Genomic DNA, 55705 nt, shown 5'->3' with positions numbered 1-55705 from the left:
GAAGTCACCTGGCCGCGCGTATTGACCACTACTTTCCGGTATTCCCCGGCAGCCACTCCGGTAGCCCCGGCCATCAGTTCGAAAACCAAAGGCGTGGCCCCGACGGTAATCGGCCCCGTGGTGGTCATTTGCCAGATACGCGACTTGTTTACCTGCCCTTCATCCGTCCCGACAATAAAGTTGGACGTCACCTGATAATCCAGCGCCGCATCCGGCGCTCGCGCCCAGGAACCGGCCGAAACGATATAAAGCCCGTTCTGCGCCGCATTGGCCTGGTCCTTGACCAGTACACGATCGGCGACCGTGAGCTGCACGCCATCGATAGCTTGCAGACCGCTCAAGGCAACGGAGCCGGTGGTGGCAACACGTACGGAGTCCTTGAAATCCCGGGCAGCGAAACTCTGGATCGCCTGCAGCAATTGAGTGGTCGATGCCTCGTCGGGAACCAGGCCGGCCGATTTGATGACGTTCAGGATTTCCTGGGTAACCGCATTGCCCCAGGTAGCGGGAATCAATGATCCCGGGGTACCTGCCACCGGGTTTTCGTCGACAAACTTCCCATTCAGCAGCCCGACACCGGGCGTGCTCTTTGGATAATCCATTGCTCTATTCTCTAGTCATAATTGATGTTCGCCAGCCCATGGGCCGGAGCACTGGAGCCGAAACGTCGCCCCAGTGGCAGCGTCCGTCGGCGTTGAGGGGTCAAGGGAATTGCGCCTTCCAGGTACCGAATTGAGCGTCCCACGCGAGGCGCATGGAGCCCGATAACAGAAGTGCTCAGCTGCGGGCTATTTCCGTGCTCTGGCTACCTATGGCGAGCAGGCCATAGCACTGAAGCTCGGCGAACCGCTGGCCACCTGGGCGACCTTGAACGGCTGCTTGAAACGCAACACGGTGTTCCCGTTCAGTCGCCGGTAACCTTGCGAATCGCCTCGATCGCTGCCTCACAGAGGTCTTTCGCAGCCTCCTGCTTACCCTTGCTGGCCTGAGCCCGGATGCGCTCTTTTGCCTGCAAGCGCAGCGTGCGAAGTGCGAGCAGCTTGCTGCTGAGCTCGGCCGCCTTGTCGAGAATCTGGTCGGCCGCTTCCCTGGCGGTACGGCCTTTCACCACCCAGGCGCTTACCGCGAGAGGCACCGCCTTTTTCGGGTAGCCGGCCTCCTTGAACGCCTGGGCGTCGCTGGCGGCCTGGGCATACTCCATGGCACGCAGCGGGTCACCGCCGAGCATCTGCCGGGCAGTGTCAGCCTCTGCGTCCACTCGCCGGCAAAGTTGCTCCGCCTCCTGTTCGGCGATGATCGCGGCCTTCAGGGAGTCCAGCGACCACTGGCTACCGTCCCAGTAATGAGCAGCGGAGGGTGGAGGTCCATCGACCCGAGTCAGTTCGCCATCCAGTACGAAATGCAATGCCTCCCTCTGCTTCCATTGCTCGGCCGTCACCGGCAGGACGCTGTTGCCCTCGTCTGTCGCCGCGTAGGCCAGTACTTCAGTGTCCTGCCACTCGATGACCACCCCGGACGCAAGGCAGTAAAGAACTTGCTTACTCATATGCTCACCACTCAATGATCATCAGACCAGGAGCACCGCGCCCCCCCGAGACGGCCAAGGCACCAGACACATACCAGCCTCCCGCGCCGCTGCCGCCAGCGCCGAAGCCGTAGGCATCCCGTGCCGCGTACCCTCCCGATGTTCCATATCGACAGGCGCTGCCACCGCCACCGAATGGCCCGCTTGCGCCAGCCCCCGACAATCCCGCCGTCACCTGGGCCTGAGAATCGGTAGCATCGCCACCGGCGGGAAATCCCTCTCCCCCTCTTGGACCGGCCACACGGTCTACAGGAAGATTTGCCCCCGAGTTACCAGCGCCTCCGCCACTCAGCACCAGCAAAGCGCCTCCCACCCCCACAAGCGTGTTTCCTCCGCTTGTCGGGTTGCTGACTCCGCTGACGCCACCCACACCCGCCGCTCCAATCGTGATGGGGATCACTTGGCCAGGAGTGACGGTGACGGGTACCTTGATGGCCGGCTGGCCTGCACCGCCGCCGCTGCCACCGGATGCGGATCCGGTGGTTCCAGCTGGACATGAACCTCCCCCACCCCCACCCGCACACCCACTCAGCCAGATCTTCGTCACGCCCTCCGGCACGGTGAAGCTGCCATTGGCGGTGAAGCGCTGAATGCCGAGCCCTGCGCTCTTGCGGCTGATGCTGCGGATCGCGCTCAGCAGTTGTGTCAGGTTCGCCTCGCTGGGCGTCAGGTCGGCCGCCGTGATCACGGCCAGCAGTTCCTGGGTCACCCCATTGCCCCAGTCCGCCGGAATCAGCGAACCCGGGGTGCCGGTCAGCGGGTTCTCATCGACGAACCTGCCGTTGACCAACCCGGCACTGGGCACACTCTTCGGATAATCCATCGGTCTATCCCCTAGTCATAATTGATATGCACCCGCGTATGGGCCGGTGCGCTGCGGTGGATCTGGCATTCCAGGGCCGAGCCCGGGTTCATGCCGAAACGTTCGCCCCAGTAGCTGGCGTTGAAACGGCGGCCCAGGAGCAGTCGTCCACCGGTGTTGAGCGTCCACATGAATTGCGCCTGCCAGGTGCCGAAATGCGCTTCACCAAACCGTGCGCGGCCCATGCGCGGGGCTTCGTGCTCGGTGATGGTGGCGTTCGGATAGCCCTGGCTGCGGGCGATCTCGACGTAGTAGGCGAGCGCCTGGCTGCCGACAGCCAGCAGCCGCCGGCGCACGGCCAGGCGGCGGTCGTCGAACAGTGGGGTCGCACCCAGGCAGGGGTCGGGCAGGTTCATCACCCGCTCCCAATCCGGTACCAGCTCGCTGGCGCCCGCCGGGTCCATTTCATTGAGCAGGTCGGCAGCGCGGGCATCGAGACGGGCGAGTTCCTGGGACACGCCTTCGAGCACCTCCTCGAGCTCCGGCACCCGCTCCGGGTCCCAGGCCGGGCCGCTGGGCAGCAGGCTGCGCAGCTGGCTCTGGTATTGCGCGGCGGTTCTTACTCCAGCCATACGCAACCTCCGAACGTCAGCAACTGGTTACTGGCGGCGGGAACATCCGCGGCCGGCGCGCTGAGCCGGTGATCGTTCTCGCCGGCGGCACTGCTGATGGCCTCGCGGATATGGCTGATTAACAAGGTGTCGCCCAGGCCGGCCTCGCGGTTGTGCAGGTCGCGCAACTGGGCCTCGACCGCCGCGCGCACCGCGCTGGTGTCCGGCGACAAGCGCAGGCTGTAGGTCACGGGCGACTGCTGCGGCGCCAGCACATGCAACTCGGCCGTCACCGGACGCAAGGGTTCGATGTAGGCCTTTACCTCCGCCAGTTGCTCGGCATTCGGGATCGGTTGCGCATCGTCGTCGCGCATCACGAACAGGCCCACGGTGCCCGGCCCCAGGTAGCTGCCACGGCACCACGCCCGAGTAATCCCCGGGCACTCCAGCGCCCAGGTTTCATAGTCCTGGGCCGAGCCGCCGTGGGGGATGATGCGATAGGAGCGGATCACCCGGGCGCGCAGCGATTCCAGGCTTTCCGCGGCGACGCCGCCGCTCAGGCCGGGGGCGAGTACGGTGAAGGTGTTGCCGATGCCCTGGATCGGTTGCACCGGGATCAGGTTCAGGCCGGCCTCGGCGTTGCCCAGGGTGCCGGCGTCGAGGGCCTGGATGGTGGTGCTGTTGTTGCCGGCGCTGGTGGTGCGAGCGGCGGTGACTTTATAGGTGCGGCCGTCACTGGCCTGCAGCAGGGTATCGACGTCCAGCACCGCGCCTGCCGCCGCCGTGAAGCTCACCGAACCGCTGGCCGCCTGGGCGGCCTTGCGCGGCTGGTTCAAACGCAGCGCGGCGATGCGTTCCAGGGTTGACTCGTCGGCCTTGTCCGGCAGGATCTGATCGGCGATCCAGTCCAGGTAGCCGTAGAGGCCATAGGCGGCGCCACCGAGGGCGCGGGCCAGCACTTGCGCATCGGACTGGCGCAGCGCATCGCTGGCCAGGTCGCTTTGGGTGCGCTTGATCAGCACCGGCAGCGAAGGGGTATCAAAGGGCATAGGTCACCTGCCAACTGTTATCGGGGTTGATGTCCAGGCGTTCACCGTTGGCCAGGACCAGCGTCGTGCGCAGGTTCAGGCGCTGGTCGTCGAGACGTTCGCTGATGATCTCGACCGCGCTGCAATGGCCATCGTCGATCAGCCATTGCAGGGCTTCGCGGGCATAGAACTCGGCGTCGAGCTGGGTCTGGCGGGTCAGCTTGACCCGCCGCAGCAGCCACAGCCGCGAGCCAATGCGGTCGTCGGCCACGGTGGGAAAGCTGTCGCCCCACCAGCCGAAGCGCTCCTCGTCGTCCAGCGGGTCGTCGTCCGCCGCGCGACGCCAGGTGAACAGGCTGATCAGCACGGAACGGGTCAGTGCGCGGTGCAGGTCTTGGCTGATAAACATCATTGGCCTCCCGCCGGCGCGCCGGTCTGCCCGCTACCCGACTGCACGCCGCCATGCACGTGCTTGATCTGGCTGATGCCGCCAGCGACCTGGTCGCCCTGGGAGACGATCTTGCCGGTCTGGGTCAGGGTCGGGGTGTCGATATGCACCGCGCTGCTGGCGCGGATATTGAGGGTGGCGGTCTCGATGTCGATGATCCGCCCACGCTTGAAATGAATCTTGTCGCCTTCGTCGGTGTAGATCGCCACTTCGCCGGGGGCCAGGGCCTTGAGGCGAAAACGGCGGTCGGCGACCACCAGCACGATGGCATGGGAGCGATCGCCGCCGAGAAAGGTGGCGATGCCTTCGGCGCCGGCCAGCGGGTTGCTGGTGAAGCCGTAGGGTTCGAAGTGCTCCATGTCGTCGTTCACTTCGCCGGCGGTCAGGCGCATTTGCAGCGATTGCAGTTTGTTGGCCGAGTTGGCGAGCACGACAGTGCCGCGCGCCAACAGGCGTGTCAGTAGGCTCATGGTTTTTTCCTTGCCCCTTGTGCAGGAGCGAGCTTGCTCGCGATAGCGGCCTTACAGGCACACCGTGTCGCCCCCCATCGCGAGCAAGCTCGCTCCTACATTACCGGGGGGTTTTAGGCTTTCGGTGGCACCGGACTGGCGTCGAAGGTATGGGGCGGCGCCACCTGCAGGGTGGTGATCGAGCCCTGCTCGGAGAGCGAGTAGGTGACCTTGGAAATCAGCAGGTCCTGGTCGAAACCCAGCACCGGGTCGATCACCCGCACCAGGGTGTTGTGGCGCCACAGCTCGCCGTTGCTCTGGCGCCAGCCCTGCACCTTGTAGGTGCTGGTCAGGGCCTTGCCGGTGCGAATGGCGCTTTCCCAGTCGGCCCGTTGCTGGGCCAGCTCCTGGGTCAGCTGGGCTGGTTCGTTGATCACCGTGACCCGCTTGCGCTTGGCCGTGCCGTCGCTGGCCACGCCCGACACTTCGCTGACCGCGGCGCCGCTTTTCTGGTCGTTGCCCTTGTGCTGGCCGATCACCCGGTACTCGGAAAACACCTGGCTGAAGTCCATCGGCGCGCTGGCCGAGAGGATGTTCTTGCCCAACTCCAGCACATCCACCGCACGCCCGCCGCTGCCTGGCCGGGCCAACAGCACCCGGCCTTCGGCGTCGTCGGTGGAGAACACCCGGAACAAGGTCAGCAGGCGGTCGATGGACTGGAACACGGTTTCCCCGGGCACGATGCTGTGGCTGCTCAACCGCGTGGTTTCCGCGATCTCGCTGACCACCCCGACGCCGTAGGACGCGGCCAGGGCCTGGACGATTTTCAGCAGGCTCTGCTCGCGCCATTGGCCGGGCTGGTTGATCGCCGCGCAATCCACCAGGTCCTGGGTCAGGGAACTGCCCTCGATGCTCAAGCCGATCTGCCGACCGTCATAGCTGATCGGCGCCTTGAACACATGGCCGCTGAGCAACAGGTCGGCGCCGATGCGCACCTGGCACTTGGCGCCGGGACGGATGCGCTGGTCCAGGGTCTGCCCCGGCCATTGCCAGGTCACGTCGAGCTTGAAGGTGCGAAACTGCCGCTCCAGGTCGGCGCTGATTTCGACGCTTTTCCAGCCGCCGTAATCCTGGCCGTCCACCGTCAACAGCACCCGGTTATCGAAGTTGCCCATGGCTCACTCCCCCGCCACTTTGACGTTGGTCGGCGGCAGGAAGCCGGGATGGGCCACTCCGTTGCGCTGCTGCACTTCGGCCGCCCGGGTGGCATCGCCAAACAGCCGATAGGCAAGCACCACCGTCGGCAGGCTCTGCATCGGGTTCTTGACCACCAGCCGCACGCCGGACGAGGCCACCGCGGTGAGGTGGCCGTAGGCCAGCTGGCGCAGGCCGTTGAGCACCTCGTAGTGCACAGCGTCGGCTTTTTCCGCCGCCTGCCAGATCGCCTCGTTGATCGCGTTGCGCAGCGCCAGCACCTCGTCGGCCACCGGCACTTCCGCGCGGGTCACCGGCTGGATCGCCTGCTTGGCCAAAGGCGGCGTGCCGCTCAGCTTGACCGCCGGGGTCGCCACCGGCAGCGAGGCCACCGCCTGGACGATCCGCACCAGCACGGCGTCCTGCACCAGGTCGGCCATGGCTTGCGCCGCGGCTGTGGTGTCCTTGCCGGTGGTGAGTTTCGGCGTGTCGATCTTCTTCACCGCCTCGACCTGCTGCGAGACGTTGGCCAGCACGCCGCGGTAACCGTTGCGCGCATAGTCCTTGAGGTCCTTGATGTCCCCCAGCAAGCCCTTGAACTCAGCGCTCACTTCCTTGGGCAGGTCCTTGATCGCCCGCACCAGCAGGTTGAGATCGCGGTAGGTGTCGATCAGCGGCTTGAGCTCCTGCTCGATGGTCTGGTAGACCTCCTTGAGGCTGTTGCGCAGGTCGGCGATGCCGATGCGCGCGGCCTTGACCAGGGTCATGGCCTCCTCGAAGCGGCGCACCGCCGAGCCGATAAGGCTGTCGGCCGATACCAGCAACAGCTGGCGGGTGTTGACCGTGGCGCTGGGGAACTGCAACGGCTGGTCGGGGTAGAACTTCAGGGTGAAGGTCACCAGGCCGCCGTCCTGGCGGCTCTGGGTCATCTCGCATTCGCCGACCTTGACCTGCAGGCGCCCCAGCCACGGGTGCACCAGCTCACCGCTGCCCTGCTCCAGCGCCTGGAGCAGCTTGTCGCGCTGCTCCAGGCAATCGGCGCCGACGATGAACGCCGTCAGGTCGTGGGTCCGCGCCTGCCGCCCCAGGCTCTCGTAGAACGGCAGGTCACGCTGCGGGTACTCGTGCAATTGGCCCTTGTGGCCGACCGGGGTTTTCGCCTGGTCGACCCAGAACCCGACGCCACGAAACGACGCCGGCAACAAACGATCACGCCAGCTCATTGGAACCTCCTAGCGAAAGTGAGCGGTAGCCGACACGCGACGACAGCGCCACGCCGGGTTGGTTGATTTGCGGCGCGCTGGTACGCAGGCCCGCCGGGGCGTTTTCGAAGCTCACCGTCAGCCCGCCCTGCAATTGCGTGCGGTTGTTGGCCGCGCTCTGCTGCAACAGCGAGGTGGAGCTTTGCGGCAGGCCGGCGGAAAGCGCCGAAGAACCCGGCGCCGGCTGGCCGCCACCGAAGAACGCCGGCGCCAGCGCGCCTTTGCCTTCGGCATTGGTTTGCCGCTGCGCCTCGGTCAGGTTTTCCACCTTGCCGGTGACGCGGGCGACGAAACCGGCGAAACCACCGTCGAACAGTTCCCTGATCGGTGCGATCACCGCCTGCAGCCGTTGCCACAGGCCACTGAACCATTCGGTGATCGGCTCCCAGTTCTTGATGATCTGCCCCAGGGGCGACCACTCGAACAGGCCACGCATGAATTCGATGGCCGGCGCCGCCAGGGCTTTCAACACCTCCCAGAGGGCCGCGAACACATCGCTGATGGGCTGCCAGTTGGCAATGATCTGCCCCACGGGCGACCACTCGAACAGGCTGACAAAAAAGTCCTTGATGACCTGCGCCGCGCTTTTCAGAGTCGCCCAGATGGCGTCGAAGTAGGTGCCGATCGTGCCCCAGTTATTGATCACCATCCCCAGTGGCGAGGTATCGAACAACGTGACGAAGAAGTCCTTCACCTGTTGCGCCGGACCTTGCAGGCCGGCCCAGAGCGAAGCGAAGTAAGCGCTGATGGCGCCCCAGTTGTTGATCACCAGCCCCAGTGGCGAGCTGTCGAACAGCCCGATGAAGAAGGCCTTGACCCGCTGCGCCGGACCTTGCAGGCCGGCCCAGAGCGAGGCGAAGAAACCGCTGATCGCTCCCCAGTTGTTGATCACCATCCCCAGCGGCGTCCAGGCGAACAGGCCTTTGAGGAAGTCCATCGCCGGAACGGACAACGCCTTGAGCAACGCCCACAACGCGGAAAACAGGCCGCTCAGGGGCGTCCAGTTTTCAATCACCAGCCCCAGCGGCGTCCAGGAAAACACCTGCTTGAAGAAATCGACCACGGACGCGGCCATCGTCTTGAGCTGTTCCCAGAGGCCGGCAAAAAAGCCGGTGATCGATCCCCAATTGGCGATCACCATCCCCAGCGGGGTCCAGCCGAAGACCGTCTTCAACCCCGCCATCAACTGCGTGGCGGCGTCCTTGATGCTCGCCCAGAGGGTGACAAAAAACGCCGACAGCGGTTCCCAGTTGGCCACGATCAGGCCCGCCGCCACCGCGATCCCCAGGGCGATCAGGCCGATGGGCGAGGCCAGCAGGCCGCTGCTGAACAGGGTCACGGCGGACGAGGCCAGGGTCATGGCGCCGCGGATCGCGGTGAAGGCCAAGGCGCCGGCGGCGAGGCCCTGGACCAACTGCGGGTTGCTTTCAATGACCTTGGCCACAAAGCCCAGCAGCGGTTGCACGGCGGTCACTACCGAGTTGACCGCCGGCAGCAGCGCGCTGCCGAACTTTTGCGAGATGTCGTCGACGCTGTCGCTGAACGCCTTCAGGTTAGTGCCCGTCTCGCCCAGCACATCCTTGGGCGGTTCGATGCCCTGCGCCACCAGCTTGGCTCGCGCCGCCTGGTTCTCGAATTCGATGGCGGAATTGACTCCCGCCACGAAAGGCGCGGCCAGGCCACCGCCCTTGATCAGGCCGGAAAAATCCAGCCCGCCCAGGCCGCTGTCTTCGATGCTTTTCTTGAAGCGGCTGACTTTCGAACGCACCTCGCCCAACTCGGCGTCCAGTTTCTGCATGCCTTGCATGACCACCAGCATGTTCACCGTGGTCTGCACATTGGTCACGCTCAGGCGCTGTTTGATGCTCGTCTGATTCAAGCTTTGATTGATGTTCGCCATCACTGCACCTGCTGCATCGCATTGATCCGTTGCGCGTGCTCCAGGGACTCCCGGAGCACATCCAGTGGCCTGGCCATCATCTGTTCGGGGTCAACCTTCCAGAACCAGGCCAGGTCATAGGCAACCGCGATCAGGTCGCTGATGGCTCCGATGCCGCACTCATGAAAAAACTCGCGACCGCCCAGCTCAGGGCGTTGAGGTCAGCCAGGTCGAGCTGGTTGACCGAGGACGGAGGAATGCCGGCACAGACCGCGATGTACTTGGTCGCGACGTCCATGTCGAGGCTGACTTCTTCGCTCTTGTCGATCTTGTACGGCAGCGCCTTGATCGCCCGCACTTCCTGCACCGTCGGGCGGCGCAGGGTCAGTTCGGTCAGCGGCTCGCCGTGGGCTTCGATGGCCACACGCAGCTTTACGCTATCGCTCATTGCCAGGTCCCCTTGATGCCTTCGAACTTCAGTTCGATGCTCGCGTCGTCACCCTTGGAAACCGGCTCTTCCACCAGGTAGGCGCCGGCCAGGACGTAGACCTTGCCGTTGCTGAACTCGCAGGTGACGGTCATGTCGGAACCGGCCACCAGCTGCTTGAGCGGGAAGTCCGGGGTGTGCAGCGCCGTGACCTTGAAGGACGGGGCAATGTCGGTTTCCTTGTAGAAGCCCGGCACGATGGTTTCCCGTTTCACGGACATCAGCGGTGCTTCGCAGCCGCCGTTGATGGTCAGTTGAGCGCCGTCCACTTTGACGTAGCAGGTGCCCGCAATCAGTTGACCCATGGTGTTTCTCCCAAAAAATGAGCCCGCACCAGGCGGGCTGGAAAAGCGCAGTGAAAGAGGCTCGGCTTAGGCCGCCGCGTCGTACTGCAGACGGAATTGGTTGAGCAGCGCGAACACACGCAGGCCGTTGATGTAGTCCGGCGGGAACAGCACGTTGACCCGGCTCGGGTCCTGGCTGTCGCGCTCGACGATCAGGTGCTCGGCGAACAGCTCGGCGTTCTCCACGTGGCCTTCCAGTTCGAGCTTGGCGTACTGGGCGATCAGCTCGCCGCGGATGGTGCTCGGGGTCACGATCGGCTGGCCGGCACCGAAGCGGGTACCGTCGGCGGCCAGTTTGTGGCGCCCGTACTTGCTGGTGATCACGCTTTGCAGGCGGCGCACGATAAAGGCCGACTGGTGCATGGTTTCGCTGTCCAGGTAGGAGTTGTCGGCCTGGCCGTAGGCGTTCTTCTGGTAGGTGGTGATCGAACGCTGGATGCGCACGTAACCGCCTTCGTAGTAGGCGGTGGCGATGCCGTAGCTGAGCAGCGATTGACGCTCGGTCAGGGTGAAACGCTCGCTGGCCGGCGCCGGATCGACACCCGGCAGGCTGCCGCTCTGGGTCGGACGGCTGGCGTCGGCGGAGATGAACACCGAGGTGCGCGCGGCCAGTGCCGCGGCCTGCACCCAGAACGGCTGCGGTACGCCCGGTTCCAGGGCCTGGATGGTGATGTGCTGGTCGTTGCGTGCTTGCCCTGCCGCTACCAGGGTGCCGACGGTGCCGCGCTTGGCGCTGTAGACGTGACCGAACAGTTGCTTGGCCCAGGACCAGCGACCGGTGCTGTCATCCATGACGGCTTGCCAGGCGTTGAGGGTCGCGGTGTCGGTCCACGGCATGCAGATGAACTCGAAAGGTTCATCGCCCAGGGCCGCCAGTGCGGCAACCTGATCCGGCACGCCGGCGCCGCCGGCCATTTTGCCGACCGTCACGCTCAAGCCGGACGGGGTTTCTTCGCCATTGCTCTTGCCCAGGCGGTTGAGCTGCAGGCTGATGTCGTTAGCACTGTCGCCGGTCCATTTGGCGGTCAGGGTCAGGGTGCCTTCGACCGCCTCGGCGCTCACTGGCAGGTCGGCGGCGGCATTGATTTTCAGCGCCAGCGCGCTGGCGGCCTGAGCCGCGGTGGCGGCATTGACGATGGCGGCCTGAACCCGCACACCACCGACATACAGGTTGAGCACGCCGCTGGCGCTGGCGGTGCCGGTGAACTTCAGCTCGGCCTTGGCCACGCTGCCTTCGACGTTGTGCAGCGGCAGGCACCAGATTTCACCAATCGGGTCGGTCTTGCGCCAAGTCTCGTACATGGAGGCGAGCATCGAGCCCTGACCGCCGATGCTCTTGGCCAGCGCGACGCTGGACACCAGCACCAGCTTGCCGGTTTCGGCCGGCGCGACATTGTCGTTGACCTGGGCCACGATCAGTCGGCGCATGGCCGAAGAAGCGCTATTGGCCGCCGAATTGTCCATCTCGGCGTAGAACAGCGGCACACGAATGTCCGCCGGAATATTGCTGAATCCGATCGCCATTATTTGGCTCCTTGTGGTTTGGCCGCCTTCGCGGCCTTGAGGGTGATATCGCCATCGGCCAGACGCCGGCGCCACCAGGCGTTGTCGTCGACTTCACGGCCTTCCAGCGGCAGCAGGTCGCCGGCTTCGGGGTCCGGCACGGCGCGGCCCGCGGCCGGCAGCACAGTGATGCGTTTGCTCATTGCGTTACGTCTCCAGAGAAAGTCAGTTCCAGGCGCCCGTCGGGCCCCGGGTGTTGCAGGTTGGGGTCCGCCGGATCGATGGCATCGACCCGTACCGTGACCCCGGTAAAGGACGGCAGGCCGTCCAGTTCACGCTCGCGCCAGGTTTCCGCCGGCTGGCTGGCCAGGTTGCGTCCCAGCTGGAACTCGGCGAAAAAGCGCAGCTGATAGAACAACCGCGTGGCGCTGAGCGAAACCAGCTCGCCCCCGTCGTATTCGATCGGGTTGTAGTCCGCGCCCGGCTTGAACCCCACCAGCGCCCGCCACAACTCGGCACGCAGGCTTTCGAGTTGCTCCAGGGCCTGCCGGCCGTCGCTGGCGTCCAGCACCAGGGTGATCACCAAGCGGTCGCGGATGGCCTGGCGGGTAACGTTCTGCCCGGTGCTCGGGCTGGCCAGATCGGCGATCGGCGTCACATGGGCACTGGGGGTGGGCAACGCGGTATTGCTTTGCAACAGCGCGAGATCGACGCCGACGGCCACCTGATCGGCCAGGCCGGGGCAGTGATCGCGCAGTTGCGTGAGGATCGGAGTGATCTTCATGAAGAAGCTCCACAACGGGGTGAATGGGAAACCTTCAGGCGCGGCCACAAGCGATCGCCCAGGCTGCGGGCGCCCGGGCAACAGGATGGAGTCGTGGAAACAACGGCGCGCAAGATCAGAACAGCCGGGCAAGGCCCGGTAACTAGGGCTGTTGCTCCAGGCAGGTAGCCTCGATCAGGCAGCGATAATTTTTTTCGCGATTGCCGCTGGCAGTCACCTTGTCGATCGACCAGGTGCCCTGCATGAACCCCGGCCAGCTGTTGTCCAGCGACACCAGCCCCTCGGCCGACAGCGCCGGATCACCGGGGCAGTCGATCTTCAACTTGATCGCTTCGCGCTCGATTCGGCGCATGGCGCCCTGGGCTGCGCCGCGGGCCTCGCCCTCTGCCGGGTAACGCTGGCGCAGGACCTGGAAAGGAGCCTGCCCCAGGCTGACCACACGCTCCTTGCCGGCCGCCGAATCCCACCAGGTAGCCTTGCAGCCCTTGTGCTTGGCCCGGCCGTTTTCATCGATGCTGGCCGAGATGAACGCCGTATCCCCCGGGCGGTTATCCCGGGTCACGCTCAAACGCACCGGCGAAAGGATTTTCCCGGAGAGCGACTTCGCCTGCCCGCGCAGCGCCAGTACATACATCTCGTTGAACGGTTTGGTGACGGCATCGTGCGGGCGGGCAATACGCGTCAGAAAGCCCATGTCGGTCTCGTTGCACTGATCGACATGCGGGATCGGGATCGAGTCCAGTTCATGCGCCACCCGCGGTGAAAAACCGTGGCGCGAGGTCAGCTGGCGAAACAGCGCGCCGAGGGTCGTGGGGCCATGGCTGGCGGAGCGGCGCTGCTTGAAGCCGGTCGCATCCGCCACCTTGAAGGGGGCTGCGGTAGCCACCAGGGTCAGGCGCGGCGGGAACAGGTTGGGCGTGCGGCGGGTGATGACGAACTCGCCACGATCCACCAGCCCCGACTCCAGATAGCCCACCCGCAGGCCGACCTTCCCGCCCAGCTCGGGGAGCCCTTCCAGGCCTTCGATATCGAGGGTCAGCGAGAGCTGGTCGGACTCGATGCCCGCGGCGTCGATGTGGGTCCAGCTGATCAGCCGTTCGTTGAGGCGTGCGGCATTGGCGCCGTAGAGCTCAATGCTCGGGGTGAATCCCAGGGTCATGACGCCTCCTCAGTCCCAGGCCGAAACGGGCATTGCAGCCACCGGCCGCGACTCGATCTCGGGCACTGTCACCCAGACACCCGCCGGCAGCACCGGGCCTTTCTCGGCCAGCAGCGGATTGAGGCGCCAGAGCGCTTCCTCGACCGCATCGTCGCAACGTCCCACCTCGCGGTAGAGCAGCAGGTTGACCGAATCGCCGGCAATACTTCGAACCCTACGCATTGACGAATTCCTCGAGGTTGATGGTCCAGTTGATCACCAGCGCGGTACCGTCATCGATGATGGAAGTCTGCACCTCCGTCACCAGGTTGACGCGCCAGCGCCCCCAGTTGCGACCGATGCCATCCACCAACGGCAAGGGCACGCGAGCGGCCTGCAACTCGCGCAGCTGGTCCAGGCGCGCCATGCCCGTGGCGTACATCGACTTGCCACTGATCTGCAGCGTTTCCAGCTTCTGCCCGGCCTGCTGCGATTTCGGCTTGCTGGTGATGATGTCGATACTGGCCCAGCCACCGTCCGTCTTGCGTTCAAGCCGGTCGTAGGCGAAGCCGGTGGACAAGCCGAAAATGAAATTGCCCAACGCCATCTGCTGTCGCATCACATCACTCCATCGGTCAGGGCCGCGCCGCGCCGTACCGCGAGCGGGTTGCTCATCATCAGAGGCATGACCTGCATCTGCATTTGCTGGATCACCATGTCCACCAGTTGCCTGGAGGTGGCCTGATCCTGGCCGTAGATATTGACGACCGGGGCGAAGGTGACCTGCTGGCTGGAAGCCGAGCTGGCTGCGAGGTTCTTGCTCACTTCATCCGGCGACTTCAAGCGGTCCGCCGGCTCGCCTCCCAGGTGTCCACCTGCCTCCTCCCCCAACCGGCCGCCGGCCTCGCTACCCAACCAGCCGCCGATGGCGCCGCCGAGCAACCCGCCGACAGCCGTGCCGAGGATCGGCACGACGCTACCCAGGGCGGCCCCCAGCGCAGCACCGGATGCGCTGCCGGCCCAGGCGCCGCCCAAGGTGCCCAGGCCAGAGCCGATGGCCTTGGGGTCGCGGTTGCGCACCCCCTTGAACACATTCACGCCGGCCCTGAGCAGCTTGAGCGGTCGACTGGCCACGCGGCCGGCCACTGAACGCAAGCCGGCGAAACTGCCGCTCAATCCGCGACCGATACGGGAAAGCAGCCCGCCACGCGGAGCTGTTGCAGAGACGGCTCTTTTTGCAGGCTTTGCCGTCCTGGCTTGGTTTTTCTGCCTGTCTCTCTTCTCTTGCCTGTCGCGCTGCCTGCGCTCTCTTCTGTTGGGGCCGCGACTTTCAGTACCGCCCGCAGGGCCGCCACAGCAGCCTGCGCCTTCGCCGAACAGCTTGCCAATACTCGATGGCAGGCTCGGAGCCGCCAGGCTCAACAGTTTTTTCGCCACCTGGGTAAAGACTTCGTCCAGCACCGACTTGAGCAGGCGGCCCACCACCGGTGCGATGGCAGCACCCGCCAAGGCCAGGCCGGCAGCGATCTTCGGAAACTCCGTAGCCAGGCTGCTCAAACCATCGACCACCCCACCGATAGGCACCATCGCCCCTTCCGCCACCGGCGCGAGGGCGGAACCGAACGCGGTGTTCATCCGGTTCAAGCGGGCGTCGAAGGTATTCGCCTGGGCCGATGCGGACTGGCGTACCGAGCCCTTGTCGCCCAGCTCCGAGGTGGCGTACTGCTGCTTGTCGGCGACCTGCGCCAAGGCCTTTTGAACTTCAGGCAGCTGTTGCGACAGGCGCAACGCTGCTTCATCCGCGCTGCCGAACAGGGTAGTGGCCAACGCGGAGCGCTCCCGACTCGAAACGTCGGGCGCTTGCAGTGCCTCCAGCACCTTGGTCAGACCACCTGCCCCATCCAGCTTCAGCGGGTCGATGTGCAACCGTTGCAAAGCCACTTGCTGCGCCTCGGATTTGGGTTCTCCCTTGCCCAGCACGGCAGCGATACCTTTCAGCGCGGCCCCGGCATCGGCCTTTTGCGTGCCGGTGTTGAGCAATGCCGCCGTCAGCGCCGCCGCCTGCTCCGGGGCCAGCCCCACCGCCGTGGCGGCAGCGCCATGCCGTTGCAGGATCACCCCGATATCAGCCGCCTCGGCGTCTCCCGGACGCTTGCCGAGGTGGTTGGTCGCATCCGCCAGATCGAGGGCCTGGTTGCGGTCCAGCTTCATCGAGGTGCGCCAACCGGCCAGCATGTCCCCGGCATCCTTGCCCGGCATCTTGAACGCGGTTGCCATGAGCGCGGCATCACCGCCGAATGCCGTCAGGGTCTGCCGTCGGGACGCGCCTTTATCGTTCTCGATCCCTGCCTTGGCCGCGGCGTATTCAAGCTTCGCCAGATCAACCGCCGTGGTTCCACCCGCGGCGATGCCTGGATAACTGGCCATGCGGTAGTTGTCTTGCGCAAGTTCCTCACGCTCATTGCCGGGGAGAGAAACCACCCTCCCCAGATCGGCCAGCGCCGCATCCATCGCCATCGCCGACTTGAACAGGTCAGGCGCTTGAAGCCCGCCTGCGGCCTTGTCCGGGGCTTTAGCCTCGGCCTTGACGCTGCCGGCGAATGCCAGCTGCAACGGGCGTTGCGACGACAGCGTCAACTTCAACGAGTCGATGGCCGTGGTCAGCAAGCGAATGTCCACGCTGGCGGCATTCAGGGCCAGGACGAAGCTGCTGGATGACAGGCCGGCATCCGCCGGGCTCGCCACGGGGGCGCCTGGCTGCATGACGCCTACAGGCGCCAGCCCGTGCTGTTGCACGGTGGCGTTCTTGAGCGAAAACTGATTGTTCGCCATTTCGCTCTACTCCTCTTTCACGCCAAGGCGAGTGATCGCGATGTCGTAGCGGCGCAAGGCCTTGCCAGCGTCCCACTCCAGGATTTCCGCCTCACTTACCGAGTAAATGAGCGGCACCACATCGAGAATCACTTCGATGTCGCGCTCCGAAAGAAGGCCGCCGGTTTGTTTAAAAAATCGTCGATGCGCTCTTGCAGCTGCGTCCAGTCAGGCACGCTGAGCAGCGCCAGGTCGGGCAGCATCAGGCCGGTACAATGCGCGGTGATGAACTCGGCGCGCTCCTTGTTGGTCTTGAGCTTCTTCATCACCTTGGTCGCTCGCAACGCGGGCATTTCCAGGGTCAGGGACGTCAGGCGCCGGCCCGCCACATCGAGCGGCAACAGCAGGTCCACCTGGTCCAGGTCGCCCTGCGCCGAGGTATCGCCAGGGGTGTCGCTGGCCGTTTCAGGCTCGGCGCCCTGCTGGAGGAAGTACGCAGCCGGGCGTGTCGACATGTCATGGACGTACTGCGCGATGCTCACGTAGTCCGGCCGCTTGAGCTGGTCGAGCTCATTGGCCGACAACCCAGTGGCCAGCTTCGCCAGCTCGAAGAACTGATCGTCCTCATCATCGCCGGCGCGGGCCAGCGCTTCTTTCTGCGCGGCGTAGAACAATGGCTTGAGCTGAATCTGCGCGATCTGCGACTCATCGTCGGCGGTAATCGGGCACAGCAGGACATGGATCGGAGGCGTCCAGGACATGAATGAATTCCTTGATAAAAGGGGGTAGCAGCGAGTTGCTCGCGATTGGGGATTGAGCGACGACTGTGATGTGGCTGCTGCATTGCCATCGCGAGCAAGCTCGCTCCTACAAGAGTGTTGCAGGGGGTATTGCAAAGGGTGTTGCCAGGGGGTTACGGCATCAGCACCGCACGACGGGCGTCGCCGAGGATGTCGACGCCGCTGAGCACGAACTTCTGGGTGCGCACGTCGATGTCGATCACCGGCACGCCGTTCTCGATACGGTTGTAGGTACGGCAGGCGAGTTCCAGGGTGGTGGTGGGTTTTTCATTCATCTTCATGGCCGTTTCGGCCAGGGATTTCAGCTTGCCGCCCACGGTGTGGTAGGTGAACCAGGTCTTGCCATCCTGGTCCTGGCCCGCCTCGCGGACATTGAGCAGGATGTCGTCGCCCAGCTTCACGCCCAGCGCCAGCATGATTTCCGGCCCCAGGCCCTGCAGCTTGAGGGTGGCGGTGAGTGCCTTGCCGCTCTTGGCCATTTCTTCGGCGATAAAGCGCCCACCGGTCATCGCTTCCATTTCGAATTCGATCTTCGGCGGGGTGAACTCTTCCACGGTCGCCGACAACGGCAGGCCTTGCAGGGTGGCCGCGATGGCCTGTCTTACGCGGTTGGTAAACATTAGAGAACATCCTCCAGGAACTGCTCGATGATTTCATCGCGGGCGTTGAGCTGATACACCATGTGCTCGTTCGGCGCGTAGCGGCCGTAGTCGATGACCACGTACCAGGTACCGTTCTTGTACTTCTCGACGCTGTTCAGCTCGGGATGCAGGTACACGCTGCCGCCCGGGATGGTTTCGTCGGCGACCAGGGTCTGCAGCCAGTCGTTGATGCGCTTGACCTCCTGGTCCATGAAGGACTTGGTCAGGTTCTTGGCCATGGCTTTCTGCCCGGCCTTGACCAGCTTGCGGCTGATGGCGTCTTCCAGGCCGACATAGCTGATGAACTTGCCGGTGATGGAGCGGTTACCCAGCAGCGAGAAGCCGCCGAGCACGGTGCGGGCGTAGTAGCTGACGCCGTAGCGGTTGAGCAGGTCGCCCTCGGTCGAGGTGTCGAGAATGTTGTATTCCACGGTGCGCGAGACGTCTTCGGCGAAGGTCACCTGGTTGCCCGGGCTCTCCCACTGCTTGACCTTGGCCAGCGCGGCGATGGCCAGGCTCGACGGCGCCAGGAACACGTTCTTCTTCGCCGCCTTGGAGTACACGGCCGGCATGTTGTGCACCACCAGGCAGCGGTCGAAACCCAGGTCCGCGCCGCCCAGTTCCTTGCTGTAGGTCACCTGATCGGCGACCGCGGCGTCCTTGCCGTCGAGCACCACACGGGCCTTGATGCGCTTGCCGAAGGCAGCGAACTCACCGGCCACCGCCTTGGTGCCGGTAAAGCCCGGCGCGCCGATGATGGTCAGGTCTTCCGGGACACTGCCCAGGGCAGCCAGGCCGAGCTTGCGGCCGGTGGTGGCGTCGACGCCGCCGATCACGTTGTTGACGGTGTCGGCCGGGGTCGCGCCCTCTTCGACGATCACCACATAGACCGGGACCTTGACCACTTTGAGGATCTGGTACACCGCCTGGAACAGGGTGCCCGACTCAGCGCCGGTCGGGTCCAGCAGGGCCTGGGTGGTGAAGCTGTTGATGCGGAACGGCGCATTGCGCGGAATCAGCGGGTCGGCCTTCGGCGCAGTGCCGACCAGGCCGATGACGTTGTCACCCAGGCCACCCATGGCCTCGGGGGATTCGGTGGCATTGACGGTAATGCCGTTGTGCTCGAAGTTCAGAACCTCAGCCATGGTTATTCAGCCTTCTTGGCAGCGGCCTTCAAGGCCTTGGTGGATGGAGTGGCCGCTTCGGCCGGTTGGCGCGCCGCGAGGACGCTGGTCAGTTCCAGGCGACCGGCGGCACGCAAGGCGCTGGCCTCGACGTCGAGCAGGTCGAGCTGTTGGTCGACCTTCGACCAGTGGCCGCCGCCGGTGGGGAATGGCACGAGGACGGTGTAGGTTTGTCGGATGGACATGTGCGAATTTCTCCAGACGCAAAAGCGCCAGAGCCCCTCTGCGGGGCTTTGTGCGGGCGAAAAAAAACCGCTTTCGCGGTGGAGGTCTTACTTCAGGAAATCGGGCTTGACCGGCCAGGCAACCGCATCCGGATCACTGCCCTGATCGGGAATATCGCGCAGCCCCTGACGATAGGCAGTAAACGCCGGACGATTGGTCTCGCTCATGGGGTAGTCGGGCATGGCCGCGTAATCACTCGCCGCCAAGTCTTCATCGCGAGCCTTGCGAATCATTTCCCACTTGATGATCGGGTGCAGTTCAGCAGGTACAAAAGTTGGTTTCATTGTGCTTTTCCTTAACTAATAGCGAGCATGGTGCCCCAGTCGCCCGGGTCGGTGACTACGCCGGTGCAGGCACCGGCCAGCATGATTTCAATCAACCCGGTGCTCGAAGTACGCATCGGGTGCAGGTGGAAATAGGCACCGAATGCTCCAGAAGGAGAAACCACCGCGGAGCACCAACGCCATTTGCCTTTCTGCGAGCCGGTACTCCAGGCGCCACTGATCGAGCCATCAACGACACGCACGAAAGCGCCCAGGGTCAGATAAGAGTTCAATGGCACCGCGGCGGCGCCATTGGCCAGCGTCTGGTCAGTGGCATAAGGAAAGGCGAGCCAGGGACTGCTATCGGCCTCCGTCCATTTCATTTGCCAGACGTTGATCGCCCCGCGCCAATAGTCCGTTGCCCGGATATCGAAATTGGGGAACTGCTCCCGCACGTCGGCCTGAACCTTGAGCATGAACTCAACGTCTGCTGCCGGCCGGCCGGTGGCCTGGGACGTTGGGGTGATCGACCGCAACTTCGTCGCAGTGACCTGCCCATGAATCCCCCAGTTATCAATCAATGTCCCCGCACTATTGGGCAGTAGGGTGAAGTTCTTCGTGACGGCCAATCGAGGCAACCGGGTTTTCAGATCAAGAAGCTGCGAGTCATATTGTCGGCGGGCTTCTGCTACGGCCTGGTCGATCTCGCCAACCTTGCCTGTGACAGTATTCGTCAAATTATTCGCCGCGCTTACCACCGCGGCCAGTTGCTGTTCTGTACTCAAAGTCTTAACTCCTTAGATTCCATTGATCTTGCTCACAACGACACTTCCCATTCGGAGCCAAAGGACAGGCCATCGGCACCTGCGAAACCTGACTTGCTGATTTTCAAATGACCTTTTCTTCCAGCGCTCTCACACGAAAGAGCACCCCAAGCCCACGGGCCATGTTGTCGATGCTGGCCGCCGAAAGAGTGGCCAACTCCTCTGCCAGCAAGATGTTGAGATTCTCGGCCCCCACCACCACCGTCACGCTGTCCGCAGGCAACGGCGAAATATCCAGCGTGAACTTTTGCAGCACCCGTGCAGCACCGGCCTTGTAAGTCAGCAACTTTCCAGCCACCGAATACACCGCCAGCAGGGTGCCGCTGGCCAGGTAGAAACCGAACTCGCCGATCTCGTATTCGTCCGGACCGTCGAACAGCGCTGCCATCCGCAACTGGCGCGAGCCCAGGTCCTCGTAGTCCACGATCGCCACCCGCTGGCGCTCATCGCGCAGGGCTGTTTCCGTACCGTCCGGGTTGTAGCGGCCGGTACCGGCGCCGATGTGGGTGATCTCCCCTTTCAAGCCTTGGTTCTTTGCCGCCAACACTTCATCCAGACCGGCGGAAGTGAAGCGAACCAAGCGCGTAATGTCTTCTGTCATAGCTGCGCCCTGAGGTCGTAGTCGTTAATGGTGTAGTGCTGGGAAACCCCGGCACTGTTAAGGCGAGCGCCGAGTTCAAATTCAGGCAGCACTCCATCAAGAAAGAGTTCGCCATCACTCAGCGCTGTATCCATGCCGCCGCTCATGGTCAGCGAGCCGCGCAGCTTGACCTCGGGCAAGGCCCCAGGCTGGCTGTCATCGCTGATGCTCAGGCCAGGATCGGCGCCAGCGGCCAGTCGCAACCCACCCGTGGTTTGATGAACGATGGTGATGGTGCCTTCGTCGCGCTCGCTCTTGGCGGCGTTGATGCGGCGTATCAAGCGGTTGTGATCACCGCTGGACCAGTCGCGGACAATGATTGCCTGCACATCGAAGGTATAGGGATGCCCCTGCGGTCGCTGTTCGTACCAGGCCGCGATGTTGGGCATGAAGCCCAGGGACTCGACGGCGTGGCTCAATGCCTTGTTAGTCCCGGCCTGCCGCTGGATCTGCCAGGACAGCGAAACGGTGAGGCGCTTTTCGGCCTCACTGGCTCCCGCATCCCATTCGCTGACCCCGCGATCTGCCGCCAGATAAGGCAAGAAGTCCACAGGAGTCCGGGTAGGGCTCATCAGTTGGGGAAAAGGCGGGTCCACACGTTCGAGCAAGCGGGCGAAACCGAGATCGAGGGCCTTTTCCAGCGCTGAGCTATTGGCCGGCAGCAGGCTCAAGCGAACAGTGTCGTCACTCATAGGGTACGCACCTCCACTTCAACCTCCGTGCAATACGGCGCCTGGAAAGCCGTGGTCACGATCGGTTGCACCGGCTCGAGAATCTCCAGCTGTACCGCCCCTGCCGTATGCAGCGTGTAATCGATCCAGCTCGGATCCACCCGCCCTTCCAGGCGATGGCAGCTGTCGGCGTACGCCTGCAATTGCTGCTGCGTGGCGAGCTGGGTCAGTCCGGAATCGGGGCCCGGGTTGATCTTGGCCACCACGCGGATCTTGTAGGGCTTGATCTGTGCCGCCTGCACCGTCACCCGATCCGTTTCCGGCTTCACGTCCGGTCGCGCAAAGTGTTTGCGCACGCCTTCGAGCAGGTCCTCGGATGGGGTGCCGTCGCCTTCCCGCGAGAGCACGGTGACCTGGACTTCGCCCGGCGCGGTACGGCGTCCGTTGCCATCCTTGACCTGAGCGGCGAAACCGTCCGGGTCGAAGGTGTAGATGACGGTCACCACGCCCGCCTCGGTGGAATCCACCTTCACCGTCGGCCGCTCGCCGAGGGTGAAGACTTCGCGGCGGTACTGCATGCGCGAACCGGCGGCCGGCGCGTGGGGCGCCAGGTAATAGCGCAGGCGCGCATCTTCGTCGCTTTCATAGACCGCGGGCACCGGCGGAAAGGCCGCCGGATCGCCCGGGTCGAGCAACTGCCGCTCCAGGCCCATGTCCGCCAGGCGTGCATCGAGATTGCTGCCGGTGGCCCACCAGGCCAGCATCTGCTTGATGCGGGCGTTGTACTTGCGCTCATGGGTTTGCAGGCGCAGGCAGAAGGCTTCCAGCGCCAGGGTCAGCAGCTCGCTTTCGTTGGCCAGACTGGCCTGCAGCTTCTGCGCATTGGCGGGGGAACGCTGGGCCACGTAATCGACGACGAAGGTCTTGAACTCGGCGAGCAGTGGCTCGAATTCTTCGACTGTGACAATGACCGGCTCGGCCAACTGGTGTTCACCGGGTATCAGCATGCTCATGTCACGACCTCGAACGTCTGTTGGCGGTTTTTCCAGGTGCCGGCGAAACGCAACAGCAACCCGGCGCCGCGCCGGCTGGCGACTATGACCTGCGGCTCGAAATCGCCGATGCCGTTCTGCTCGTTGTAGAACGCCTGCGCCGCATGGCTCTGGGCGAGGATCAGCAAGTCATCGCCGAGGTTCTGGCCCAGCAGGTCGGGAATCAGCGAGCCGTACAACGGGCGCTTCTGCCGCGTGCCCAGCGGCGTGGTCAGGGCGCGGGTCGCGCGCTGCACGAACTGCAGCCAGTCATCGACCGCGGCGCCGGTGTTTCTATCGACTCCAATCATGGGAAGCCTCTTAATCAAGGGCTGATAACGCGGCCCTGGTGTTCCACCAGGGGGCCGCTGAAGTGGATGCCGGCGCTGTCGAGCAAGATGCCCACCGCGCCCAGCCGCAGCTCGATCGCCTCGGGCCTCATCGCCAGCCGGGCGGGCCCGATGCTCAACTCGACCGCCTCGCGGGAAGCGGTGAGCGCGGTCGGGCCATTGCTCCAGCTCAAGACATGGCCGGCATCGTCATAACTGCTTTGGGTGCCATCGGCGTATTGGCGGCGGGTCAGCGCGGCTAGGGTCGACACCGGTGGAAAGCGGTCGCAGTTGAGGCCGAACAGCGCCACCGACTGCGCGCCGCCGTCGCCGCCACCGTAGTTGAACAGCAGGCACTGCTCGCCCACGGAGGGAATGCGCGATTCGCTTTGCGCGCCGGCGCTGGGGTTGAAGAAGCGGATCGCCGGGGTCAGCAGCTCTCCGTGGCTGACCCGGCAGGTGTTGCTGGCCGCATCGACCGCCTGGCACACACCGATCCGACAATGGTTTTCCGTCCGCCGGTGCAAGTCATCGAGTTCGGTTTCCATCTCGGCCAGCCGCTCGATGATCGGGCCCAGCTGCATGCGCAGCAGCTCGTCAAACATGGCTCAGCCCTCCAGTGCTTGGTATTGGTCGGGGTCGTCGATGTTCGAGACTTCCCAGGTGCGGGCGAACTTCGGTATGCCGGTCGGGTCGTCCAGCAAGGGCTGCCCGAGGTACAGCGTCTGGGTGAACGACAGCGTCCAGGCCGCGTGCTGCTGCTCGCCGCGAATCAGGGTCGAAGGCAGGCCCTCGAGGTTCATCGGCAGGTCGCACTGCGCTGCCGGTAATCCCCAGCGGTTATCCGTGGCCAGATCCTTCAGCGCGCTGGCCAGATCACAGGGCTCGAACCCGGACCGCTCGGCCCCCACGGCCGCCACAACTTGCAGCGAGACTGTCAGGGCATGGGCGATACGCCCTTCCTGGCTGCGCATGCCCGGGGCATCGCGCTCGATCGCAATCAGCACCCAGGCCGGGTCGAGCAGACCATCGAAGTCCTGGTGACTGCCAACCTTGAGGCCAAGGCCAGCCCCTCGCAGGGTCTCGGCAATGGCGAAAAACAGCTGCGACGGCTTGTCGATGACTGCGGGCATAGAGAGGCCTCCTGTTCAGATATCAGGGGTTGAAGTTGCGCAGGAGCGCTGCGGATGTCGCGCGAGATAGAGGAACAGCGAATGCCGGTTTGGGCAGGATTCTCGATCGCCAGGTCGGCGAGCGACGTCAGGAACGGAATGGGTGATGCAACGGATGGCTCACGAGACTTCGCTGAGGTCCGGCATCACCGTCGATGGAGCCCCCTGCCCTGCGAGCGGTTCACCCTGATCGAATCAGGCGTACTTCTCGTTCAGCGCATACAGGATCGCGCAGGTTTCCACGTCCAGTTTCCCGGTATAGTTCTTCGGCCTGAAGTGCATCTGGAACGCCCGCACCAGCGACTGGAAGAAGTCATCCGTTGCCTGGGCCGGCACGCCATAGCCATAGGTGGCGAAGGTCTTGAGCACTTCGGCACGCTCGGGCAGTCCCGCGGCGCGGAATTGCTGGACGTATTTCTTCTTGGTCGGCTCGTCGTACCAGGCGCCAATGCCGGCTTTGTAGAGCTCTTTCCAGGGCAGCTTGGGGCCCGGATCGGATTTGCGGCCCACCGCGATATCGGAGTGGCCCACCACGTTTTTCGGCGACAGGTCCGGATAACGCTGGAGAATATTCAGGGCCAGTTGCTTGAGCGCCTCGACCTGGGAGCGTTCGTAATCCGGGAAGGTGAAGACGCCGTTGACGTCGGTGGCTTCGTTGACGATCTCGATGCCGATGGAAGTGTCGTTCAAGCCGCTGCGACCGGCCCAGTCACTGACACCGGCATGCCAGGCGCGGTCTTCTTCGGCCACCAGGTTGAAAATTCGTTGCTCCTGGAAACCCGCGGCCTGATACGTCGGATCCTGCAGCGCCGGGATCAGGTAATGGGCACTCGCCGCACCGGTGGTCAACGCCTTGACCGACGCCTCGAAATTCAGGGCCGTGTAATGCAGCACCAGGAAACGCACCCGCTTGTTGTAGGGCGCGAGGGTGCGGTAGCTGTTGTAGTCGATTGGGATCATGGTTTTGCCTCTCTTTGAAACGGATGGGTGTAAGGCGCTGGGCCGTATCTGGCGCCTCCCTGCCGGGAGGACCGATTGAGCTCGTTCAATACGAGTACGCGTCCTGCGTCAGGCGGGTATCACGGCAGCGTCGACTCAATGAATCGACGATCTGTTTTGGTCGTTATTCAGGAGTCCGAACGGGGATCCTTGGGCGGCACCTCACACACACCGAGTCGCTTGGCCGCCCAGCGCTCGTAGAGCCCGATGGCCACATCGGCGCCCGCCATGGCGGTCAGGCAACCGAAGGCGCCGGCGGTCCAGATCGATACGCCGGCGGCGTACAGCAGCATGATGGTCGAGACCCCGCAGATCACGCAGGCCCCGGAGCGCAGGGCCAGGCGCCGCAGCAGCAACCAGCCGCGGGCGCCCTCCTTGTCGGCGCGCCACATTTCGCCGGACACCCCACCCACCAGGGCAAGGACGATGACAAGCCAGATGGGCATGTCCAGCAACGCTTGTTGCTCGTTTGTCATGTCACTCCTCCTGAGTGGAAAAGGCCAATGCGCTGGCCCGGTAATCAATTGGCTTGTGTATCAACGGTGCATATCCCGGCATGGCCCACGGTAGGTAGGCATTCCAAAAAGCCCGGTCGCCCGGGCTTTTCAGTAATGCGGTCCTTCGCTTTCCTTTAAGTGGCTAAACGAAAAGGAAACTGACTTTTCGGCGCTACTGGCGCGGTACGAGTCCATTCAAATTGTTCCTCCGACCGCGGTCCCTGCCCGCCGGATAACTGTTCACGGTGCTTTACGCTGCACACCCGGGTCAGTTGCCAACCCTCTGAACCGTCGAGGCCGGTTCATCGCTGCCTTTGCTTTTGCCACTAAAGAGCGGTGTTGCTCGCCGCTGTCGGGCGGCTTGGAACGAATAATATGCATGAGTGCATATACAGTCAATGCACAAATGCATTTATTTATGCGCGGAAAATGCACCTGCGCATGAGCACCGCATAAATAAAGGCGTGGAGGGTTTTCCTCGGGGCACAAAAAAGCCCGCTCGATGGCGGGCTTTGGCGTTATGGGCTGCGGTTAACGGGCGTACATGCCCCACCAGAAAACGTGACCGAGGATGACGATCTGCTCTTCCTGCATTTCCTGGAAGCTGTAGTCCTCATCCGGGTGTTCGTCGCGGTTGAAGCTACGCAGGCGAATACCGGAAGGCAGGCGATAGAGCTGCTTCACCCGCAGCTGGCCGTTGTGGTTGATGGCATACAGGTCGCCGTCGATGATGTCGCCGATACCGCACTTGCCGGCATTGACCCCCACCGTGGCGCCGTCGCGCAGCACCGGCAGCATGCTGTTGCCGCGGACCGTCACGCATTTGGCCTGGTCGAACTGCACGCCATTGTGCCGCAGGCTGCGCTTGCCGAAGCGCAGGCTGGAGCGCTCGCTTTCCTCGATGACGAATCTTCCTGATCCCGCAGCCAATTCAACCTCGCGAAGAAAGGGGACCGACACCTCGTCGTCATCGACGGGGGTATCGTCGTCCCACAGACTTATGTCCTTGAGTTCCGAATGCGGATCGGCCGACCGGGCAGGAGCGACAGCCGCGCGTCCGCGCAGTTGATCGGTGCTCACCAGGAAGTACTCGGCGATCCGCGAGATGTGTTTGTCCGAAGGATCGACAATCTTGCCGCTGAGGATCCGCGAAAGGGTGGATTGAGGCACACCGGTACGCCGATGGAGTTCCGTGGGGGAAATGCCATCGCGATCGAGCAGCTCTCTTAAGACGGTAGAAACGTTGCGCTTTTGCATAACGCGCATATTGCGGGTTATTTTCGCCGACGGCAAATGCTAAAATGCATATCTATGCATAAAACACCCGAAATCCTACCGGGTTCATCCCTGCGAAGGTCGGACCGCCCATGGTAACCTTGCGCCCATCGCGAAAAAGCCGGGCCCATGCCCTCTGCTTTTGCCCACCCTTTCAACGAATCAACCTGACGACCCGATGAATAAAGCGCTCACCGATCTGTCCTCCCACACGCCGATGATGCAGCAGTACTGGCGCCTCAAGAACCAGCACCCCGACCAGCTGATGTTCTATCGCATGGGCGACTTCTACGAAATCTTCTATGAAGACGCGAAGAAGGCCGCCAAGTTGCTGGACATCACCCTGACCGCGCGCGGGCAGTCGGCTGGCCAGGCGATTCCGATGTGCGGGATTCCTTATCACGCCGCCGAAGGTTACCTGGCCAAGCTAGTGAAGCTCGGCGAGTCGGTGGTGATCTGCGAACAGGTCGGCGACCCGGCCACCAGCAAGGGCCCGGTGGAGCGCCAGGTGGTGCGGATCATCACCCCGGGGACCGTCAGCGACGAGGCCCTGCTCGACGAACGCCGGGATAACCTGATCGCGGCGGTGCTGGGCGACGAGCGCCTGTTCGGCCTTGCGGTGCTGGACATCACCAGCGGCAATTTCACGGTCCTGGAAATCAAGGGCTGGGAAAACCTGCTGGCCGAGCTGGAACGCATCAACCCGGTGGAACTGCTGATCCCGGACGACTGGCCACAAGGCCTGCCGGCGGAAAAACGCCGTGGCGTGCGCCGTCGCGCGCCTTGGGACTTCGAACGCGACTCGGCCCACAAGAGCCTGTGCCAGCAGTTCTCCACCCAGGACCTCAAGGGTTTCGGCTGCGAGAACCTGACCCTGGCCATCGGCGCCGCCGGCTGCCTGCTGAGCTATGCCAAGGAAACCCAGCGCACCGCCCTGCCCCACCTGCGCAGCCTGCGTCACGAGCGCCTGGACGACACTGTGGTGCTCGACGGCGCCAGCCGGCGCAACCTGGAGCTGGACACCAACCTCGCCGGCGGCCGCGACAATACCCTGCAGTCGGTGGTCGACCGTTGCCAGACCGCCATGGGCAGCCGCCTGCTGACCCGCTGGCTGAACCGCCCGCTACGCGACTTGAAAGTCTTGCAGGCGCGACAGACTTCGATTGGCTGCCTGCTGGACGGTTACCGTTTCGAAAGGCTGCAACCGCAGCTCAAGGAGATCGGCGACATCGAGCGGATCCTCGCCCGTATCGGCCTGCGCAACGCCCGCCCCCGCGACCTGGCGCGCCTGCGCGATGCCCTGGCGGCGCTGCCGGAACTGCAAGTGGCGATGACCGAACTCGAGGCCGAGCACCTGAGCCAACTGGCTGTGACCACCAGCACTTACCCGGAACTGGCCGCGCTGCTGGAGAAAGCCATCATCGACAACCCGCCGGCGGTGATCCGCGATGGCGGCGTACTGAAGACCGGTTACGACGCCGAGCTGGACGAACTGCAATCGCTGAGCGAAAACGCCGGCCAGTTCCTTATCGACCTGGAAGCCCGGGAAAAGGCCCGTACCGGCCTGGCCAACCTGAAAGTCGGCTACAACCGGATTCACGGCTACTTCATCGAATTGCCAAGCAAACAGGCGGAACAGGCCCCGGCGGACTACATCCGCCGCCAGACCCTCAAGGGCGCCGAACGCTTCATCACTCCGGAGCTCAAGGCCTTCGAGGATAAGGCGCTATCCGCCAAGAGCCGCGCCCTGGCCCGCGAGAAGATGCTCTACGAAGCCTTGCTGGAGACCCTGATCGGTCACCTGCCGCCGTTGCAGGACACCGCGGGGGCGCTGGCTGAGCTGGACGTGCTGAGCAACCTGGCCGAGCGAGCGCTGAATCTCGACCTCAATTGCCCGCGCTTCGTCAGCGAGCCGTGCATGCGCATCACCCAGGGTCGCCACCCGGTGGTCGAGCAGGTCCTGACCACGCCGTTCGTGGCCAACGACCTGAGCCTCGACGATCAGACCCGGATGTTGGTGATCACCGGCCCGAACATGGGTGGTAAGTCCACTTATATGCGGCAAACCGCGCTGATCGTGCTGCTGGCCCATATCGGCAGCTTCGTGCCGGCAGCGAGCTGCGAGCTGTCCCTGGTGGACCGGATCTTTACCCGGATCGGCTCCAGCGATGACCTGGCCGGCGGCCGTTCCACCTTCATGGTGGAAATGAGCGAAACCGCCAACATCCTGCATAACGCTACCGAGCGCAGCCTGGTGCTGATGGACGAAGTGGGTCGCGGCACCAGTACCTTCGATGGTCTGTCCCTGGCCTGGGCTGCGGCAGAACGTCTCGCCCAGCTGCGGGCGTACACCCTGTTCGCCACCCACTACTTCGAGCTCACCGTCCTGCCGGAAAATGAACCGCTGGTGGCCAACGTGCACCTCAATGCCACCGAGCACAACGAACGCATCGTGTTCCTGCACCACGTGCTGCCAGGTCCTGCCAGCCAGAGCTATGGCCTGGCCGTGGCCCAGCTGGCGGGGGTTCCGAGCGATGTCATCGTCCGTGCCCGCGAGCACCTGAGTCGCCTGGAAACCACCAGCCTGCCCCATGAAGCGCCGTCTCCGGTAGCGGGCAAGCCTTCGGTCCCGCAGCAAAGCGACATGTTCGCCAGCCTGCCGCACCCGGTACTCGATGACTTGGCCAAGCTCGATCTGGACGACATGACCCCGCGCAAGGCACTGGAAATGCTCTATACATTGAAGACACGCATCTAACGCTGATGCTTTCAAGCTGTTAGAATCTCGCGCGGTTTGGGATGCTGCGGACTATTAGCCTGGTCCGCAGACTATCGCTCCCGAACCTGGCGACCCCGTCCTGAAGGGGCTCCGCTGCCGCCGCCTGAGGAGAGAATTAGAAATGACCTTCGTCGTCACCGACAACTGCATCAAGTGCAAGTACACCGACTGCGTAGAAGTCTGTCCGGTGGACTGCTTTTACGAAGGCCCGAACTTCCTGGTGATTCACCCGGATGAGTGCATTGATTGCGCGCTGTGCGAGCCTGAATGCCCCGCTGTAGCGATCTTCTCCGAGGACGAAGTTCCAGAAGAGATGCAGGAATTCATTCAGTTGAACGTTGAGCTGGCCGAGATCTGGCCCAACATCACTGAAAAGAAAGATTCCCTGCCCGATGCCGAAGAGTGGGATGGCGTCAAAGGCAAGATCAAGGATCTCGAACGCTGATTACCTCGCGTTCCCCAAAAAGGCCCGTTGCGGGCCTTTTTGCTGTTCCGGATTCACTTTTACGCAGGCAAAAAAAGGGGCGGTATGACCCGCCCACCTTTTTTCCCTAGTCCCTGTGTTCCTTTTCATCGTCCTGATGAATCGCGTCCTGCGATGTCCTGACCATCATCCTTGATGGCTGTGTCTATCCGTTGACACAGGGCTGATATTAGAGAGTTTCCATGACAGAGCAATGGCACTGACAGGTAGAAAACGTGTCGAAGACTGTTCTAAGCATTAAAATAAGTTTTTATAAATCAACAAGATAACTAAAAACCTCAGATCAAACAGACAACTTTCATACTGCATAAAAACCGAACACTTACGAAAGAGTCAGCCTTTACTTACATGCTCGTTCAGCTATTGAACAGGCGCCTGCGTATTTCATCTGACTCCTATCTATTACCCAATAAAAAGCCCCGAACGTGTCGGGGCTTTTCACGGCAGGATCGCTCGTGCCGTTACTGGAACAGCGACTCGCTGGAGAGGCCGTTCTTCTCGAGGATCTCACGCAGACGCTTGAGACCTTCGACCTGGATCTGGCGTACCCGCTCTCGGGTAAGCCCGATCTCCAGGCCCACATCTTCCAGGGTGCTGCTCTCGTGGCCGCGCAAGCCGAAGCGGCGAACCACCACTTCACGCTGCTTGTCGGTCAATTCGGAAAGCCACTGATCGATGCTTTGCGACAGGTCGTCATCCTGCAGCAGCTCGCACGGATCGGTAGGACGATCGTCGGTGAGGGTGTCCAGCAGGGTTTTATCCGAATCCGGACCCAGCGAGACGTCGACTGAAGAAACCCGCTCGTTCAAGCCCAGCATGCGCTTGACCTCACCTACCGGTTTCTCCAGCAGGTTGGCGATTTCTTCAGGGGAGGGTTCATGGTCGAGTTTCTGTGTCAGCTCCCGTGCTGCCCGCAGGTAGACGTTGAGCTCTTTGACCACATGAATCGGCAGCCGGATAGTCCGGGTCTGGTTCATGATTGCCCGTTCGATGGTTTGACGGATCCACCAGGTGGCATAGGTCGAGAAGCGGAAACCGCGCTCCGGATCGAACTTCTCCACCGCCCGGATCAGACCGAGGTTGCCCTCTTCGATCAGGTCCAGCAGCGAAAGCCCACGATTGACATAACGTCGGGCGATTTTCACCACCAGACGCAGGTTGCTTTCAATCATGCGCTTGCGCCCGGCCGGATCGCCACTTTGCGACAGACGCGCAAAATGAACTTCTTCTTCCGGAGAGAGCAATGGGGAAAAGCCGATTTCATTGAGATACAGCTGCGTCGCGTCGAGCGCTCGCGTGTAATCAATGTATTTGTGTTGTTTCAATGAAGCGGAGTGTTTGGATTTGGCACGAACTGAAGGTACAGCAGATCCCTCATTCGACATCGAATCAGTGGCGATATCCGTCTCCATAAGGAGAACTTCATCGTCGATGTCAAACTCCGGCACTTCTTTACTGAGAGCCATTGTTATAGTCCTTTGGTGAGTTCGACCTCAGGCTCAAGCGACGCCTTTATCCTTGGCAACGCTGGAACCTGTTCCCTCTACGTGACGGAACAGGCTTGGTAACGGATCAACGACGTGGCAGGAATTGCAGCGGATCTACAGGTTTACCTTGTCGGCGAATCTCAAAGTGCAGTTTCACCCGGTCTGTACCAGTTGATCCCATTTCGGCAATTGTCTGTCCGACTTTGACCTGCTGCCCCTCCCGAACCAACAGCCTACGGCTGTGGCCGTAAGCACTGACGTAGGTATCGCTGTGTTTGATGATGACCAGTTCGCCGTAGCCCCTTAAGCCACTCCCGGCGTAAACCACCGTCCCATCAGACGCAGCTAAAACAGGCTGTCCCAAATCCCCGGCGATATCAATGCCTTTATTCAAACTACCGTTTGAAGAGAATTTTCCAATCAGAATACCGTTCGCAGGCCAGCCCCAGCCCTTTGGCGCGGGGCCTGCAGGCGGTAATGGAGCCGGCGCGGGCTGGCTCGCAATCGTTGGCGCGGCCCCTGCCGGACGACGAATTACCGTGGTTTTACTTGAAGAAGATGCACTGGAAGCCGACTTTGTAACCACGGCTGTCGGGGCCGAACCCGAGCGGCCGTCGAAGCGGATGGTCTGCCCCGGGTGAATGGTATACGGCTCGGCAATATTGTTGCGCGCGGCCAGGGCCTTGTAGTCCCAGCCATAACGGAAGGCGATGGAGAACAGGGTGTCGCCGCGACGAACCGTGTATTGCCCCGTGGTCACCGTCGGGCGCTGCGGTACCGCGCTGGTGCGATCGACGACCCGGGCGCTGCTCGACTTATTGCTCGAACAGCCGACCAACAGAGAACTCAAGACAAGGCCAATCACCAGTCGCTGAAAGCTTGTTGTACCCATACGCTGCGCAATGACTGTGAGACTCACCCGCCGCTCCCTTTGTGGTGGTTGAAGATAATTAGTGCCTGGCTCAGGCATGAAATGTCGCAAGTATAACCGGCTACCCACGCTTTATTCCCGGCAAAGCGAAATCGGCAGGCACCAGCATATCGATCAGGGTTCAAGGTTACTTAACCGATTGATCAAGCTGTAAGACCAAGCCGATCAAACAGAATTCACCCGTTCCAAACAAATGCTCAGGCCAATGGCCCGTTGAGCAAGGGAACGAAGCGAACCGAGCCGAGAACCTGCCGTGAAAACCCCTGCTCCTCACGAATGACCAGCATCAGTTGCTGCACTTCGCCGGCACCGACTGGAATCACCATCCGGCCACCGGGCGCCAATTGGTCCAGCAGGGCCTGGGGGATATCGGTGGCGACCGCCGTCACGATGATCCCGTTGTACGGCGCCAGCGCCGGCCAGCCCTCCCAGCCGTCGCCCCAGCGGAATACCACGTTGCGCAGGTTCAGCTCGACCAGACGCTCCTTGGCCCGATCCTGCAACACCTTGATGCGCTCGACCGAGAACACCCGCTCCACCAGTTGCGACAATACCGCTGTCTGGTAACCCGACCCGGTGCCGATCTCCAGCACCTTGTCCAACGGGCCAGCCGCCAGCAGCAACTCGCTCATGCGCGCCACCATATAAGGCTGCGAGATCGTCTGGTTGTGCCCGATCGGCAGGGCCGTGTCTTCATAGGCGCGATGCGCCAGGGCCTCGTCGACGAACAGATGCCGCGGTGTACGCCGAATGACTTCCAGTACCTGGGCGTTGGACAGGCCTTCATCGTAAAGACGCTGGATCAGGCGTTCGCGGGTACGCTGGGAAGTCATCCCGATACCGCGACGCAACAAATCGTCCTGTTCGCGAGCCATCAGCGCAGCCCCTCCAGCCAGCCATCAAGACTTCTGAAGGCATCATTGAAGGTGCGATCGAGCTGCAACGGCGTGATCGAGACATAGCCCTGCATGATGGCGTGGAAGTCCGTACCCGGGCCACCGTCCTCGGCGTCCCCTGCTGCGGCGATCCAATAACCGGCCTTGCCGCGCGGGTCGACCGTCTTCATCGGCGCCGCCGCCCGGGCGCGATGGCCCAGGCGGGTCAGCTGAATGCCGCGAATATGATCAAGGGGCAGATTGGGGATGTTCACGTTCAGCACGGTACGTGGTGGCAGATCCAGCTGCCCGTGGGCCTCGACCAGTTTGCGGGCGAAATAGGCAGCCGTCGGCAGGTTATCCACCTGACGCGAAACGAACGAAAAGGCAAACGCCGGCAGGTTCAGGAAACGCCCTTCCAGGGCTGCGGCGACGGTGCCGGAATACAGCACGTCGTCACCCAGGTTCGCCCCGAGGTTGATTCCGGACACGACCATGTCCGGATCGCGCTCCAGCAGCCCGTTGAGGCCCAGGTGCACGCAATCGGTGGGGGTGCCATTGATACTGATGAAACCGTTACTCAAGGTGTGCGGGTGCAACGGCCGATCCAGCGTCAGCGAGCTGCTGGCGCCGCTTTTGTCCTGGTCCGGGGCAATCACCACGCACTCGGCGTAATCCGCCAGCGCAGCATGAAGCGCGGCGAGACCGGGTGCTGTTACACCATCGTCGTTAGAAATCAGAATACGCATGGGCTGTCCGTCTGCCCCACCGGCACCAGATCGACGAGTTCACGCACCAATACGGTGGCGAAGCATCCGGCCGGCAGGACGAATTCCAGTTGCAGAATGTCAGGCTCGGGATAATGCCACGTCAACCCGCCAATGGGCAGCCGCAGGATGCGACGTTCGTGGCTCATTCCGGCTTTAATCAACCAATCGCGCAGATCCGCTTCGTCGGCAGCCACCTGCTGTTCCAGCAGCTGGGTCGCCCCGGCGGCAGGCGATTCGCCTTCGCCCCACTGCGGGCCGGTCGGGTGCAAGTCGAGGATGGCCAGGCGCGGATCGCTGCATTCGGCTTCGCCGGCCGGGAAAAAACTGCGGCTGTCGGTGAAGGCCAGCAGGTCGCCGACCTGGGCCCGTTGCCAGCTGCCATCGGCCACGCGCGCCGCCAGCACCCGGTTGAACAGATAGCTGCGCGCGGTGGAAAGCAGCCGCGAACGTACATTGCGCTGCTCCGGCAAGGCCTTGCGGGCGGCCCAATCGCGGGCATCGACCAGATTACCGCCGTTATGGCCAAAACGCTGGGCGCCGAAATAATTGGGGATGCCGTGTTTGACGATCGATTGCAGGCGCTCCTCGATCCCCGCCTTGTCTGCCTTCAATTCGGTCAGGCGCAGGGTAAAGCCGTTGGCCGCATGGGCGCCGCGTTGCAGCTTGCGCTTGTGGCGGGTCAGCTTGAGGATCTTCAGCGTGTCGTTTTCAGCCGCCGACAGATCGGGATCCGCCTTGCCAGGCAGTTGGATGCTGAACCACTGCCGGGTCAGCGCCTGGCGATCCTTCAAGCCGGCATAGCTGACGGTGCGCAACGGCACACCCGCGGCCTTGGCAATCCGCCGCGCCGCTTCTTCGGTGTTCAGGCCGCGCTTTTCCACCCACAACCACAGGTGTTCGCCTTCGCCGGTCAGGGGAATGTCCAGAACTTCGTCGACCTGGAAGTCTTCGGCCGTGGCCTTCAATACCGCACTACCCAGGGCTTGGCCATAGGCCCGCGGGCCCAACAGTTGCAGTTCGTTCATGCGCGCAGCAACAAGGCAACGGAATGCACGGCGATGCCTTCTTCGCGCCCGACGAAGCCGAGCTTTTCGGTGGTGGTGGCCTTGACGTTCACTTGATCCAACTCGACTTGCAGATCCGCGGCAATCAGCGCGCGCATCGTTTCAATATGGGGAGCCATCTTCGGCGCCTGGGCCACGATGGTGTTATCGACGTTGCCGACCTTCCAGCCCTTGGCATGGATCAGTGCGACGACATGACGCAACAGCGCACGGCTGTCGGCGCCCTTGAACTGCGGATCGGTGTCCGGGAAATGTTTGCCGATGTCGCCCAGTGCGGCAGCACCCAGCAAGGCATCGCTCAGAGCATGCAACAGCACGTCGCCGTCGGAGTGGGCGAGCAGCCCGAAGATGTGTGCAATACGCACACCGCCCAGAGTGATGAAATCGCCTTCAGCGAAACGGTGCACATCGTAGCCGTGGCCAATACGCATAAAAAAACGCCCTGATTGAGTCAGGGCGTGATTCTACCTGCTTTGGCGGACATTAGCCGCTCAGAGCGCGCGCATGATGCTGCAGGTGGTCGCCAATGAAACTGGCGATGAAGAAATAGCTGTGGTCGTAGCCGGGTTGCAGGCGCAACGTCAGTGGATGACCGGCGGCTTTCGCCGCCTGTTGCAGCACTTCGGGCTTGAGCTGATTGGCCAGGAAATCGTCACGATCGCCCTGGTCCACCAGCAACGGCAGCTTTTCACTGGCTTCCTGGATCAGCACGCTGGCATCCCATTCGCGCCAACGGGAGCGCTCTTCGCCCAGGTAACGGGAAAAGGCTTTCTGCCCCCATGGGCAATCCATCGGGTTGCTGATCGGTGCGAAGGCCGACACCGACTGGTAGCGCCCCGGATTGCGCAACGCGCAGACCAGAGCACCGTGGCCGCCCATGGAGTGCCCGCTGATGCCGCGCTTGTCCGAGGCCGGGAAATGCGCCTCGACCAATGCCGGCAGCTCCTGCACTACATAGTCATGCATGCGGTAATGCTCGGCCCAGGGCTGCTGGGTGGCATTCAGATAGAACCCGGCCCCCAGGCCGAAGTCCCAGGCGCCATCCGGGTCGCCCGGCACGCCAGGGCCACGCGGGCTGGTATCCGGCGCGACAATGATCAACCCCAGCTCGGCGGCCAGACGCTGGGCACCGGCCTTTTGCATAAAGTTCTCGTCGGTGCAGGTCAGGCCGGACAACCAGTACAGCACCGGCAGCTTGCCGCCCTGCTCCGCCTGCGGCGGCAGGTACACGGCGAACACCATGTCGCAGCCCAGCACCTCGGAATGATGCTTGTAGCGTTTGTGCCAGCCGCCGAAGCTTTTCTGGCAGGACAGGTTTTCCAGACTCATGGGCATTTCAGCCGCAGGCTTCAAGCTTCAAGCTGCAAGTTGGCGGTGATCGCTCTTGCAGCTTCCGGCTTGCAGCTTGCCACTGCTCCTTAGAAATGAATGACGGTACGGATGCTCTTGCCTTCATGCATCAGGTCGAAGGCCTTGTTGATGTCCTCCAGCCCCATGGTGTGGGTGATGAAGGTATCCAACGGGATTTCGCCGCTCTGGGCCATTTCCACATAGCTTGGCAACTCGGAGCGACCACGCACGCCACCGAACGCCGAACCGCGCCAGACGCGACCGGTAACCAGCTGGAACGGACGGGTGGAGATTTCCTGGCCGGCACCGGCCACGCCGATGATCACCGACTCGCCCCAGCCCTTGTGGCAGCACTCCAGTGCGGCACGCATCAGTTGCACGTTGCCGATGCATTCGAAGGAGAAGTCCACGCCGCCGTCGGTCATGTCGACGATGACCTCCTGGATCGGCCGGTCGAAGTCTTTCGGGTTCACGCAATCGGTGGCGCCCAGCTGCTTGGCGATCTCGAACTTGGCCGGGTTGATGTCGATGGCGATGATCCGGCCAGCCTTGGCTTTCACGGCACCGATCACCGCCGACAGGCCGATGCCGCCCAGACCGAAGATCGCCACGGTATCGCCGGCCTTGACCTTGGCGGTATTGATCACCGCACCGATCCCGGTGGTGACGCCGCAACCCAACAGGCAGACTTTTTCCAGAGGCGCTTCTTTAGGGATCTTGGCTACCGAGATTTCCGGCAACACGGTGTACTCGGAAAAGGTCGAGGTGCCCATGTAGTGGAAAATCGGCTGGCCTTTATAGGAGAAACGGGTGGTGCCGTCCGGCATCAGGCCCTTGCCCTGGGTGGCGCGGATCGCCTGGCACAGGTTGGTCTTGCCCGACAGGCAGAATTTGCACTTGCCGCATTCCGGGGTGTACAGCGGGATCACATGATCGCCCACGGCCACCGAGGTCACGCCCTCGCCGATGGCCTCGACCACGGCACCGCCTTCGTGACCGAGGATCGACGGGAAGATGCCTTCCGGGTCGGCCCCGGACAGGGTGTAGGCGTCGGTGTGGCACACGCCGGAAGCGACGACCCGCAACAACACTTCGCCGGCCTTGGGCATGGCGACATCGACTTCAACGATCTCAAGGGGTTTCTTGGCCTCGAAGGCAACGGCAGCGCGCGACTTGATCATCCTGGGTCTCCAGCGAATAAAAACGAGACAGGGAGTGTAAAACAGCGCCTGACGATGAATAATCCGGACAAAAGCAAAACATTATTGCTGTACAGGGATAATCACCATGAACGAGAACCGCTGGGAAGGCATCGACGAATTCGTCGCCGTGGCCGAGTGCAGCCAGTTCACTGCCGCCGCGGAGCGCCTCGGGGTGTCGTCTTCCCATATCAGCCGGCAGATCGTCCGCCTGGAAGAACGGCTGCAGACCCGCCTGCTGTATCGCAGTACCCGCCGAGTGACCCTGACCGAGGCCGGGCAGACTTTCTTGCAGCATTGCCAGCGCCTGCAGGACGGGCGCGAAGAGGCATTGCGCGCCGTCGGCGACCTGACCAGCGAACCCAAGGGCATGCTGCGCATGACCTGCGCGGTGGCCTACGGCGAGCGGTTTATCGTGCCGCTGGTCACCAGTTTCATGGGGCTTTATCCGCAACTGCGGGTGGATATCGAACTGAGCAACCGGCCCCTGGACCTGGTGCACGAGGGCCTGGACCTGGCGATTCGCCTCGGTCGCCTGCAGGACTCACGACTGGTGGCGACCCGCCTGGCGCCACGCCGCATGTACCTCTGCGCCTCGCCGTCCTACCTGGAACGCTACGGCCGCCCCCACAGCCTGTCGGAATTGAGTCGCCACAACTGCCTGATCGGCAGCTCGGACATCTGGCAGCTGGAGCAGGACGGCCGCGAGTTCTCCCAGCGGGTGCAAGGCAACTGGCGCTGCAACAGCGGGCAGGCCGTGCTGGATGCAGCGCTACAGGGGGTTGGCCTCTGCCAGCTACCGGATTATTACGTGCTGGAGCATTTGCATCAGGGCAGCCTGATTTCCCTGCTCGAGGCGCATCAGCCGCCGAATACCGCGGTGTGGGCGCTGTATCCGCAACAACGGCATCTGTCGCCCAAGGTGCGCAAGCTGGTGGACTATCTCAAGGAGGGGTTGGCCAAACGGCCGGAGTACAAGGATTGATCCGTAGCCGCTGCGGCAGGCTGCGATCGGCTACGCAATACCCGTCATAGCGGACAACGCGGTCGATCGGCTTGAAGTACATGACGACTACAAAAACGCGTCCCGTTCCGGGCCGTTCGCAGCCTGCGGCAGCGGCTACAGGGGCCCGCGAAAAGCTACGCTCAGCGGCGATTGGCCCAACGCTGGCGCAGCCACTCCAGGTCTTCCGGACGGGTCACCTTGAGGTTGTCCGAACGCCCTTCGATCAGGCGTGGCGCCTGGCCGGCCCATTCCATCGCCGACGCTTCATCGGTAATCGCCACATCCGCCACCAGGCTGTCGGCCAAGGCGCGATGCAAGGCGCCAAGACGGAACATCTGCGGCGTATAGGCTTGCCAGATCAGGCTGCGGTCCACGGTTTCCAGCACCCGTCCGTGCTTGTCGATCCGCTTCAGGGTGTCACGGGCCGGCACCGCGAGCAGGCCGCCCACCGGGTCATCCGCCAGTTCGCTCAGCAGCTTGTCCAGGTCATCACGGGACAGGTTCGGCCGTGCGGCATCGTGAACCAGCACCCAGTCTTCATCCGCAGCGCCCTGGGCATGCAGATGGAGCAAGGCATTGAGGACCGATCCGGAACGCTCCGCACCGCCTTCGACCCGCTGGATCCTTGGGTCATGGGCACAGGCCAGGGTCGGCCAGTAAGGATCGTCAAGCGCCAGGCTGACCACCAGCCCCTTCAGGCAAGGATGGTCGAGGAAACAGCCGAGGCTGTGTTCGAGAATAGTGCGCCCGCCCAGTTGCAAGTATTGCTTGGGACGGTCCGCGGCCATGCGGGCACCGACGCCCGCGGCAGGAATCACGGCCCAGAAGGCCGGTAACGACTGGATCATTGGGCCAACTGGTAGAGGGTTTCGCCCTCCTTGACCATGCCCAGTTCATGACGAGCCCGCTCTTCCACGGTCTCCATGCCTTTCTTCAATTCCATGACTTCCGCGTCGAGTACACGATTGCGCTCCAGCAAGCGCTCGTTTTCAGCGCGCTGATCGGCAATTTGCTGAGTCAGGTCGGTTACCTGCGCCAAGCTGCCATTCCCCACCCAGAGGCGGTACTGCAGGCCAGCCAGCAGCAAGAGCAAGACGAGGAACAACCAATTGGGACTGCGCATCGAATATCGGGTATCCAGTGAAAAAAGACAGCCATGCCAACAACTTCGAACCTACTGACAGCACGAAGCCTGGAAGAACCAGGCTTGTGCTCTTAAGGCATCAGATTAGTGGCAAAAATCTCGCTGATGCGATTTTTCTGACCCAATCCGGTGTCTTTGTACCATCTACCGCTTAACCGCGAAACTCGCTGCGGCCGTTGTACTTGGCTTTGCCATTCAATTGCTCTTCGATACGCAGCAATTGGTTGTACTTGGACACGCGGTCGGAACGGCACAGCGAACCGGTCTTGATCTGGCCAGCCGAGGTGCCCACGGCCAGGTCGGCAATGGTCGAGTCTTCGGTTTCGCCGGAACGGTGCGAAATCACTGCGGTGTAACCGGCAGCCTTGGCCATCTGGATGGCTTCCAGGGTTTCGGTCAGGGTGCCGATCTGGTTGAACTTGATCAGGATCGAGTTGGCGATCTTCTTGTCGATGCCTTCTTTCAGGATCTTGGTGTTGGTCACGAACAGGTCGTCGCCCACCAGTTGGGTCTTCTCGCCGATCTTGTCGGTGAGGATCTTCCAGCCAGCCCAGTCGGACTCGTCCAGACCGTCTTCGATGGAGATGATCGGGTAACGCTCGGTCAGGCCTTTCAGGTAGTCGGCGAAACCTTCAGCGGTGAACACCTGGCCTTCGCCGGACAGGTTGTACTTGCCGTCTTCGAAGAACTCGCTGGCTGCGCAGTCCAGAGCCAGGGTCACGTCGGTGCCCAGCTTGTAACCAGCGTTGGCCACGGCTTCGGAGATCACTTTCAGGGCGTCTTCGTTGGAAGCCAGGTTCGGCGCGAAACCACCTTCGTCACCCACGGCGGTGCTCAGGCCACGGGCCTTCAGCACGGCTTTGAGGTGATGGAAAATCTCGGTGCCCATGCGCAGGCCTTCGGAGAAGGACTTGGCGCCCACCGGCTGCACCATGAATTCCTGGATGTCGACGTTGTTATCGGCGTGCTCGCCACCGTTGATGATGTTCATCATCGGCACTGGCATCGAGTAGACGCCCGGTGTGCCGTTCAGGTTGGCGATGTGCGCGTACAGCGGCAGGTCCTGGTCCTGTGCTGCTGCCTTGGCCGCGGCCAGGGAAACGGCGAGGATCGCGTTGGCGCCCAGGGTGGCCTTGTTGTCGGTACCGTCCAGCTTGATCATTGCCTGGTCGAGGGCTTTCTGGTCGCTTGGGTCTTTACCCAGCAGCAGGTCACGGATCGGACCATTGATGTTGGCTACGGCCTTCAGTACGCCCTTGCCCAGGTAACGGCTCTTGTCGCCATCACGCAGCTCCAGCGCTTCACGCGAGCCGGTGGAGGCACCGGACGGCGCGCAGGCGCTGCCGATGATGCCGTTATCGAGAAGCACGTCCGCTTCGACGGTGGGGTTGCCACGGGAGTCGAGAACTTCACGACCTTTGATGTCGACGATTTTTGCCATTGTTGTAAACACTCCAAAGTTGACGAAAACGACGCAGCTGAAGGGAATCTCTTTACCATCGGCAAGCAGGGAACAGGAGGCAGACTTGCGGACGATAAGGCTCAGGCCCGCGGGCCTGAGCAATTAATCGTGCGGTACTTTACCGGAGAAATCGGTTTTACGCGGTCTCTACCGTCGGAAAACTCTTAACCAGTTCGTCCAGGGCCTTGAGCTGGGCCAGGAAAGGTTCGAGCTTGTCCAGACGCAGGGCGCATGGACCGTCGCATTTGGCGTTGTCCGGGTCCGGGTGGGCTTCCAGGAACAGGCCGGCCAGGGACTGGCTCATGCCGGCCTTGGCCAGGTCGGTGACCTGGGCACGGCGACCACCAGCCGAATCGGCGCGACCGCCGGGCATTTGCAGCGCGTGGGTCACATCGAAGAACACCGGGTATTCGAACTGCTTCATGATGCCGAAGCCGAGCATGTCCACCACCAGGTTGTTGTAGCCGAAGCTCGAACCACGCTCGCAGAGGATCAACTGATCGTTACCCGCTTCCTCGCATTTGCTCAGGATGTGTTTCATTTCCTGGGGCGCAAGGAACTGGGCTTTCTTGATGTTGATCACCGCACCGGTCTTGGCCATCGCGACCACCAGGTCGGTCTGGCGCGACAGGAAGGCCGGCAGCTGAATGATGTCGCAGACCTCGGCGACGACCGCGGCCTGGTAGGGCTCGTGGACGTCGGTGATGATCGGCACGCCGAAGGCTTGCTTGATGTCCTGGAAGATGCGCATGCCCTCTTCCAGGCCAGGACCACGATAAGAGGTCACAGAAGACCGGTTGGCCTTGTCGAAACTGGCCTTGAACACGTAAGGGATACCGAGCTTTTCGGTGACCTTCACGTACTCTTCGCAGACCTGCATGGCCATGTCACGGCTTTCCAGCACGTTCATGCCGCCGAACAGCACCATGGGCTTGTCGTTGGCAATCTCGATGTCGCCGACGCGGATGATCTTCTGTGCCATCGGGGTTACGCCTTCTTCTGGTGTTGAGCCAAAGCCGCCTTGACGAAGCCACTGAACAGCGGATGGCCGTCACGTGGGGTCGAGGTGAACTCAGGGTGGAACTGGCAGGCGACGAACCATGGATGATCCTGCGCCTCGACCACTTCAACCAGCGCGCCATCGCCGGAACGACCGGAAATTTTCAGACCGGCGTCGATCATCTGCGGCAGCAGGTTGTTGTTCACTTCGTAGCGATGACGGTGACGCTCGACGATCACGTCCTTGGCGTAGCAATCGTGCACCTTGGAGCCAGCTTCGAGCAGGCATTCCTGAGCGCCGAGACGCATGGTGCCGCCCAGGTCGGAGGCCTCGGTACGGGTTTCGACGGCGCCGGTGGCATCTGCCCACTCGGTGATCAGGCCGACGACCGGGTGACCACTGGCGCGATCGAACTCGGTGGAGTTGGCGTCTTTCCAGCCCATGACGTTACGAGCGAACTCGATCACGGCCACTTGCATGCCCAGGCAGATACCCAGGTACGGCACCTTGTTTTCGCGAGCGTACTGGACGGCGGTGATCTTGCCTTCCACGCCACGCAGACCGAAGCCGCCTGGAACCAGGATCGCATCGACGCCTTCAAGCAGCGCGGTGCCCTGGTTCTCGATGTCTTCGGAATCGATATAGCGCAGGTTGACCTTGGTGCGGTTGGTGATGCCGGCGTGACTCATCGCTTCGATCAGCGACTTGTAGGCGTCGAGCAACTCCATGTACTTGCCGACCATGGCGATGGTGACTTCGTGCTCGGGGTTGAGCTTGGCGTCGACCACCTTTTCCCACTCGGACAGATCGGCACCGTTGCATTGCAGACCGAAACGCTCGACGACGAAATCGTCCAGACCCTGCGCGTGCAGCACGGCCGGGATCTTGTAGATGGTGTCGACGTCTTCCAGGGAGATTACCGCGCGCTCTTCAACGTTGGTGAACAGCGCGATCTTGCGACGCGAGGACACATCCACCGGATGGTCGGAGCGGCAGATCAGCACGTCAGGCTGCAGGCCGATGGAACGCAGCTCTTTCACCGAGTGCTGGGTTGGCTTGGTCTTGGTCTCGCCAGCGGTAGCGATGTACGGAACCAGGGTCAGGTGCATCAGCATCGCGCGCTTGGAACCGACTTCGACACGCAACTGGCGGATGGCCTCGAGGAACGGTTGCGACTCGATGTCGCCCACGGTGCCGCCGATTTCTACCAGGGCCACGTCGGCATCGCCGGCGCCCTTGATGATGCGGCGCTTGATCTCGTCGGTGATGTGCGGAATCACCTGGATGGTGGCGCCCAGGTAGTCACCACGGCGCTCTTTGCGCAGCACGTGCTCGTAGACGCGACCGGTGGTGAAGTTGTTGTTCTGGGTCATGGTCGTGCGGATGAACCGCTCGTAGTGGCCCAGGTCCAGGTCGGTCTCGGCGCCGTCGTGGGTGACGAACACTTCACCGTGCTGGAACGGGCTCATGGTGCCCGGGTCGACGTTGATGTACGGGTCCAGCTTGAGCATGGTGACCTTAAGTCCCCGCGCCTCCAGGATGGCCGCCAATGAAGCCGAGGCAATGCCTTTCCCCAATGAAGAAACAACACCGCCCGTGACGAATATGTAGCGCGTCATGAAAAACCCTAGAAGTCTGCGTTAAAGCGGTCCGAGCCGCCGGGGAAAGCGAAGGAAGGCCGAAGCCCCCGATCACCTGCATTAATCACAGTGCACCTTTCAAAAAAACCGCCGCGTTGGGACAGACCGGAAGAAAAAACACCGGTACGTTGCTCGCTACACATTTTTTGGAATCGCCCAGCAAAGACTGCTTGGTAATCGGCAACTCCTGCAATTCAGGCGAATCCACAGAAGTTGTATCAAGAAGGGAGCGTAGTCTACCGGAAAGGGACTTTCAGCTCAAACCTTGATCGCTCGAAGGCGGCTGCCAATGCAATTGCCAACCTTCATGGGCATTTGCGTCAAGACCTGGCAGGTTCGCCACCGCGAGCAATTGCTCGCCTCGATACAGCAGCGGCAATCTGCCACGGACGAAGGCTGGCAGACCTGCCTCGTTGAGCAGACGCTTAAGGTCGCGGTGGCCGCGTCCTGGCAATTGCATCACCTCGCCCCCCTGACGGTAACGCACTTGCAAAGGTCCTTGCGGCGCGCCACCGATGAGTTGCAGTTGACCATTACCCGGCAACGACAGAGGCGCAGCGGTATCGACCCAACTCGGTGCAGACAGTACCGGTTGCAGCCAGCTATCCGACAACCACCAGACGCGCCCTGCCGCCCGCTGCAACTCGCCCTGCCCCAGCCGCCATACCGGACGGCTGTCGCACGCGGCATCGCGCAGCGTCTGCCAGCCCGCCCAGTGATCGCTGTCCGGCAGTGGCGTGAAGCGGCTCAACCAGTGACTCAGGGCATTGCGCTGACGCGCCTGCGACAAGCCGAGCAAAGGCGCCAGCGCCAGGGACGGCAACCTCAGCCATTCGAACTCAACGCCCTTGACCGCCTCTTGCAGATCGATAATGGCCAGCTCATCCAGCAACTCCCGGGCCTCACGCAAATGCGCCGCGCTACGCGCCATGCTGCTGGCAGCTTGTGGCCAGCGGGCGGTCAGCAACGGGAATACCTGATGGCGCAGGTAATTGCGGGAGAACTGCCGGTCCTGGTTGGAGGGGTCGTCGATCCAGTGCAACTGGTGATCCCGAGCGTAACGCTCCAGTTCGTCGCGGGAGACGTCGAGCAAAGGCCGCAGCAAATGCCCCTGTCCCAACGCACGCGACGCCGGCATGGCCGACAGCCCCCTGACTCCGGCCCCACGCAGCAGACGGAACAACAGGGTTTCCGCCTGATCGTCGCGGTGCTGGGCCGCCAGCAGCAACTCATTGCTGCCGGTTATCTCTTCGAACACGGCATAACGCGCTTCCCGCGCCGCGCGCTCGAGACTGGCTCCTGGTTGCACCTGCACCGCCACTACCTGCAACGGCACAGCCAAAGCCTCGCACTGGGCCCGGCAATGCTCCGGCCAGGCGTCAGCCGCAGCCTGAAGGCCGTGATGCACGTGTATGGCGGTCAAAGGGGGAAGACTGTGTCGCTGCCTGAGTTGGGCCAGCAGGTGCAGCAGGACGGTGGAATCGAGGCCACCAGAGAATGCGATGCGCCAGGCCGATCGATCCAGCCAGGGCAGGAGGCGTTGCAACAGTTTTTGCGTGAGGGCTGTATCGAATGGGCTCATGAATGGAGCGGATCCTGAGTAGAGACCGAGCGTGCTCGCAGTGCCTGAAAAGCCTCGACCTGAATGGCCGAGGCGCCCATTTCGCGAGCAAGCCCACCCCTACAAGGAGCGTCGATCTATCAGAGACCGTAGCTCATCAGGCGATCGTAACGACGGGCCAACAGGGTGTCGTTATCCATCTTCTTGAGCATCGCCAGCTGGGAAGTCAGCTCGGTACGGATCAGAGCGGCAGCGGCAGCCGGATCACGGTGCGCACCACCCAGTGGCTCGCCAATGACCTTGTCGACAATGCCCAGGCCTTTCAGGCGCTCGGCGGTGATACCCATGGCTTCGGCGGCATCCGGTGCTTTCTCGGCGGTTTTCCACAGGATCGAGGCGCAGCCTTCCGGCGAAATTACCGCGTAAGTGGAGTACTGCAGCATGTTCAGCTGATCGCAGACACCAATGGCCAGCGCACCGCCGGAACCACCTTCACCGATCACGGTGGCGATGATGGGGGTTTTCAGGCGTGCCATGACGCGCAGGTTCCAGGCGATGGCCTCGCTCTGGTTGCGCTCTTCGGCGTCGATGCCCGGGTAGGCGCCCGGGGTGTCGATGAAGGTCAGGATCGGCATCTTGAAGCGCTCGGCCATTTCCATCAGGCGGCAGGCCTTGCGATAGCCTTCAGGACGCGGCATACCGAAGTTGCGACGGACCTTCTCGCGCACTTCACGGCCTTTCTGGTGACCGATGATCATGACCGGCTGGTCGTCCAGACGGGCAACGCCGCCGACGATCGCAGCGTCGTCGGAGAAGTGGCGATCGCCATGCAGTTCGTCGAACTCGGTGAAGATGTGCTCGATGTAGTCCAGGGTGTACGGACGACGCGGGTGACGCGCCAGGCGTGCGATCTGCCAGCTGGTCAGCTTGCCGAAGATGTCCTCGGTCAGTGTGCTGCTCTTGTCTTGCAGGCGGGAGATCTCATCGCCGATATTCAGCGAATTGTCATTACCGACCAAGCGCAACTCTTCGATCTTGGCTTGCAGGTCGGCGATCGGCTGTTCGAAATCAAGAAAATTCGGGTTCATAGGCGTCCGTCTTGGGTCGACGTCCAAGAAAGCTTGGGCCGGCCGGTTGTCTATTCGCGCCCTACCTTAAGGGAGAGGCGCGTTCAGGTCGAGATTAAAAATTCGGGTCGAGATCGGCGCACTTTTATGGCGCCAGACCGTCAACGGTATTGGAGGAAGACGTTGTCTCGCCCGAACTGGTCACGCAGGGCTTGAATCAAGGCATCCGCCGGATCGATCCGCCAGGCTTCGCCGAACTGCAGCAAGGCCTTGGCGTCCTCCTTGGTGTACTCCATGGAGATCGGGCAAGCGCCGCGATGGCGTTTGCACAACTCCCCCAGCCAGCGTAGCTGATCGCCCTTGAGGGCTTCGGTATGCACCTTCAGGCGCAGGCTTTCCGCCAGATTGGTGCGCGCATCTTCCATGCTCATCACCCGCTTGACCCGCAGGCGCAGACCGCCGGAGAAGTCGTCGTTGCTGACCTCGCCCTCGACCACCACCATCGCGTCGGTCTGCAGCAGGGACTGGGCCGAATGGAAGGCCTCGGCGAACAGCGAAGCCTCGATCCGCCCCGAACGATCGTCAAGGGTAATGAACCCCATCTTGTCGCCCTTCTTGTTCTTCATGACCCGCAGGGCAATGATCATGCCCGCGACGGTCTGGGTATCGCGCGCCGGCTTCAGGTCGACGATGCGCTGGCGGGCGAAACGGCGGATCTCACCTTCGTATTCGTCGATCGGGTGCCCGGTCAGGTACAGGCCAAGGGTATCTTTCTCCCCTTTCAGGCGCTCCTTGAGGGTCAGTTCCTTGGCCTTGCGATGATTGGCGTAGACGTCCGCATCTTCTTCGACGAAGACCCCGCCGAACAGGTCGGCGTGGCCACTGTCGGCGGTACGCGCGGTCTGCTCGGCCGCCTTGACTGCTTCCTCCAGGGCCGACAACAGCACCGCGCGGTTGCGGTCGATGTTGGCCTGGTAAGCCTTGATTTCGTCGTGAAAGTAGGGTCCCAGGCGGTCCAGGGCACCGCTGCGGATCAAGGCATCGAGGGTACGCTTGTTGATGCGCTTGAGGTCGACCCGGCTGCAGAAGTCGAACAGGTCCTTGAACGGGCCACCTTCGGCACGGGCCTCGACGATCGCCTCCACCGGCCCCTCGCCCACGCCCTTGATCGCTCCCAGGCCATAGACGATGCGGCCGTCGTTATTAACGGTGAACTTGAAGTCGGAACTGTTCACATCCGGAGCATCGAGGCGCAGCTTCATGCTGCGCACTTCTTCGATCAGCACCACCACCTTGTCGGTGTTGTGCATATCCGCGGACAGTACCGCGGCCATGAAAGGCGCCGGGTGATGCGTCTTGAGCCACGCAGTCTGGTAGGACACCAGGCCGTAGGCGGCCGAGTGGGACTTGTTGAAACCGTAGCCGGCGAACTTTTCCACCAGGTCGAAGATGTTGCCCGCCAGGTCGGCATCGATATTGTTGTTGGCACAACCTTCGATGAAGCCGCCGCGTTGCTTGGCCATCTCCTCGGGTTTTTTCTTGCCCATGGCACGACGCAGCATGTCGGCCCCGCCAAGGGTGTAGCCCGCCATCACCTGGGCAATCTGCATCACCTGTTCCTGATACAGAATGATGCCGTAGGTCGGCGCCAGTACCGGCCGCAGGCCCTCGTACTGGTAATCCGGATGCGGATAGGCCAGTTCGGCGCGACCGTGCTTACGGTTGATGAAGTCGTCCACCATGCCCGACTGCAACGGACCAGGACGGAACAGCGCTACCAGTGCGATCAGGTCTTCCAGACAGTCGGGCTTGAGCTTTTTGATCAGCTCTTTCATGCCTCGGGATTCGAGCTGGAACACCGCAGTGGTCTCGGCCTTCTGCAACAGCTCGTAAGTCTTCTTGTCGTCCAGCGGGATGAAGTCGATGTTGACGTCGGGCAGGTTCTTTTTGACCTGCTCGCGGTTGATGGTCTCCATCGCCCACTTGATGATGGTCAGGGTCCGCAGGCCGAGGAAGTCGAACTTCACCAGGCCGGCGGCCTCGACGTCGTCCTTGTCGAACTGGGTCACCAGGCCGTCGCCGGCTTCGTCGCAGTAGATCGGCGAGAAGTCGGTCAGCTTGGTCGGGGCGATAACCACACCACCGGCGTGCTTGCCGACGTTACGCACCACGCCCTCGAGCTTGCGCGCCATTTCCCAGATTTCCGCCGCTTCTTCATCGACCTTGATGAAGTCACGCAGGATTTCTTCCTGCTCGTAGGCTTTTTCCAGGGTCATGCCGACTTCGAAGGGAATCATCTTCGACAGACGGTCAGCCAGGCCGTAAGACTTGCCCTGCACCCGCGCCACGTCACGCACCACCGCCTTGGCGGCCATGGAACCGAAGGTGATGATCTGGCTTACCGCGTTGCGGCCGTATTTCTCGGCCACGTAGTCGATGACCCGGTCACGACCGTCCATGCAGAAGTCGACGTCGAAGTCGGGCATGGAAACCCGTTCCGGGTTGAGGAAACGTTCGAACAGCAGGTCGTAGGCCAGCGGGTCGAGGTCGGTGATCTTCTGCACGTAGGCCACCAGGGAGCCGGCACCCGATCCCCGGCCTGGCCCCACCGGCACACCGTTGCTCTTGGCCCACTGGATAAAGTCCATAACGATCAGGAAGTAACCGGGGAACCCCATCTGGATGATGATATCCAGCTCGAAATTCAGCCGGTCGACATACACCTGGCGCTTGGCTTCATAGTCTTCGGTGGTGTCCTTGGGCAGCAGCACGCTGAGGCGCTCTTCCAGCCCGTCGAACGACACCTTGCGGAAATACTCGTCGATGGTCATGCCATCGGGAATCGGATAGTCAGGCAAGAAGTGCTTGCCCAGCTTCACTTCGATATTGCAGCGCTTGGCGATCTCGACCGTGTTTTCCAGGGCCTCGGGCAGGTCGCTGAACAATTCGGCCATTTCCTCGGCGCTTTTCAGGTACTGCTGGTCGCTGTAGTTCTTCGAACGGCGCGGGTCGTCGAGGGCACGGCCTTCACCGATGCAGACCCGGGTTTCATGGGCCTCGAAGTCTTCGCGCTTGATGAACCGCACATCGTTGGTCGCCACCAGCGGCGCGCCGATCTTGTCCGCCAGGGCCACAGCTGCGTGCAACTGCTCTTCGTCGTTGGGACGGTTGGTACGCTGCACTTCCAGATAGAAACGATCCGGGAACACCGCCATCCACTCGCGCGCCAGGGTTTGCGCTTCTTGCAGATCGCCAGAGAGCAAGGCGATACCGATCTCACCCTCTTTCGCGGCCGAGAGCATGATCAGGCCCTCGGCGGCTTCGGCCACCCACTCGCGCTCGATGATGATCTGGCCATTACGCTGGCCATCGATGAAGCCGCGGGAAATCAGCTCGGTCAGGTTGCGATAGCCGACGGCATTCATCACCAGCAGGCTGATGCGGCTCAGTGGATTCTCGGGATCCTTGTTCGACAGCCACAAGTCGGCACCACAGATCGGCTTGATCCCGGTGCCCATGGCCGCCTTGTAGAACTTGACCAGGGAACACATGTTGTTCTGGTCGGTAACCGCCACGGCGGGCATGCCCATGCCGGCCAACGTCTTGACCAGCGGTTTGATCCGCACCAGACCGTCAACCAGGGAATATTCAGTGTGCAGGCGTAGATGAACGAATGAAGCCGGCATAGTGATCCTGTAAGAAAGCGCGAAAACAACAAGGCCCGGATTGTACCGGGCCTTCGCTAAAACATCAGCCTCAGGACTGAATCTCGCCCACGTTCTCACGGGCTTCGTAGGCTTGGCGTACCGGCGCGAACGAGCGCCGGTGAATCGGCGTCGGCCCCAGGCGGGCCAGCGCTTCCAGATGAACGGGCGTCGGATAGCCCTTGTGTCCGCCGATGCCATAACCGGGGTAGATCAGCTCGAACGCCGCCATCTCGCGATCCCGGCTGACCTTGGCCAGAATCGACGCCGCGGCGATCGCAGGCACCTTGCTATCGCCCTGGACCACGGCTTCGGCAGGCATCGACAGTTTCGGGCAACGGTTACCGTCGATCATCACCAGTTTCGGGGTCACGCTCAGCCCTTCTACCGCGCGCTGCATGGCCAGCATGGTGGCATGCAGGATATTCAACTCGTCGATTTCCTCGACTTCGGCGCGGGCAATGCACCAGCTCAGGGCTTTCTCACAAATTTCGTCGTAAAGCTTTTCGCGACGGGCCTCGGTGAGTTTCTTCGAGTCGTTCAGGCCGAGAATCGGCCGACTCGGATCGAGGATGACCGCAGCCGTGACCACAGCGCCGCACAAGGGGCCGCGCCCTACTTCGTCGACACCGGCCACCAGGTCTTCGGCATCGGCCACCAGCGAGAAATCCAGTCCCATCTGCATCTTTTCGTTACTCATGCCGGTTTGCCAATCAGGTTCAACACCGCGTCAGCCGCCTGGTTGGAGGCATCCCGGCGCAAGGTACGATGGATCTCGTCAAACCCGCGGGTCTGCTCCTGGCCGTCTTCGATCAAGGGCGACAGGGTCTGGGCCAGGGCCTCTGCAGTGGCGTCGTCCTGCAGCAGCTCGGGAACCAGCAGGCGTTGGGCCAGCAGGTTCGGCAGGGAAATATAAGGGCTCTTGACCATGCGCTTGAGAATCCAGAAGGTCAGCGGTGCCAGGCGATAGGCGACGACCATTGGGCGCTTATACAGCAGCGCCTCAAGGGTCGCGGTGCCGGAAGCGATCAATACCGCGTCGCAAGCCGCCAGCGCCTGATGCGACTGGCCGTTGAGCAGGGTCAGCGGCAGGTCGCGACCGGCCAGCAGCTCTTCCAACTGAGTGCGTCGCTCGGGGCTCGCGCAGGGCATGACGAAACGCACCCCTGGACGCAAAGCGCGCAAGCGCTGTGCCGCGTCGAGGAACAAGGCTCCCAGGCGCCCGACTTCACCGCCACGGCTGCCCGGCATCAGGGCCACCAGCGGGCCCTCGGGCAAGCCCAGCTCAGTGCGAGCCGCGGCCCGGTCAGCCTCCAGCGGAATGGCGTCAGCCAGGGAGTGCCCGACGAACCGCACCGGCACGCCCTTCTCTTCATAGAATCTGGCTTCGAACGGGAACAGCGTCAGCATCAGGTCGCAACCTTCGCGGATCTTCAGCACGCGCTTTTGTCGCCACGCCCAGACCGAGGGGCTGACGTAGTGCACGGTCTTGATGCCGGCCTGACGCAACTTGAGTTCGATGTTGAGGTTGAAATCGGGGGCATCGATGCCGATAAACACGTCCGGCTTCTCGGCGATCAGGGTCTGAACCAGTTTCTTGCGCCGGGCCAGCAGTTCGCGCAAGCGTCCCAGGACTTCCACCAGCCCCATGACCGCCAGGCGCTCCATCGGGAAGTAAGAGGTCAGCCCTTCGGCCTGCATCAGCGGGCCTCCGACACCGATGAATTCAACGGCGGGATGCTGGGCCTTGAGCGCGCGCATCAAACCGGCGCCAAGAATGTCGCCGGAAGCTTCGCCAGCCACCAGCGCAATACGCAGTTTGCTCATGATTAACGGGTGATACCGCGGGTCGAAGACTGGATCGAGTCACGAAATACCGCGACTTCGGGAAATTGTGCAGCAGCTTCTGCTAACTCGACGAGCGCCTGATCGACAGTCAAGCCCTGGCGATACACCACTTTATAGGCTCGACGCAGGGCGTGAATCGCGTCTTCGCTGAAACCACGACGACGCATGCCCTCGAAGTTCATGCTGCGTGCCTCGGCCGGGTTACCGAACACTGTGACAAAAGCCGGAACATCCTTGCCGATCGCCGTACCCATGCCGGAAAAGCTGTGGGCGCCGATATGGCAGTATTGGTGAACCAGGGTGAAACCGGACAGGATCGCCCAGTCGTCCACATGCACATGGCCAGCCAACGCCGTATTGTTGACCAGGATGCAATGGTTGCCGATCACGCTGTCGTGACCGATATGGGCGTACGCCATGACCAGGTTGTGATCGCCGAGAGTAGTCTCGGAACGATCCTGGACAGTGCCGCGATGAATGGTCACGCCTTCACGAATGACGTTGTGGTCACCAATCACCAGGCGGGTTTCCTCGCCTTTGTACTTCAGATCGGGAGTGTCTTCGCCTACCGAGGAGAACTGGTAGATACGATTGTGCTTACCGATCCGGGTCGGGCCTTTGAGAACTACATGAGGCCCGATCACCGTACCCTCGCCGATTTCCACACCGGCGCCAACGATCGACCACGGGCCAACCTCAACGTCGTCGGCCAGAATGGCCGTCGGATCGATGATTGCGCGAGGGTCAATCAAACTCATAGTTTGCGTTCCGCACAGATGATTTCAGCGGAGCAGACTGGCTTGCCGTCGACCGAAGCCTGGCATTCGAATTTCCAGATCTGGCGCTTGCAGCTGATGAACTTGGCTTCCAGGATCAACTGGTCACCCGGCAGCACCGGCTGGCGGAAGCGCAGCTTGTCGGAACCGACGAAGTAATAGAGGGTGCCATCGGCCGGCTTCACGTCCAGCATCTTGAAACCAAGAATGCCCGCAGCCTGAGCCATGGCTTCGATGATCAGCACGCCCGGCATGATTGGATGCGCGGGGAAATGACCATTGAAGAAAGGTTCGTTGATGCTGACATTCTTGTAGGCACGAATGCACTTGCCCTCAACATCCAGATCCACTACCCGGTCCACCAACAGGAACGGGTAACGGTGAGGCAGGTATTCGCGAATCTCGTTGATGTCCATCATTTCGGGGGGAAGCCTGTAGTAAAGATTGGGAGCGTGCGACTAACGCACACTCCTCTAGCAAATCAAGGAGGCAGTCTAACGGCTGTGCACACTTGATATGGAAATGGTATCAGCCATCTGATGAAGCTTTACCGTCGGGGGTCACTTCCCCAACGCGCTTTTCCAGTTGCCGCAGGCGTCGCGCGAGATCATCGAGCTGACGGATGCGTGCCGCGCTTTTGCGCCACTCGGCAGCAGGCTGCATGGCTGTACCGGAAGAGTAGGCACCCGGCTCGGTAATCGAGTGGGTCACCATGGTCATCCCGGTCAGGAAAACGTTGTCGCAAATATCGATGTGGCCAACCAGCCCGACACCGCCGGCGAGCATGCAGTGCTTGCCGATCCGGGTGCTGCCGGAAATGCCGACGCAGGCTGCCATGGCGGTGTGATCACCGACCTGGACGTTGTGGGCGATCTGAATCTGGTTATCCAGCTTCACGCCATTACCAATGACGGTATCGGCCAGCGCTCCGCGATCGATAGCGGTATTCACGCCGATCTCGACATCATCGCCAATGGTGACACCGCCAATCTGCGCGATCTTCTGCCAGATGCCCTTCTCGTTGGCGAAACCGAAACCTTCGCCGCCCAGTACCGCACCAGACTGAATGACCACACGCTTGCCGATACGCACATCGTGATAAAGCGTCACGCGCGGAGCCAGCCAGCCGCCCTCGCCGATCTGGCAACGAGCACCGATAAAACAATGAGCACCGATCGTGACGCCCGCGGCGATTTGCGCGCCGCTCTCGACGACCACGAACGCGCCAACAGTAGCCGTTGCGTCGACCACAGCATCCTCGGCAATGACCGCAGTCGGATGAATACCGACCGGCGCCTTGGGCTTGGGATCGAACAGGTGGGAAATGCGTGCGTACGACAGGTAGGGATCGGCCACGACCAGGGCATCACCGGCATAACCTTCGGCATCCGCCGCCTTCAGCAGCACGGCGCCCGCCTGGCTGTCAGCCAGATACTTACGGTATTGGGGATTTGCCAAAAAGCTCAACTGAGCTGGGCCAGCCTCCTGCAAGGTGGCTAGCCCAGTGATTTCTTTCTCTGCGGAGCCACGCAGGGTGGCTCCGAGGAACTCGGCCAGCTGGCCGAGCTTTATAGTCGCTGTCATGGGTTACTTCAGCTGATTCATGCGCTCGATAACCTGGCGAGTGATGTCGTACTGAGGTTTGACATCAATCACTGCGCCACGCTCGAACACCAGGTCAAAACCACCTTTCTTGATGACTTCTTCCACGGCGCTGTCGAGTTTCGGCTTCAGTTGCTTGAGCATTTCACGATCGGCAACGGCTTTGGCTTCGTTCAGTTCCTTGGACTGGAACTGGAAGTCACGGGCTTTCTGCTTGAATTCGAGTTCCAGACGCTCACGCTCGCCTTGCTGCATCTTGTCGCCACCGGCAACCAGACGATCCTGAATGCCCTTGGCACTGCTTTCCAGGGTTTTCAGCTTGTTCAACTGCGGGCCGAACTTCTTCTCGGCATCCACTGCGTATTTCTTCGCAGCATCGGATTCCAGCAGTGCCATCTGATAGTTCAGCACGGCGATTTTCATGTCGGCGAAGGCCGGGCCTGCTACCAGGACAGTCGCCAGGAGAACCAATTGAGTCAACTTACGCACGATGCACTCCTACAAAATCCATTGTCGTTATCTTGGGTCGGACTCTTAGAAAGTCTGACCGAGGGAGAATTGGAACACCTGGGTTTCAGCGTCGTCAGGTTTCTTGATCGGCATCGCCAGAGCAAAGCTCAGCGGGCCCAGAGCGGTTACCCATGTCACGCCGACACCCACGGAACTGGCCAGATTGCTCAGGCTGATGTCGTTACACTGTGTATTGGACGGCGTGCCGTTGGTGTTGGTGGTCTTCTCACACTTGGAGTCGAATACGTTACCCACATCCCAGAACACGGAAGTCCGCAGCGAACGCTGATCCTTGACGAACGGCATCGGGAACAACACCTCGACACCACCCTGGATCAGCACGTTGCCACCGAATGGCAGGGCATCCTGGTCCGGGTCAAGCGAGGTACCGGCGTTGCCTGTCGCACCCACACCACGACTCGGAGTACTGCGAGGACCCAAAGTGCTGTCCTTGAAACCACGAACCGAGTTGAAACCACCAGCATAGTAGTTTTCATAGAACGGCAAGCCGTCGGTCGAACCATAACCGTCGCCATAACCCAGCTCGGTGTGCAGGCGCATGGTGTAGGT

Annotated in this window: 60 protein-coding genes (2 of these 60 cut by a window edge); 3 read left to right on the top strand and 57 right to left on the bottom strand. The window is 62.2% G+C overall.

Annotation, left to right across the window (positions count from 1 at the left end):
* From CXQ81_RS08595 to CXQ81_RS08430, 34 genes are all read right to left on the bottom strand, one after another.
* Window positions 1-602, bottom strand: the 5' portion of a protein-coding gene (locus tag CXQ81_RS08595) for a phage tail protein (RefSeq protein WP_256593463.1). 613 nt of this gene lie to the left of the window's left edge; 602 of the gene's 1215 nt are visible here — the first part of the coding sequence; it begins with the start codon at window positions 600-602; its stop codon lies off the left edge, out of view.
* Between the two features lie 302 nt (window positions 603-904).
* Window positions 905-1546, bottom strand: coding sequence for a hypothetical protein (locus tag CXQ81_RS08590; RefSeq protein ID WP_101336992.1), 642 nt, complete (start codon window positions 1544-1546; stop codon window positions 905-907).
* A 4-nt stretch (window positions 1547-1550) separates the two neighbouring features.
* Window positions 1551-2408, bottom strand: coding sequence for a hypothetical protein (locus tag CXQ81_RS08585; protein WP_101336991.1), 858 nt, complete (start codon window positions 2406-2408; stop codon window positions 1551-1553).
* A gap of 11 nt (window positions 2409-2419) precedes the next feature.
* On the bottom strand, window positions 2420-3019 hold the full coding sequence (locus CXQ81_RS08580) for a YmfQ family protein (protein ID WP_101336990.1): 600 nt from the start codon (window positions 3017-3019) through the stop codon (window positions 2420-2422).
* Window positions 3007-4047 carry a baseplate J/gp47 family protein gene (locus CXQ81_RS08575; protein ID WP_101336989.1) on the bottom strand — a complete coding sequence of 347 codons (1041 nt, stop codon included), beginning with the start codon at window positions 4045-4047 and terminating at the stop codon, window positions 3007-3009. Before CXQ81_RS08575 ends, CXQ81_RS08580 begins: the two co-directional genes overlap by 13 nt.
* The gene (locus tag CXQ81_RS08570; RefSeq protein WP_007923962.1) at window positions 4037-4435 is read right to left on the bottom strand and encodes a phage GP46 family protein; all 399 of its coding nucleotides are present in this window, start codon (window positions 4433-4435) and stop codon (window positions 4037-4039) included. The genes CXQ81_RS08575 and CXQ81_RS08570 overlap by 11 nt, the downstream gene beginning before the upstream one ends.
* Window positions 4435-4944, bottom strand: coding sequence for a phage baseplate assembly protein V (locus CXQ81_RS08565; RefSeq protein ID WP_007923965.1), 510 nt, complete (start codon window positions 4942-4944; stop codon window positions 4435-4437). Before CXQ81_RS08565 ends, CXQ81_RS08570 begins: the two co-directional genes overlap by 1 nt.
* 113 nt (window positions 4945-5057) lie before the next feature.
* Entirely contained in the window at window positions 5058-6098 is a 1041-nt protein-coding gene (locus tag CXQ81_RS08560; protein WP_087091406.1) for a phage baseplate assembly protein, read from the bottom strand.
* 3 nt (window positions 6099-6101) lie between these two features.
* Window positions 6102-7340 carry a DNA circularization protein gene (locus CXQ81_RS08555; RefSeq protein WP_101336988.1) on the bottom strand — a complete coding sequence of 413 codons (1239 nt, stop codon included), beginning with the start codon at window positions 7338-7340 and terminating at the stop codon, window positions 6102-6104.
* Window positions 7327-9279 carry a phage tail protein gene (locus CXQ81_RS08550; protein ID WP_101336987.1) on the bottom strand — a complete coding sequence of 651 codons (1953 nt, stop codon included), beginning with the start codon at window positions 9277-9279 and terminating at the stop codon, window positions 7327-7329. Before CXQ81_RS08550 ends, CXQ81_RS08555 begins: the two co-directional genes overlap by 14 nt.
* 130 nt (window positions 9280-9409) lie before the next feature.
* Window positions 9410-9706, bottom strand: a complete 297-nt coding sequence (locus tag CXQ81_RS08545; protein WP_101336986.1) for a phage tail assembly protein — start codon at window positions 9704-9706, stop codon at window positions 9410-9412.
* Complete coding sequence (locus CXQ81_RS08540; RefSeq protein WP_007923973.1) at window positions 9703-10050, bottom strand: phage tail tube protein; 348 nt, start codon at window positions 10048-10050, stop codon at window positions 9703-9705. The genes CXQ81_RS08545 and CXQ81_RS08540 overlap by 4 nt, the downstream gene beginning before the upstream one ends.
* 66 nt (window positions 10051-10116) lie before the next feature.
* Window positions 10117-11613 carry a phage tail sheath subtilisin-like domain-containing protein gene (locus CXQ81_RS08535; RefSeq protein WP_101336985.1) on the bottom strand — a complete coding sequence of 499 codons (1497 nt, stop codon included), beginning with the start codon at window positions 11611-11613 and terminating at the stop codon, window positions 10117-10119.
* A complete protein-coding gene (locus CXQ81_RS08530; RefSeq protein WP_007923975.1) occupies window positions 11613-11795 on the bottom strand; it encodes a DUF2635 domain-containing protein in 183 nt (60 codons plus the stop codon). The genes CXQ81_RS08535 and CXQ81_RS08530 overlap by 1 nt, the downstream gene beginning before the upstream one ends.
* Complete coding sequence (locus CXQ81_RS08525; RefSeq protein ID WP_101336984.1) at window positions 11792-12376, bottom strand: hypothetical protein; 585 nt, start codon at window positions 12374-12376, stop codon at window positions 11792-11794. The genes CXQ81_RS08530 and CXQ81_RS08525 overlap by 4 nt, the downstream gene beginning before the upstream one ends.
* 142 nt (window positions 12377-12518) lie before the next feature.
* Window positions 12519-13535 (bottom strand): contractile injection system protein, VgrG/Pvc8 family, encoded by a 1017-nt coding sequence (locus tag CXQ81_RS08520; protein ID WP_101336983.1) that lies wholly within the window; start codon window positions 13533-13535, stop codon window positions 12519-12521.
* Between the two features lie 9 nt (window positions 13536-13544).
* Complete coding sequence (locus CXQ81_RS08515) at window positions 13545-13757, bottom strand: tail protein X (protein ID WP_101336982.1); 213 nt, start codon at window positions 13755-13757, stop codon at window positions 13545-13547.
* Window positions 13750-14133, bottom strand: coding sequence for a phage tail protein (locus tag CXQ81_RS08510; RefSeq protein WP_016702001.1), 384 nt, complete (start codon window positions 14131-14133; stop codon window positions 13750-13752). Before CXQ81_RS08510 ends, CXQ81_RS08515 begins: the two co-directional genes overlap by 8 nt.
* Window positions 14133-16346, bottom strand: a complete 2214-nt coding sequence (locus CXQ81_RS08505; protein WP_101336981.1) for a phage tail tape measure protein — start codon at window positions 16344-16346, stop codon at window positions 14133-14135. The genes CXQ81_RS08510 and CXQ81_RS08505 overlap by 1 nt, the downstream gene beginning before the upstream one ends.
* Before the next feature lie 128 nt (window positions 16347-16474).
* A complete protein-coding gene (locus tag CXQ81_RS08500) occupies window positions 16475-17086 on the bottom strand; it encodes a phage tail assembly protein (RefSeq protein WP_101336980.1) in 612 nt (203 codons plus the stop codon).
* Between the two features lie 152 nt (window positions 17087-17238).
* Window positions 17239-17745 (bottom strand): phage major tail tube protein, encoded by a 507-nt coding sequence (locus CXQ81_RS08495; protein ID WP_009042415.1) that lies wholly within the window; start codon window positions 17743-17745, stop codon window positions 17239-17241.
* Complete coding sequence (locus CXQ81_RS08490; protein ID WP_053259818.1) at window positions 17745-18911, bottom strand: phage tail protein; 1167 nt, start codon at window positions 18909-18911, stop codon at window positions 17745-17747. Before CXQ81_RS08490 ends, CXQ81_RS08495 begins: the two co-directional genes overlap by 1 nt.
* A gap of 2 nt (window positions 18912-18913) precedes the next feature.
* Window positions 18914-19135, bottom strand: a complete 222-nt coding sequence (locus tag CXQ81_RS08485; RefSeq protein WP_101336979.1) for a hypothetical protein — start codon at window positions 19133-19135, stop codon at window positions 18914-18916.
* 87 nt (window positions 19136-19222) lie between these two features.
* Complete coding sequence (locus CXQ81_RS08480; protein ID WP_101336978.1) at window positions 19223-19459, bottom strand: tail fiber assembly protein; 237 nt, start codon at window positions 19457-19459, stop codon at window positions 19223-19225.
* A gap of 11 nt (window positions 19460-19470) precedes the next feature.
* Window positions 19471-20223, bottom strand: a complete 753-nt coding sequence (locus tag CXQ81_RS08475) for a hypothetical protein (protein WP_101336977.1) — start codon at window positions 20221-20223, stop codon at window positions 19471-19473.
* 103 nt (window positions 20224-20326) lie between these two features.
* Complete coding sequence (locus CXQ81_RS08470; RefSeq protein ID WP_101336976.1) at window positions 20327-20863, bottom strand: hypothetical protein; 537 nt, start codon at window positions 20861-20863, stop codon at window positions 20327-20329.
* A complete protein-coding gene (locus CXQ81_RS08465; protein ID WP_101336975.1) occupies window positions 20860-21594 on the bottom strand; it encodes a phage tail protein I in 735 nt (244 codons plus the stop codon). Before CXQ81_RS08465 ends, CXQ81_RS08470 begins: the two co-directional genes overlap by 4 nt.
* Window positions 21591-22586, bottom strand: coding sequence for a baseplate J/gp47 family protein (locus CXQ81_RS08460; protein ID WP_101336974.1), 996 nt, complete (start codon window positions 22584-22586; stop codon window positions 21591-21593). The genes CXQ81_RS08465 and CXQ81_RS08460 overlap by 4 nt, the downstream gene beginning before the upstream one ends.
* Entirely contained in the window at window positions 22583-22915 is a 333-nt protein-coding gene (locus CXQ81_RS08455; protein ID WP_007924012.1) for a phage baseplate protein, read from the bottom strand. The genes CXQ81_RS08460 and CXQ81_RS08455 overlap by 4 nt, the downstream gene beginning before the upstream one ends.
* Window positions 22916-22929: 14 nt before the next feature.
* Window positions 22930-23538 carry a phage baseplate assembly protein V gene (locus tag CXQ81_RS08450; RefSeq protein ID WP_101336973.1) on the bottom strand — a complete coding sequence of 203 codons (609 nt, stop codon included), beginning with the start codon at window positions 23536-23538 and terminating at the stop codon, window positions 22930-22932.
* A gap of 3 nt (window positions 23539-23541) precedes the next feature.
* The gene (locus CXQ81_RS08445) at window positions 23542-24066 is read right to left on the bottom strand and encodes a hypothetical protein (protein WP_101336972.1); all 525 of its coding nucleotides are present in this window, start codon (window positions 24064-24066) and stop codon (window positions 23542-23544) included.
* A gap of 234 nt (window positions 24067-24300) precedes the next feature.
* Window positions 24301-25065: an N-acetylmuramoyl-L-alanine amidase gene (locus tag CXQ81_RS08440; RefSeq protein WP_101336971.1), complete on the bottom strand. Its 765-nt coding sequence runs from the start codon at window positions 25063-25065 to the stop codon at window positions 24301-24303.
* 167 nt (window positions 25066-25232) lie between these two features.
* Complete coding sequence (locus CXQ81_RS08435; RefSeq protein WP_009047293.1) at window positions 25233-25580, bottom strand: phage holin family protein; 348 nt, start codon at window positions 25578-25580, stop codon at window positions 25233-25235.
* 552 nt (window positions 25581-26132) lie between these two features.
* Window positions 26133-26867, bottom strand: coding sequence for an XRE family transcriptional regulator (locus CXQ81_RS08430; protein WP_178081051.1), 735 nt, complete (start codon window positions 26865-26867; stop codon window positions 26133-26135).
* Window positions 26868-27054: 187 nt separating this feature from the next.
* On the opposite strand from CXQ81_RS08430, the gene mutS reads away from it, so the two are divergent.
* Complete coding sequence (gene mutS / locus CXQ81_RS08425; RefSeq protein ID WP_009042404.1) at window positions 27055-29634, top strand: DNA mismatch repair protein MutS; 2580 nt, start codon at window positions 27055-27057, stop codon at window positions 29632-29634.
* 142 nt (window positions 29635-29776) lie between these two features.
* The gene (fdxA, locus tag CXQ81_RS08420; RefSeq protein ID WP_007924025.1) at window positions 29777-30100 is read left to right on the top strand and encodes a ferredoxin FdxA; all 324 of its coding nucleotides are present in this window, start codon (window positions 29777-29779) and stop codon (window positions 30098-30100) included.
* A 500-nt stretch (window positions 30101-30600) separates the two neighbouring features.
* Here fdxA and rpoS read toward each other — a convergent pair whose 3' ends face one another.
* The 8 genes from rpoS to CXQ81_RS08380 all read right to left on the bottom strand — a co-directional run bounded on the left by rpoS (window position 30601) and on the right by CXQ81_RS08380 (window position 37797).
* Complete coding sequence (gene rpoS, locus CXQ81_RS08415; RefSeq protein WP_007924026.1) at window positions 30601-31605, bottom strand: RNA polymerase sigma factor RpoS; 1005 nt, start codon at window positions 31603-31605, stop codon at window positions 30601-30603.
* 106 nt (window positions 31606-31711) lie between these two features.
* A complete protein-coding gene (locus CXQ81_RS08410; protein ID WP_007924027.1) occupies window positions 31712-32545 on the bottom strand; it encodes a peptidoglycan DD-metalloendopeptidase family protein in 834 nt (277 codons plus the stop codon).
* 209 nt (window positions 32546-32754) lie between these two features.
* A complete protein-coding gene (locus tag CXQ81_RS08405; RefSeq protein WP_172963011.1) occupies window positions 32755-33390 on the bottom strand; it encodes a protein-L-isoaspartate(D-aspartate) O-methyltransferase in 636 nt (211 codons plus the stop codon).
* A 41-nt stretch (window positions 33391-33431) separates the two neighbouring features.
* Window positions 33432-34181 (bottom strand): 5'/3'-nucleotidase SurE, encoded by a 750-nt coding sequence (gene surE, locus CXQ81_RS08400; protein ID WP_007924030.1) that lies wholly within the window; start codon window positions 34179-34181, stop codon window positions 33432-33434.
* A complete protein-coding gene (gene truD, locus CXQ81_RS08395; RefSeq protein ID WP_101336970.1) occupies window positions 34169-35227 on the bottom strand; it encodes a tRNA pseudouridine(13) synthase TruD in 1059 nt (352 codons plus the stop codon). The genes surE and truD overlap by 13 nt, the downstream gene beginning before the upstream one ends.
* A complete protein-coding gene (gene ispF / locus CXQ81_RS08390) occupies window positions 35224-35697 on the bottom strand; it encodes a 2-C-methyl-D-erythritol 2,4-cyclodiphosphate synthase (RefSeq protein WP_101336969.1) in 474 nt (157 codons plus the stop codon). The genes truD and ispF overlap by 4 nt, the downstream gene beginning before the upstream one ends.
* A gap of 52 nt (window positions 35698-35749) precedes the next feature.
* Window positions 35750-36601: an S-formylglutathione hydrolase gene (fghA, locus tag CXQ81_RS08385; RefSeq protein ID WP_162094495.1), complete on the bottom strand. Its 852-nt coding sequence runs from the start codon at window positions 36599-36601 to the stop codon at window positions 35750-35752.
* 83 nt (window positions 36602-36684) lie between these two features.
* Complete coding sequence (locus CXQ81_RS08380) at window positions 36685-37797, bottom strand: S-(hydroxymethyl)glutathione dehydrogenase/class III alcohol dehydrogenase (RefSeq protein ID WP_007924035.1); 1113 nt, start codon at window positions 37795-37797, stop codon at window positions 36685-36687.
* Between the two features lie 106 nt (window positions 37798-37903).
* Between CXQ81_RS08380 and CXQ81_RS08375 the strand changes: the two genes are divergently transcribed.
* Window positions 37904-38800 (top strand): LysR substrate-binding domain-containing protein, encoded by an 897-nt coding sequence (locus CXQ81_RS08375; protein WP_007924036.1) that lies wholly within the window; start codon window positions 37904-37906, stop codon window positions 38798-38800.
* 161 nt (window positions 38801-38961) lie between these two features.
* Here CXQ81_RS08375 and ispD read toward each other — a convergent pair whose 3' ends face one another.
* From ispD to bamA, 15 genes are all read right to left on the bottom strand, one after another.
* A complete protein-coding gene (gene ispD / locus CXQ81_RS08370; protein ID WP_053259806.1) occupies window positions 38962-39669 on the bottom strand; it encodes a 2-C-methyl-D-erythritol 4-phosphate cytidylyltransferase in 708 nt (235 codons plus the stop codon).
* Window positions 39666-39944: a cell division protein FtsB gene (ftsB, locus tag CXQ81_RS08365; protein WP_007924039.1), complete on the bottom strand. Its 279-nt coding sequence runs from the start codon at window positions 39942-39944 to the stop codon at window positions 39666-39668. The genes ispD and ftsB overlap by 4 nt, the downstream gene beginning before the upstream one ends.
* Before the next feature lie 172 nt (window positions 39945-40116).
* A complete protein-coding gene (gene eno / locus CXQ81_RS08360) occupies window positions 40117-41406 on the bottom strand; it encodes a phosphopyruvate hydratase (RefSeq protein ID WP_009042397.1) in 1290 nt (429 codons plus the stop codon).
* A 157-nt stretch (window positions 41407-41563) separates the two neighbouring features.
* On the bottom strand, window positions 41564-42409 hold the full coding sequence (kdsA, locus tag CXQ81_RS08355; protein ID WP_009047224.1) for a 3-deoxy-8-phosphooctulonate synthase: 846 nt from the start codon (window positions 42407-42409) through the stop codon (window positions 41564-41566).
* Between the two features lie 5 nt (window positions 42410-42414).
* A complete protein-coding gene (locus CXQ81_RS08350; protein ID WP_101336968.1) occupies window positions 42415-44046 on the bottom strand; it encodes a CTP synthase in 1632 nt (543 codons plus the stop codon).
* A gap of 274 nt (window positions 44047-44320) precedes the next feature.
* Entirely contained in the window at window positions 44321-45649 is a 1329-nt protein-coding gene (gene tilS / locus CXQ81_RS08345) for a tRNA lysidine(34) synthetase TilS (RefSeq protein ID WP_101336967.1), read from the bottom strand.
* A 119-nt stretch (window positions 45650-45768) separates the two neighbouring features.
* Entirely contained in the window at window positions 45769-46716 is a 948-nt protein-coding gene (locus CXQ81_RS08340) for an acetyl-CoA carboxylase carboxyltransferase subunit alpha (RefSeq protein WP_007924049.1), read from the bottom strand.
* Window positions 46717-46856: 140 nt separating this feature from the next.
* The gene (gene dnaE, locus CXQ81_RS08335) at window positions 46857-50381 is read right to left on the bottom strand and encodes a DNA polymerase III subunit alpha (protein WP_101336966.1); all 3525 of its coding nucleotides are present in this window, start codon (window positions 50379-50381) and stop codon (window positions 46857-46859) included.
* A 70-nt stretch (window positions 50382-50451) separates the two neighbouring features.
* Window positions 50452-51084 carry a ribonuclease HII gene (rnhB, locus tag CXQ81_RS08330; RefSeq protein ID WP_101336965.1) on the bottom strand — a complete coding sequence of 211 codons (633 nt, stop codon included), beginning with the start codon at window positions 51082-51084 and terminating at the stop codon, window positions 50452-50454.
* Between the two features lie 11 nt (window positions 51085-51095).
* Window positions 51096-52226: a lipid-A-disaccharide synthase gene (gene lpxB / locus CXQ81_RS08325; RefSeq protein ID WP_101336964.1), complete on the bottom strand. Its 1131-nt coding sequence runs from the start codon at window positions 52224-52226 to the stop codon at window positions 51096-51098.
* Window positions 52227-52228: 2 nt separating this feature from the next.
* Complete coding sequence (gene lpxA / locus CXQ81_RS08320; protein WP_007924057.1) at window positions 52229-53005, bottom strand: acyl-ACP--UDP-N-acetylglucosamine O-acyltransferase; 777 nt, start codon at window positions 53003-53005, stop codon at window positions 52229-52231.
* On the bottom strand, window positions 53002-53442 hold the full coding sequence (gene fabZ / locus CXQ81_RS08315) for a 3-hydroxyacyl-ACP dehydratase FabZ (RefSeq protein WP_007924058.1): 441 nt from the start codon (window positions 53440-53442) through the stop codon (window positions 53002-53004). The genes lpxA and fabZ overlap by 4 nt, the downstream gene beginning before the upstream one ends.
* Window positions 53443-53551: 109 nt before the next feature.
* Entirely contained in the window at window positions 53552-54607 is a 1056-nt protein-coding gene (lpxD, locus tag CXQ81_RS08310; protein ID WP_101336963.1) for a UDP-3-O-(3-hydroxymyristoyl)glucosamine N-acyltransferase, read from the bottom strand.
* Between the two features lie 3 nt (window positions 54608-54610).
* Entirely contained in the window at window positions 54611-55114 is a 504-nt protein-coding gene (locus CXQ81_RS08305; RefSeq protein WP_007924063.1) for an OmpH family outer membrane protein, read from the bottom strand.
* A 45-nt stretch (window positions 55115-55159) separates the two neighbouring features.
* A protein-coding gene (gene bamA, locus CXQ81_RS08300; RefSeq protein WP_101336962.1) for an outer membrane protein assembly factor BamA crosses the window boundary here: on the bottom strand, window positions 55160-55705 show its 3' portion. It continues 1842 nt past the right edge of the window; the window shows 546 of its 2388 coding nt (coding positions 1843-2388); the start codon falls outside the window, past its right edge; it ends in the stop codon at window positions 55160-55162.

This window comes from Pseudomonas sp. 09C 129, from assembly GCF_002843625.1.
Classification (GTDB): Bacteria; Pseudomonadota; Gammaproteobacteria; order Pseudomonadales; family Pseudomonadaceae; genus Aquipseudomonas; species Aquipseudomonas chlororaphis.
This window is presented reverse-complemented; position numbering and strand designations above follow the sequence as displayed.

Bases quoted from the DNA above. Each gene is read 5' to 3' on its own strand.
- CXQ81_RS08590 (WP_101336992.1), bottom strand. From the start codon at position 1,546: ATGAGTAAGCAAGTTCTTTACTGCCTTGCGTCCGGGGTGGTCATCGAG.
- CXQ81_RS08585 (WP_101336991.1), bottom strand. From the start codon at position 2,408: ATGGATTATCCGAAGAGTGTGCCCAGTGCCGGGTTGGTCAACGGCAGG.
- CXQ81_RS08580 (WP_101336990.1), bottom strand. From the start codon at position 3,019: ATGGCTGGAGTAAGAACCGCCGCGCAATACCAGAGCCAGCTGCGCAGC.
- CXQ81_RS08575 (WP_101336989.1), bottom strand. From the start codon at position 4,047: ATGCCCTTTGATACCCCTTCGCTGCCGGTGCTGATCAAGCGCACCCAA.
- CXQ81_RS08570 (WP_007923962.1), bottom strand. From the start codon at position 4,435: ATGTTTATCAGCCAAGACCTGCACCGCGCACTGACCCGTTCCGTGCTG.
- CXQ81_RS08565 (WP_007923965.1), bottom strand. From the start codon at position 4,944: ATGAGCCTACTGACACGCCTGTTGGCGCGCGGCACTGTCGTGCTCGCC.
- CXQ81_RS08560 (WP_087091406.1), bottom strand. From the start codon at position 6,098: ATGGGCAACTTCGATAACCGGGTGCTGTTGACGGTGGACGGCCAGGAT.
- CXQ81_RS08555 (WP_101336988.1), bottom strand. From the start codon at position 7,340: ATGAGCTGGCGTGATCGTTTGTTGCCGGCGTCGTTTCGTGGCGTCGGG.
- CXQ81_RS08550 (WP_101336987.1), bottom strand. From the start codon at position 9,279: ATGGCGAACATCAATCAAAGCTTGAATCAGACGAGCATCAAACAGCGC.
- CXQ81_RS08545 (WP_101336986.1), bottom strand. From the start codon at position 9,706: ATGAGCGATAGCGTAAAGCTGCGTGTGGCCATCGAAGCCCACGGCGAG.
- CXQ81_RS08540 (WP_007923973.1), bottom strand. From the start codon at position 10,050: ATGGGTCAACTGATTGCGGGCACCTGCTACGTCAAAGTGGACGGCGCT.
- CXQ81_RS08535 (WP_101336985.1), bottom strand. From the start codon at position 11,613: ATGGCGATCGGATTCAGCAATATTCCGGCGGACATTCGTGTGCCGCTG.
- CXQ81_RS08530 (WP_007923975.1), bottom strand. From the start codon at position 11,795: ATGAGCAAACGCATCACTGTGCTGCCGGCCGCGGGCCGCGCCGTGCCG.
- CXQ81_RS08525 (WP_101336984.1), bottom strand. From the start codon at position 12,376: ATGAAGATCACTCCGATCCTCACGCAACTGCGCGATCACTGCCCCGGC.
- CXQ81_RS08520 (WP_101336983.1), bottom strand. From the start codon at position 13,535: ATGACCCTGGGATTCACCCCGAGCATTGAGCTCTACGGCGCCAATGCC.
- CXQ81_RS08515 (WP_101336982.1), bottom strand. From the start codon at position 13,757: ATGCGTAGGGTTCGAAGTATTGCCGGCGATTCGGTCAACCTGCTGCTC.
- CXQ81_RS08510 (WP_016702001.1), bottom strand. From the start codon at position 14,133: ATGCGACAGCAGATGGCGTTGGGCAATTTCATTTTCGGCTTGTCCACC.
- CXQ81_RS08505 (WP_101336981.1), bottom strand. From the start codon at position 16,346: ATGGCGAACAATCAGTTTTCGCTCAAGAACGCCACCGTGCAACAGCAC.
- CXQ81_RS08500 (WP_101336980.1), bottom strand. From the start codon at position 17,086: ATGTCCTGGACGCCTCCGATCCATGTCCTGCTGTGCCCGATTACCGCC.
- CXQ81_RS08495 (WP_009042415.1), bottom strand. From the start codon at position 17,745: ATGTTTACCAACCGCGTAAGACAGGCCATCGCGGCCACCCTGCAAGGC.
- CXQ81_RS08490 (WP_053259818.1), bottom strand. From the start codon at position 18,911: ATGGCTGAGGTTCTGAACTTCGAGCACAACGGCATTACCGTCAATGCC.
- CXQ81_RS08485 (WP_101336979.1), bottom strand. From the start codon at position 19,135: ATGTCCATCCGACAAACCTACACCGTCCTCGTGCCATTCCCCACCGGC.
- CXQ81_RS08480 (WP_101336978.1), bottom strand. From the start codon at position 19,459: ATGAAACCAACTTTTGTACCTGCTGAACTGCACCCGATCATCAAGTGG.
- CXQ81_RS08470 (WP_101336976.1), bottom strand. From the start codon at position 20,863: ATGACAGAAGACATTACGCGCTTGGTTCGCTTCACTTCCGCCGGTCTG.
- CXQ81_RS08465 (WP_101336975.1), bottom strand. From the start codon at position 21,594: ATGAGTGACGACACTGTTCGCTTGAGCCTGCTGCCGGCCAATAGCTCA.
- CXQ81_RS08460 (WP_101336974.1), bottom strand. From the start codon at position 22,586: ATGAGCATGCTGATACCCGGTGAACACCAGTTGGCCGAGCCGGTCATT.
- CXQ81_RS08455 (WP_007924012.1), bottom strand. From the start codon at position 22,915: ATGATTGGAGTCGATAGAAACACCGGCGCCGCGGTCGATGACTGGCTG.
- CXQ81_RS08450 (WP_101336973.1), bottom strand. From the start codon at position 23,538: ATGTTTGACGAGCTGCTGCGCATGCAGCTGGGCCCGATCATCGAGCGG.
- CXQ81_RS08445 (WP_101336972.1), bottom strand. From the start codon at position 24,066: ATGCCCGCAGTCATCGACAAGCCGTCGCAGCTGTTTTTCGCCATTGCC.
- CXQ81_RS08440 (WP_101336971.1), bottom strand. From the start codon at position 25,065: ATGATCCCAATCGACTACAACAGCTACCGCACCCTCGCGCCCTACAAC.
- CXQ81_RS08435 (WP_009047293.1), bottom strand. From the start codon at position 25,580: ATGACAAACGAGCAACAAGCGTTGCTGGACATGCCCATCTGGCTTGTC.
- CXQ81_RS08430 (WP_178081051.1), bottom strand. From the start codon at position 26,867: ATGCGCGTTATGCAAAAGCGCAACGTTTCTACCGTCTTAAGAGAGCTG.
- mutS (WP_009042404.1), top strand. From the start codon at position 27,055: ATGAATAAAGCGCTCACCGATCTGTCCTCCCACACGCCGATGATGCAG.
- fdxA (WP_007924025.1), top strand. From the start codon at position 29,777: ATGACCTTCGTCGTCACCGACAACTGCATCAAGTGCAAGTACACCGAC.
- rpoS (WP_007924026.1), bottom strand. From the start codon at position 31,605: ATGGCTCTCAGTAAAGAAGTGCCGGAGTTTGACATCGACGATGAAGTT.
- CXQ81_RS08405 (WP_172963011.1), bottom strand. From the start codon at position 33,390: ATGACTTCCCAGCGTACCCGCGAACGCCTGATCCAGCGTCTTTACGAT.
- surE (WP_007924030.1), bottom strand. From the start codon at position 34,181: ATGCGTATTCTGATTTCTAACGACGATGGTGTAACAGCACCCGGTCTC.
- truD (WP_101336970.1), bottom strand. From the start codon at position 35,227: ATGAACGAACTGCAACTGTTGGGCCCGCGGGCCTATGGCCAAGCCCTG.
- ispF (WP_101336969.1), bottom strand. From the start codon at position 35,697: ATGCGTATTGGCCACGGCTACGATGTGCACCGTTTCGCTGAAGGCGAT.
- fghA (WP_162094495.1), bottom strand. From the start codon at position 36,601: ATGCCCATGAGTCTGGAAAACCTGTCCTGCCAGAAAAGCTTCGGCGGC.
- CXQ81_RS08380 (WP_007924035.1), bottom strand. From the start codon at position 37,797: ATGATCAAGTCGCGCGCTGCCGTTGCCTTCGAGGCCAAGAAACCCCTT.
- CXQ81_RS08375 (WP_007924036.1), top strand. From the start codon at position 37,904: ATGAACGAGAACCGCTGGGAAGGCATCGACGAATTCGTCGCCGTGGCC.
- ispD (WP_053259806.1), bottom strand. From the start codon at position 39,669: ATGATCCAGTCGTTACCGGCCTTCTGGGCCGTGATTCCTGCCGCGGGC.
- ftsB (WP_007924039.1), bottom strand. From the start codon at position 39,944: ATGCGCAGTCCCAATTGGTTGTTCCTCGTCTTGCTCTTGCTGCTGGCT.
- eno (WP_009042397.1), bottom strand. From the start codon at position 41,406: ATGGCAAAAATCGTCGACATCAAAGGTCGTGAAGTTCTCGACTCCCGT.
- kdsA (WP_009047224.1), bottom strand. From the start codon at position 42,409: ATGGCACAGAAGATCATCCGCGTCGGCGACATCGAGATTGCCAACGAC.
- CXQ81_RS08350 (WP_101336968.1), bottom strand. From the start codon at position 44,046: ATGACGCGCTACATATTCGTCACGGGCGGTGTTGTTTCTTCATTGGGG.
- tilS (WP_101336967.1), bottom strand. From the start codon at position 45,649: ATGAGCCCATTCGATACAGCCCTCACGCAAAAACTGTTGCAACGCCTC.
- CXQ81_RS08340 (WP_007924049.1), bottom strand. From the start codon at position 46,716: ATGAACCCGAATTTTCTTGATTTCGAACAGCCGATCGCCGACCTGCAA.
- dnaE (WP_101336966.1), bottom strand. From the start codon at position 50,381: ATGCCGGCTTCATTCGTTCATCTACGCCTGCACACTGAATATTCCCTG.
- rnhB (WP_101336965.1), bottom strand. From the start codon at position 51,084: ATGCAGATGGGACTGGATTTCTCGCTGGTGGCCGATGCCGAAGACCTG.
- lpxB (WP_101336964.1), bottom strand. From the start codon at position 52,226: ATGAGCAAACTGCGTATTGCGCTGGTGGCTGGCGAAGCTTCCGGCGAC.
- lpxA (WP_007924057.1), bottom strand. From the start codon at position 53,005: ATGAGTTTGATTGACCCTCGCGCAATCATCGATCCGACGGCCATTCTG.
- fabZ (WP_007924058.1), bottom strand. From the start codon at position 53,442: ATGATGGACATCAACGAGATTCGCGAATACCTGCCTCACCGTTACCCG.
- lpxD (WP_101336963.1), bottom strand. From the start codon at position 54,607: ATGACAGCGACTATAAAGCTCGGCCAGCTGGCCGAGTTCCTCGGAGCC.